Source organism: Bacillus cereus group sp. MYBK95-2 (genome assembly GCF_051915225.1).
Lineage (GTDB): Bacteria > Bacillota > Bacilli > Bacillales > Bacillaceae_G > Bacillus_A > Bacillus_A cereus.
Genome location: NZ_JBQAEH010000003.1, coordinates 576,046 through 633,716 on the forward strand (window position 1 = coordinate 576,046; position 57,671 = coordinate 633,716).

The following is a 57,671-nucleotide window of genomic DNA, read 5'->3' on the forward strand; positions in this document are numbered from 1 at the left end:
TTTATTTGCATGCATAACTCTTCCTCAGTTTACCGTATTTAAATTTAAACGTAAGTATTTCGTAAGGAATGGATAAGAAAAAAGAGAGATTTATCATATAGGATGAAAGTATAGCTTGAATCAATCCGATATTAATGGAGGAGAGAAAGCCTTATGAAAAAATGTAATTCAATTAAGTTAGCAAGTTTTGCAGTTTTATTAGCGGGTACTGTTCTATTCACACCTGGTTTTACTGTGACTGCAGAGTCAGCTCAAAATATTTCTAGTTCGTCACAAGTACATGATCAAAAGAATCGTAATGGCTGGAAACAAGTAATGCAGGAAACAGTACAGCTTGGTGCTGTAGGAATATTAGCTAAGGCGTCTAACAACGGAAAAACTAGTAGTTTTACTGCTGGCGTGGCGGACTTAAGTACAAAGAAACCGGTGAATTCGGATTATCGCTTTCGGATTGGTAGTGTGACGAAGACGTTTACTGCGACGACTGTGCTTCAATTAGTAGGAGAAAATCGCTTACAACTTAACGATCCAATTGAAAAGTGGCTACCAGGTCTCGTGCAAGGAAATGGGTATGATGGTAATCAAATTACGATACGACAACTTTTGAATCATACGAGTGGTATCGCTGAATACTTAAAGTCAAAAGACGCGGACATAATGAATTCGAAAAAAACGTATACAGCAGAAGAAATAGTGAAAATAGGCCTTTCGCTGCCTCCAGATTTCTCGCCGGGTAAAGATTGGTTGTATTCAAACACAGGATACGTAATACTAGGAATGCTTATTGAAAAAATAACTGGAAATAGTTATGCGGAAGAAATCGAAAAGCGAATTATTGAACCTTTGGATCTATCAAATACGTTTTTACCAGGAAATTCACCCGTCATCCCAGGAAAGAATCATGCTCGTGGATATGTGAAAATGGAAGGGACAGGCGAGTTCAAAGATATTACGTATTATAATCCGAGTTTAGCTAATGCAGCTGGAGATATGATTTCTAATGCGGATGACTTAAATAAGTTCTTTTCATCTTTACTTGGTGGTAAGTTACTGAAGGAACGCGAGCTAAAAGAAATGCTTACTACAGTTCCTATAGAAGGCAAAGGGGTTGGTGACGCATACGGTCTTGGAATCTATGAGACTAAACTTCCAAACGGTGTTTCAGTTTGGGGGCATGGAGGAGGAATTCCTGGATTTGCAACTTTTGCTGGGGGAGTAATTGGAGGCAAACATACATTAGCTATCAGTCTTAACTCAATAGGTGGGGTCGATATTGTTCCGCAGTTAAATAAAATGATGCAAATTGAATTTAATAAATAGATGAAAAGAAAATGAATAGAATTTTGTTATAGTTGTATTTAAAAGCGGTGCTTTTTTAAGTTCGCAACTATGGACAGTAGTTGCATTTATGATATGACATCAAGTGTATTCCAAAGTGAAAATCAATCTTAATGCTTACGACAAAATAAAAAAGGATGTCAGTTACATGACATTCTTTTTATTTTGGATAAAAGAGGTATGTGTATAGTTCTGAAAATTGTTATTTTTTAAATTTTTACATATAATGAAGGGTATAGGGGCACCAATAGGGGAGTTATGAATGGAAAATACTTTAGTTAGTTAAATATTACTCGTTTTAATCAAAATAATTATGAGTTGATTTGGAGTTGAATACAATGGGGAAAAATCATTATAAATGGAGTAATAAACAATTACGAGAACATGTTGAAGTACTAGATGGTAAGAGAAGCACACACATATTATTAAAGAATGCAACATATTTAAATTCTTATATGCGCGAGTGGATGACAGCGAATATTTGGATATATAATGATCGAATTGTATACGTAGGGGAGCAGCTGCCAGAGCAATTAACGGAGTGTGAAGTTGTTGATTGCGAAGGAAAGTATGTCGTACCCGGTTACATAGAACCACATGCACATCCGTATCAGTTGTATAACCCAGAGACGCTAGCGAATCATGCGATGCAGTTTGGGACAACAACTTTTATTAATGATAATTTAACTTTATTTTTCACATTAAAGCGTGAAGAAGCATTTCGTTTATTAGATGAATTCAATAAGATTCCAGCAAGTATGTATTGGTGGTGCCGTTTTGATGGACAGACTGAATTGCAAAACGGAGAATCTTTGTTTAATCGTGAAGAAATAATAGAGTGGCTGCAGGAAACGAAGCGATTGCAAAAGAAAGTAGAAGGACATTTTCCGGGTGCATCTGAAACGACTTTAGCGAAGTTAAAACTGTTAGGTACAGATTGTGATCATGAAGCGATGACAGGGCAGGAAGTTTTCACTCGTCTTATGCAAGGTTACACTGTTTCCCTAAGAAATTCTTCAATCCGCCCAGATTTAGAAGTTTTACTGAAAGAATTGTTGGAACTAGGCGTAAAGCAGTTTGATAGATTCTTTTTTACAACAGACGGCTCACATCCTTCGTTTTATGAAAATGGAATGACAAACGTAATGATTTCTACCGCGATAAAACAAGGAGTGCCAGTAATAGATGCATACCATATGGCAAGTTATAATATTGCTCGCTATTATAATATGGAACATGTACATGGTTCGATTGCGACAGGTAGAATTGCTAATATCAATATTTTAGAAAGTAAAGAAAACCCAGTACCAATTAGTGTCCTTGCAAAGGGGAAATGGGTGAAGCGTGACGGTGTAAATACGCATGAAGCATTACATATAGACTGGAGTAAATATAAAGTAACTCCATTATCATTAGATTGGTCAATAGAAAAAGAGGATATGATTTTCTCTAATAAAACGGGGATACACTTATTAAATAATGTTATTACAAAACCATATACTAGTGAAATCAATATAGACTGTGATGAATTATCCACAGATCATGATGAATGCTTCCTCATGATGATTGCTCGTGATGGTACTTGGCGAGTAAGTACAGTTGTAAAAGGTTTTGCGAAAGAATTAGGTGGTCTTGCTAGTTCTTATTCCGGCACAGGTGATATGATTCTCATTGGAAAAAGTAAAGAAGATATGCTTACAGCTTTTCGTAGAGTAAAAGAGCTCGGTGGTGGAATGGTCGTAGCAGAAAACAATGAAGTGTTACACGAAATAGCATTACCATTGCTCGGGATTATGTCTAATTTAAAAATGAGTGAATTAATACAGGAAGAGAAACAGATGGTGAAATTACTACAAGAGCGTGGCTACGCGTATGATGATCCAGCATTTACAATTTTATTCTTTTCTGCGACGCACTTGCCTTTTATACGAGTAACACCTACAGGATTATATGATGTGAAAAGTAGTAAGGTAGTTGCCCCGCCCGTGAATTTGATAAAGCAATATTAAAAGGAAAGATCCTATAAAAATTTTATAGGATCTTTCTCATTATTAGCATAAGAATATTGTAAGCCTCAAATGATATAGTATCTAAATCATTTGAGGTGATATGTAAATATGAAAAAAATATTTTACATTTTAAGCGTATTTATTCTGTGTGTATCGATACAACACGTTGTACATTCCCAATCAGATGCACCAGAATTATCTTCGGATTGTCTCGAAGAAAGAAAAGTTAGAGATGAAAAGCATGTGAAGAATATAATACAGGACATTAAATCCACATTTAATTTAAATATTGATGAACATAGTTTTTGGGAAGTAAGTAAAAGAGATCTGGAGGCTGCTCATTTGATGTATGGTGGAAAGGAAAATGATTCTTATTATAATTCGCTAACTAAAATTTATGATAGTGGTGGATTTAGCGAACAGCCCAGCTTATTTGTGAGGGCGCAAGAAGCATTTTTACTTTATAAAGAAAAAGATAATATCAATGTAATGAAACGCCTAAAACTAGACGTTGAAAAAGGGGAATGGCTCGTTATAAAAACGAAAAAGAAGAAAGGGAAAAAAGTGAAATTCAAGCTGTTGCAATGTGAAAAAGATTATATGAAAAAGAGAAATGAATAACAAAATACTTATTCATACTGTTTTTATTCAACGATATTTTGCTGTTGATGTGAAATAGAAAAAGGTAAACGAACATATTAGCTTTATGGAATATGTTTGTTTACCTTTTTTTGAGAGATTTAATAATTGGGGATTATTTACTGGCTAATGAACTTATAATATTCAATGAATTTGTTCTTCATAAACATTAGATTTTGTGTCAAATGATTTATACATTGCCGAACCACCTATGTATATTTTATTCTACAGTATTTATAAAAGAATGTTGGCTATTCATAAGAAATATGATTGGCACGGTTTTTGCTTGTATTACATGTAAGGAAGGGAGATTGTATGTAAGGAATCTGTACTCGTAATAGTATAAAACAAGCTACTATTGCATTATTAATCATAGTTGTATTTATAGCGGAACTGTAAATACATACAAATAAGTGGGTTTTTTGATTTCAAAATTCTGAATTTTCTTTTAAATTATTAGGGGGCAATGGGATGGTTAAATATTCGAAAATTTCTAAGTGGATTCTTGGTGTTGGATTAGTGACAATAACATGTAATGGTTTGCAAATTCAAGCAGAGACAAAAGAGCAAAATGTGAAGAACGTATTACAAATGGAGCCGGTAGGAATACAGAAATCTGTTGATGAATTGGCGCACCCTTCAAAAGTACAAGAAAATGCATCTTTTACAAAACGGTTAAAATTAGCGGATTTATCACAGCGTCCACTAGCACCAACCGATAATATTAAACCGTTAGCTGAAGAAAAAAAGTATTCAATGGCTGAGTTAAATCAATTAAATAATAAACAATTAACTGATCTTCTTGTGACAATTAAATGGTATCAAATTCCGGAATTATTTCAGTTTAATAGTGATAGTCTTAAATTCTATCAAGATGATAGCCGAATGCAAGCAATTATTAATAAACTAGCAGAACAAGGACAAGCTTATACGAAAGATGATTCAAAAGGGATTGAAACATTAGTAGAAGCTCTACGTGCAGCATTTTATTTAGGTTTTTACCATGATGAATTAAGCAAACTAAATGAGCGTAGCTACCATGATAAATGTTTACCAGCTTTAAAAACAATTGCAAAAAATCCAAATTTCAAACTTGGTACATCAGAACAAAATAAAGTAATTGCATCATATGGAAAATTAATTGGAAATGCATCAGCAGATGTTGAAACGGTTTTATATGCAGGTGAAATTTTTAAACAATATAATGATAATCTTGCAACTTTCATTGAAGACCGAACAAAAGGAGACGCTATATATGAGTTGATGAAGGGAATTGACTTTGATATTCAGACGGATATGTACACGACTGGAAAAGAGCCAAAAGATACGATGTGGTTTCGGAATATCGATAACTTTATTAATGAAGTAAATCGTTTTGCACTACTTGGTACAGTAACAAATAAAAACGGATGGTTAATTAATAATGGAATTTATTATGCTGGCCGATTGGGCAAGCTTCATAGCACGCCGACAAAAGGACAACAAGTTGTTACAGATGCAATGCGAATTTACCCATATTTAGGAGAGCAATACTTTGTTGCGGCAGAACAAATTACTACAAATTATGGAGGAATAGATGCGAATGGAAAAACTGTAAATTTAGATCAAATTCGAGAAGAAGGTAAAAAGAAATATTTACCGAAAACGTATACGTTTGATGATGGAGCAATTGTCTTTAAAGCTGGGGATAAAGTTAGCGAAGAGAAAATTAAACGTCTATACTGGGCGGCAAAAGAGGTGCGTTCTCAATTTTATCGTACAGTTGGTAGCGATAAACCACTTGAAAGTGGACATGCTGATGATGTGTTAACGATGGTTATTTATAATAGCCCAGATGAGTATCAATTTAATCGTCAACTGTACGGATATGAAACGAATAATGGTGGGATTTATATTGAAGGGACAGGAACTTTCTTTACATATGAACGTACACCAGAGCAAAGTATTTATAGTCTGGAAGAATTGTTCCGCCATGAATTTACGCACTACTTACAGGGAAGGTACGAAGTTCAGGGATTATGGGGCCAAGGGGAAATGTATCAAAATGAACGTTTAACATGGTTTGAAGAAGGGAATGCAGAGTTCTTTGCAGGTGCAACTCGATTAGATAGTGTAGTACCGCGCAAAAGTATAATTGGCGGGTTATCTAATGATCCTGCAAAACGTTATACAGCATCACAAACGTTAAATGCGAAATATGGAACGTGGGATTTTTATAATTATTCGTTTGCGCTGCAATCATATATGTATAATAAGCGCCCAGAAATGTTCGATAAAGTACATGATTTAATTCGCGCAAATGATGTTTCAAGTTACGATGCATACCGTGATACATTAAGCAAAGATAATAAGTTAAATGAAGAATATCAATCTTATATGAAAATGCTTATTGATAATCGCGATAAGTATACGATTCCACAAGTATCAGATGAATATTTAACTCAACATGATCCAAAATCGCTTTCGGACGTTACTTCAGATATTACGAATGAAGCGAAATTAAAAGATGTGAAAGTAACAAAGAATAAATCACAATTCTTTAATACATTTACACTACAGGGAACATATACAGGAAGTGTGGCTAAAGGAGAAGTTGAGGACTGGAAAGTGATGAATGAAGCAACAAATGATATGTTGAAACGTCTTTCAGGAAAAGAGTGGACTGGATATAAAACATTGACTGCTTATTTTGTAAATTACCGTGTAAATAATACTGGGCAATTTGAATATGATGTTGTGTTTAGCGGAGTGAATACGGAAGAAGGTACGGCTGTAGAAAAAGAACCAAATAATTCATTTGAAACAGCAAACCCACTATCTTTGAATATTTTGTTAAGAGGAACCTTGAGCGATCAAGATCAGGGGGATAAATTTGTTATTGATGTAAAGGATCAAAAAGATTTACAAATTTCTGTTACGAACGAACAAAATCTTGGACTGAACTGGGTATTATATTCTGAATCAGATTTAAATAATTATGTAGCTTATGCAACAAAACGTGATGGAAACAAATTGCTTGGAAATTATAATGCAAAGCCAGGGAAATATTACTTAAGTGTATATAAGTATGGTGGTGGAACAGGGAATTATACGGTACAAGTAAAATAGTTTACTATAGTTTGTTTTGAAAGGCTACTTATCGCATTTTTTAGCGAAATAAAGTATGTAATGTTAAACATTAAACTAAGCCAACATATCCCTGTTCTAATTATAGAACAGGGATATGTTGGCTTTATATTTTCAAATTAAATAACCTCATTGGATTTTGACAAGAAAATAATTAATATAGATTTGAATTCTCATTCGTAAAGCATGTTTTAATCTTCTTAATGCTCTTTCATTTTTGTCTCAATGCTTGTTTTCAAATCAGTTGATACTTGATTGAAATACCCCAAAACGATCTCCCTAATATCATCGGATATAACTTTCAAATCACTAGCTAAGTTTTCAGCGAGATGTTCTTTTTCTATTGGCTGTAACTTCGTATAAAATTCACCAGCCTGCGTAAAGTCATCCTGTTTCATTATAGAAGTTCTTTCAAGTTTACCTTCAACGTACCTTCCTTCACCGGTTGTAATTTGATTAGCAGGTGTCCAATCTTGCTGCTGGTTAATCGTTAATTTGCGAAATTCTGGACCGATTCTTCTTCTTTGTGAATCACTGTAAATGTTAGCGCGCCCTTGCAGCATTTTATCATCTGATAGTTCTGCACCATCCAGTAAATTAGAAGGAGAGAATGCGACCTTTTCTACTTGTTCCATAAAATTTTCAGGATTTTTATTTAATACCATTTTCCCGACTGGTATGAGAGGATACGTCTGTTCATCCCATACTTTTGTGTCATCTAAAGGATCATAAGAAAGGTGCGCTTCATCTTTCGGATCCATGAGCTGGACGTATAAACCATACTCCACTGGTTTACCATTTTCAATAGCATCATATAAATCTTTCCCGCTATAATCAGGATTTTCAGCAGCTAATTTAATTGCTTCTTTACTAGTAATGTACTGTACACCTTCAAATGGGTACCAATGATACTTTACATACTTTCGATTACCTTCCGCATTTCTCCATACGTATGTATTAACACTATGTCCTGGAATGTGGCGAAGACTTTTGGCCGTACCATTATTAGAATATAAACGGACAACAAAATGAATAGATTCAGGTGCTTTAGCGACAAAACTCCAAAATCTATTAGGGTCTATTAAGTTATTTTTAGGTGAAGGCAATAATGCTTGAATCGTTTCAGGGAAACGCATTGGATCACGGACAGAAAAAACAGGAATGTGATTACATAAAAGGTCAAAAATGCCTTCTTTTGAATAAAATTTTGTGGAAAAACCGCGTACATTTCTAGCAGTATCCGGTGTTCCTTTCGTACTAACAGCTAACGAAAATCGAACCATAACAGGAACTTTCTCATTAGAATTTTGTAAAAAACTTAATTTAGTATGTTCAGACATCGAATATATCGTTTGAAAATAACCGAACGCACCAAATCCTTTTACATGAACAGGTCTTTCTAAAATTTTTTCATGAATAAATTGTTGTAATGACTCATGCAGTACACTATCTTGCTCTAGTACAGGTCCACGTGAACCAACTGTTTGAGAGTGAAATTTAGCTGGTTCAGTAAGTTCTCGATGTTTATTAAAGTCTTCTTCTAATAATTCTTTCCTATGTTTATCATATTTTTCATTCATCGATATAGCCTCCAAATTTTTTCGTCGATTGTTACTAAATATGATTTTATAGTCTCGATTATGTATGACATACAAAGTTCAAAGCAGTAACATACCGCTAGATGAAAAAAACACATATGTAGTGGACCTGTTGAAATAGAAGAAATTATGGAAAAATGAATATCGGGAAGAGAAAGCACACGTTTTAAAAAAAAATGTGGAAGAAAACCACTATTAAAATTTCAATCTTAAAACTTAATTTATAAACGATTATATAGAGAATAAACGTTAAAAAAGGAAAAATAACTAGGAGGAATTTAACATGTCGGATTGGTTTCAATTAGATAAAGAATATATGATGTCTACATATTGTCGGACAGAGGTTGCAATGGAAAGAGGAGAAGGATGTAAACTATATGATGTAGATGGTAAAGAGTATTTAGATTTATTTTCTGGCGTAGGAGTAAATGTACTAGGATACAATCATCCTAAAATTGTACAAACGACAATGGAGCAAGTTGTGAAATCGTTGCATTTACCGTTTCATTTCTTAAACCCAGTTGCAATTGAGTATGCAAAGAAATTAGTAGAGTGTACTTTAAAAAGCGGAAAAGTCTTTTTTACAAACTCTGGTACGGAAGCGACAGAAACGACATTAAAATTAATTGATAAATATAGATCTATTGCGAATGAAGAGCGTGACGGAGTAGTTGTGTTAAAAGATAGTTTTCACGGGAGGACGTTAGGGGCACTACATTTTACGAGACAAGAAAAGGTATATCAAAATTTCCCTAAAACATCTATTCCTGTATACGAAGTAGAGCGTGAGAATATAGACCAATTAGAGGAGACCATTATTAAAGAAAAACCAATTGCGATTATGCTAGAGCCTGTTTTAGGAAGTGGGGGAATTTATCCTTTATCAAGTAAATATTTGCATGGTGTTCAAAATTTATGTGAAAAATATAATGTACTTCTTGTCGTTGATGAAGTTCAAAGTGGTATGGGTCGAACGGGAAAACTATTTGCTTATCAAAATTTTAATATCACACCGGACATTATTCAAATTGGTAAAGGAGCAGGAGGCGGGATACCGCTAGGAGGAATTATTGTAGGTGAAAAGTTATGTGATGTATTTTCACCAGGAGATCACGGGACAACGTTTGCTCATTCATCAATGGGAACAGCTTTAGGTTTAACGGTATTAAATACATTACTTGATGATGGGTTAATGCAAGAAGCTTATGAAACGTCACTATATTTGAATGACAAACTGCAAGACATTCAGAAAGAAAATTCTTATTATATACAGGAAGTGCGTCATGCTGGCATGATGTTTGGAATTAGTCTGAATGATACGAATGAAAATGTGAAGAAATTACAGGTTGAGCTAATGAATAAAGGAATGTTAGTCGATGTAACACAAGGGAATATTATTCGATTACTTCCGCCGTATATTATTACGAAAGAGGAAATTGACGCATTTATGAATCAGTTTATTATTTGTTTAGATAAAGTTGCTGCTGTAGTAAGTGCTTAAAAATTAAAGCTATATTTTATATAAAGTGCACTCTAATTGTTGGGGATAGTTTACAATTGGGGTGCATTTTTTATAGTTGAATTTTGTAAAATACAGTCGTTTGTATATGATAACGGAAAAATAGAAGGAATTTCGTTATATTTGAGTGGTGAAGAAAAGGGAAAGTAAGTATAAAGATAGTAGATAAAGCGGGTGGTTTAAATAACTAATGATAGAACGTTTTGAAAATAACAGCATACGAATATATAAATAATAAGAATGAGGTGATATATTGGAAAATAAGGATATTCAATTTACTTCTTTACAAATGAGAACGGATAAATATGGTTGGGCTAGTATTCAATATACAAATAAAAAGCAGGCTATCTTATATACTCAAAATAGAGGAGTAGAATGGGATGTTGTCAATCCTCTTAATTCAATTGTATTATTTGGGTATCCAATAAACGCTCGAAGCTCTTGGGCATATGGTTTAACAAAAAAGAATGACGATTTATTGCCAGCTATATTTTATACAGTTAATAGAGGAGAAAGGTGGAGTGAGTTTATTTTACCGGTTGAAGAAGATTGGGAGAAATCGACTGATGTTCAAGTGCAATTGCATGCTACGAATATGGATAGTATATGGATTGTATTATCTAGAAAGCTTGCATCAAATAAATTTGAACATAATTTATACTATTTGAAAACGAAAGGGAAAGTTTGGAAAGTAATAAAAAATATAAGTATTAGTGATAGTATTTCAGGGATAACATTTATAAACGATCTAATTGGGTTTATTTCATTACAAAAACATTATGAAACATCAACGGTATTTAAAACAATAAATGGTGGGGAAAGTTGGCATCCTATAAAAGATATTCCAAGTCTTGAAGGAATTAACAATGGGACTGCTATGGCTTATAAAGCAATCTATAAAAATAAATTATTAGTAATACCAACTAAAAAGAATGATGATGTATTTTTAATGAATTACTCATTTGATAAGGGGAATTCGTGGCATATTTCAAATAAAACAATAAATACTAGTAAAGTGGCTGTTTCGTTTTTTAGTTCCTATTATGGCTGGGTTATAAATAGTGAAAATGGAAGTGTGTATCAAATAATAAAAAAAGGAGCAAAATGGATTAAAGTATCAAGCAATCCATTGTTAAAAAATGTATTTTGTTTGCATTTTTTTAATCGGCGTAAAGGTTGGGCGTGTAATAAAAAAGAAATATTTACTACAAAAGATCGCGGTATAACATGGAAAAAGGTAGTATATAAAATTAATAATATTGATAAATTTATTTAAAAAAGTCCTAAAGAAATTAGGACTTTTTTTGTTTTTTATGGTGAGAGTTGTAACAAACAATGATAAGAGAAAGGAGGTAAGTGCAGAACTTATATTTTTAAAAATAGACGTTTGTTTTCACACAGTATAATTCACTTTTGAATATGTTAATAAAGTAGCAAATTCATAGGAAATGGTAATACTTAATATTTTATGTCACATGATGTGTAAAGGGGGCGTGTAATGAAATCGTTAACGGTTATTATTTTGTACAGTGAAAGAGAGCAAATATTAGAAGAGTCAATTCAATCTATATGGAAGCTAAATCCTCTTGAAATTATAATTTTAGTTCCTAACGATAGAAGTAATTTGTATGAAATAGCAAAGAAACATAAATGTCATATTGTTTTTATGGACAAATATAATAAGCATTATGATGGATATGGAGCTTGTATAAAGGCAGCAAAAGGAGAAGTTTTATTATTTTTAGATGGCAATTTTTCGTTATCCACAAATGAAATGCAGAGATTTATTGAGCCAATTGTTACAAATCAAGCCGATGTAGTTTTAAATAAAATAGATAAATTGATAGAAATAGGTAAATGTCAAAATATGGATATTGTATGGAGAAAAATGTTAAATGAAATTTTAAGTCGACCAGATTTAAAAAGCAATTCAATACTTTCGTTACCATATGCGCTTACGAAGGAAGTAGTGGAAAATATCGGCTTTAATTATATGGAAGATATCGTTCTATCTCATATGAAGATTGTGAATCAAGGGTGGCGGATTAACGATCAATATGCAATCAATACGTTATCTAAAGATGAGACTATAGAGGAAGGAGGATATTTAATAAAAAAAGAGTTATCCAAAAATGAAAAAGAGAAAGTAGAAAGATATTTACGCGGTATAGCTAAATGGATAGAGAAAAAAGGAAGAAGAGTAGGGTTTACTGATGCAGGAAAAAGAAGAGATATTGTTCAAAAACTAGGTGAATGTAAGCGATACCCTTCCTATCATCAAGGGTGGGGAATGCATTCTTCAATTTATGATGGGAAGCAACTTTCTGTCATTATACCAGTACAAAATGAAGAAGAGACTATAGAACAAGTAATACTTGAGGCGAGAAAAATAGAACCACTAGAAATCATCGTCGTTGTAAATGGTTCGACAGATCAAACAGCTAATATTGCTAAAAGACTTGGTGTTACTATTATTGAATATAACGAACGACTTGGTCATAATGTTGGACGTGCTATTGGAGCGCTTGAAGCTACAGGAGATATTCTTTTATTTATTGATGGTGATTTTAGTGTTTCAGGAAGTAATTTGCATCATTTTACAAAAGCAGTTTCAGCTGGTGTAGACATAGCATTAAATGATTTGAATCCGATGTTACACCCTCCGTTTTATGTTGTAGACGTCGTAAAATATATGCTTAATTTAGCATATAATCGTCCAGAATTAAGCAATGGCTCATTAGTAGCAATTCCACATGCTATGAGTAGATCATGTTTAGATGCAATAGGCTGGGAAAGCTTACTATGCCCTAGTCTTGCACAAGTAAAAGCAATATTACAAGGGTATAGAGTAGAATGTGTACATTACGTTGATGTTGTAAAACCGAATAGAATTCGTTTAATGGAGAATGTAAGTCACAAGGGGCATCCTCCGGCAGTATTAAGAATCATTGGTGATCACGTTGAAGCTCTCTCTTACTTGATAGAACAACTCGAAATGGATGGAAAGGGTGATTAAACTGTTAGACCAGTATAAAATAATTAACATTTCATATGAACAATTATGGCAAATGGATTTTCAAATTACAGAACCATTTATACTCAAGGTTGATTGGGATAAAGTAACGTATGAATTTTTAATTCGTATTAAGCCCGATGCTTCTAACACTATTGTTTTTGGATCCGGAGCAGGTGGGTTTCAAGAACAGCCAATTGGTCCACCTATTTTTCATCGACATTCTTGGATGGATGAATTTGAAGATACTGTTATATATTATAATGACCCTACGTTATATCTTGGAAAATTATCTTTAGGTTGGGGACAGGGAGAGTTAAATAGATTTTATTTACAAGATATAGCAAATATTTTAGAAATAGTATTTGTAAAGTTAAAAGTTGATTCGAAAAATGTGTTGTTTTATGGCAGTTCTGGGGGAGGATTTATGTCTTTAATTTTAGCTGGATTCGTTAAGGGCTCCACAGCTTTCATTAATAATCCTCAAACAAATTTATTAAAATGGATACCTGTACCAATAAATCTAGTTTTCGATTTGTCTTATCCAAATTTATCAAGAGAAGAAGTTGAAGAGAAATTTGGCGAAAGAATTAATGTTGTGAAATTTTTTAATCACATTAAATATGTACCGAATATTTATTTTTTACAAAATTTCGCGTGTGAATTTGATGTGCAAAATCATTTGCTACCATTTATTTCCGAATTAGAGCAACTTGATAAAGACACGGAAGTAAATCAAATTATAATTGAATTATATTTTGATAAAAAAGCAGGGCATGCAGCTGTAGGGAAGAGTGAAACAATTGAATATATAAAAAAAGTAAAACCTAATCAGACTGTAAAAGAAGAACAAAAAGAAGTGGACCTATCAGTTGTTATAGTTTTAGGAGAAGAAAAATCAAAATTGAATCAAATTTTAAATAAAGTGCAGCATATAAAACCACTAGAAATTATTATTGTAGCTGATGATAGAATGAGTGCGATACAATCTATACCAACATTTGTTGAAAGTAACGTTGTTGTGATTGAGGAGAAAAGTAAATGGAAAGCACCAGTTCATGGGGCAAAAGTCGCCAATGGTGATGTAGTCTTATTTTTAAATGGAGAAGATGTTATTTTTTCGGTAGAATTAGAACGATTTATAGAACCGATACTAAAAAAGGAACAGGATGTAATTTTAAATAATATAGACTCGGTTTGTTTTGAAAAGATGAGAGTAGAATGGCCAAGCATTGCTATGGTGTATAGAAAAATAGTAAACGATGTATTGGGGCGTATGGATTTAAAATATGATTCGATGTTATCTATGCCATATGCTATTACTAAAAAAGCAATTGAAGACATTGGATATGATATCTTGCAGAACCCTATTCTGTCCCAAGTAACTCTTATTGAGAAAGGGTGGCGACTACAATCCTCGTCAGCCATCACTAACACCTCCTTGAATAATATGCCTGCAAACAAAACCTCTTTCTATAAAAATGGATTAACTAAATTAGAAGTATATGAGATTAAAGAAAATATAAAAGCTTTGGAGAGTTGGTTACAACGAAAAGATGATAGAGGTAATTATACAGATGGAGGAAGAAAAAGAGAAATTATAGAGCAGTTAAAAAACCAAAAGAATTATTCACGTTTCCATAAAGGATGGGGAATGAATTCCTCTATTTATAATGGAAAACAGTTATCAATTATTATACCAGCACAAAATGAAGAATCAACGATTAAAGAAGTTATTCTTGAGGCAAGAAAAATTGAACCGAAAGAAATAATTGTTGTCATTAATGGGTCAACAGATCAAACAGAAGCAATTGCTAAGCAATCAGGGGCAACAGTAATTGTTTATGAAGAAAGATTAGGGCATGATGTAGGACGGGCAATTGGTGCACAAGAAGCGACAGGAGATATACTTCTCTTTATTGATGCTGATTTTGCTATTCCAGCAAAAGATCTTCATCCGTTAACGCAAGCTGTTGCGGATGGTGTTGATATGGTTTTAAATGATTTAAATTTAAATCTTAGATTTCCTCTATATATTGTAAGTTTATATAAATATATGTTGAATATTGCTTGTAACCGTAAAGATTTAGGGGTAGGATCTACAATTGCTGTTCCCCATGCTATTAGTAGAAAATGTTTAGAGGGAATTGGCTGGGACACTCTTCACACAGCGTGTGTTGCACAAGTAAAGGCAATATTAGAAGGGTATAAAGTCGAATGTGTCCATTTTGTAGATGTAATGAAACCAAATCGTATTCGGCCACAAGAGCATTTTGCGACGATAGGACATCCACCAGCTGTATTGAGAATTACTGGGGATCATTTAGAAGGACTTTCATATTTATTGAAGAATAAGGATTTTAAAGATTTATTTTAAAAGGTAAATTTGTCTATTGAATGAGTAACTTAAACATTTCATTTATGCAACTTGACGATATTTAGTATTGCAATGAAACTAAAATCAAAAATTTTTATTATTTTTAGCTCAGGTACAAGTGAAGAGCATGTTTCACTGACTGATAGTAAATGAACAAGTAACTAAAAGGTAAAGGCTTCTTTATATATATGAAGAAGCTTTTATCTTTTTTATTTTAAGTATGGAAGGTAAAGAGTAAATAAAGTTGTAACGGTATTTTTATTTTTGGATAAATTGATATTAGATATAAGAAAGGAGGGAATATCTTGTCTTGCATCAATAAAAGTTGTTTTCATATTTCTTTAGAAACTAAAGTCAATCCAAATGGTGGGGCAGAAATATTCGTAAGGTGCAATGATGAATGTTTATCTAATTTTAATGTAATACCGTTTATTGCATGTGTTTCTATTTCAGTAAAGGATGATTTGAGTTTTTTAGTTGATTTAGATAGTTTAATAAAACGTTAATTTTCTATGCAGTTAATAATAAAATAACATCTAATTTATAAGACTTAGTAAGAGAGTCGTGTCCAAATTTAATTAACTGCATATATTGTTAAAAGAAAGGAGGGAGAGTTATGGCATGTACTACGAATAATGTTTGTTTAGATGTGTGTCTTAAAATTACAATTACCCCTGGTAGTGGAATTGATGCAGTAGTCGATTGTGGAGGCACATGTGGGACAAGTCCTACTATTGTAATTAGTCCTAGTGGATCAATTGTTATTACTTTACCATTAGTTGCATGTTTCTCAATTGCACTAAAAGATGATTTAAGTGTTGACTCTTCATTAACAAGCCTCTATTTTCAAACTTCTTAAGAAAGATACAGAAATGAAAAGCCTGCCTGCTACTTTTCTTTTGATCTAATGTAAAAATAAAAAAGATGGTTACAACCATCTTTTTTTATTTTGCTATATATTTAAAATGAATTCATATATTATTTGGTGGTAAGAATATACAATTAAAAGCATTCAGTGTTTCTTTTTTGTTCGATGAGGTAAGAAATTGCTTCTATATGATCACCAATGATTTGTTGCGTTGCTAATGAAAGGTAGCCTTCCTGCGAGAAGTGTTTTTCTGGTCGAACTCGATTTATCTTGTCAACGTCGATAGAATGAACATTTTGTACATGCAATCCTGCTAAAATTGTTTTAACTTGACTTAAGGTTGGTGAAAGAAGAGAATCAAACCCAATTGTATCAATGCATTTTCGACTAAAAGCATGAGGGACAGCAGTTGTGGAGCCCATACCTAAATCTTTTCGATTACATGCTAAATTAACAACATGCTTACATGCAGTTACGATAGTATAAGGAACACGATACATGTAGTAGTGCTCTAATTTATTTAAAGCTAAATCGTTTCCATTTTGAACAGATTGTACAAATGGTAATAAATCAGAACTAGGAATTAAGAAATCACCATCAATAAATAATAATATATCACCTTTTGCAAAATATGCACCAACGGCACGTCCGGTATCAATGCCGAGTGCTTCTTTGTAAGTAATAACTGTTGCACCGCAATTCTTCGCCAATTCCTCTGTTTTATCTGTTGATCCATTAACAATAATGATGATTTCTAAAGGTTTTAATTTCTGCACCTCAAAAATGATAGATTCTATCGTTTTTTCTTCATTTTGAACAGGGATAATGATGGATAATTGTTTATTTCCATAAGTATTTGAATAAAACTTTTTACCTGTAATTATTTTGGGTATAGCTCTTTGTTCGCCGTTTTGAAGTTCTAAAATAATATCTCGCCTTCGATTATTATCAGTATAGTTTCCTCTTGAATTTTGTAATATATTTATCCAATTTTCAATTGCTTCTAGGTGATAACGAATGAGTTGTTTTGAGGGGAAGGAGGGAATTTGCGGTATAGAAATTTTAAAATGATTGCTAATGCGAAATTTATTTTTAATAATTTTCATTTGTGCCAATATCGGATTTAATAAACTTTCTGGAGTAATTGCATCAAGAATCTCTTTTGTTATTGCATAGGGAGGAAATAATAGTGAGTTAACATGTAAATCTGGACGATGAAAAAAATGATTCGTAACCTGCTGCCAAATCATTTCTATAGTTGGCTTTTGCTTTTGATAAAAAAAGTCATCTAAATTGTTTAATACTATGTCAGCTGATTCGTCTAGTAATGGTTGAAGAAATTGTGTAAGTAAGGAAGATTGGATAATGTAATTTGCATCTAAAAATAAGAGGTACTTACCCTTTGCTTTTGTGGCACCAATTACATAACAATTATTTAATTCTGACGGTTCTTCTAATGTGATAATTTTACAATTGTAAGATTGTGCAATATCAATGGAATCATCGATATATCCGTTAATAGTAAGGATGATTTCTAAAGGGTGTAGTTGTTCACAGGCTTTCAAAATTTCAGGTAAAACTTTTATGTTATGCTGTATACGAATAATAATAGAAATCGGATTTTTACACATAAGTAGTCTCCTTTTTAATCAGAGGTAGTTATTAATAAGGTTAGATAAAATAGGAGATATATATTTTATTATATACGTAACCACTATTTAGTTTTATCAGACTTAGAATTTTCATTACTTGAATTGGAACCTTTATTTATTCCAGACGCGAGTAAATTATTGAGAACGCTAAGGTCTAATTGCATAGGGATTGAGTTTTTGGATGTAGTTTTCTCATTTTCTTTTTTTGTAGTTAATATAGTCTTTATATTTTTTATTTCTTTATATTGTTTTAAGGTAATGAAAAATCCAGAAATAATGAAGAGAAAAGAAACAGTAGCAAGTAAAAGTATTATTTCCAACATAAAATAGCCTCCTTTAAATCTATAATAATACTATAGTTGAATGTAATAAGACAAAATTCGAGCTAATGAGTTCACTTTTTAAATATATGCAAATCTTTAGTAAAAGTTACTAATTTCTAGGTTAAAGGAAGCAATTATAGAAACGTTATAAATATAAATAAATGAAAGTTTCATTTGTAGTGTAAAGGTATGTGTTATATAAGCTGAACGTCATTCTATAACAAGTTAAACAGGGTTTAATTTTATATAAAAAGAGCATTTAATTGGACAAATAATTAATTATGTGAAATAATAATAACAGATAAGGAGACGTTGCTTTTCCTTAAGTGCTTCGAATTAATTTTATTCAATAAGAGAAGGTGTGCTTAAAGAAGTTAAATTAAATAAGGAGCTGTTTTATTATATGCAACAAAATAATGATTTAAATTTTGAACCTCAAGACGTTAATATTGTTAATCCTAAACAAGCCAGGAAAGCAGTAATTGCTACTGGTATAGGGAACGCAATGGAGTGGTTTGACTTCGGATTATACGCGTATTTAGCGGTAATTTTAAGTCAATTATTCTTCTCTGGTGTTGATAATAGTGGATTGCAACTTGTACTTACATTCGGTACATTTGCAGCAGCCTTTCTCGTTCGACCAATCGGAGGTGTATTCTTTGGTAGAATAGGAGATAAGTACGGCCGAAAAATCGTGTTAAGTACTACTATTATTTTAATGGCACTTTCTACATTATTCATCGCATTACTACCAACCTATGAACAAATTGGTGTATGGGCACCAATACTACTTTTAGTTGCCCGAATGATTCAAGGCTTCTCTACAGGCGGCGAATATTCAGGAGCAATGGTTTATATCGCAGAATCTTCTCCAGATAAAAAGCGTGGTATACTCGGTAGTGGTCTTGAAATTGGAACACTCTCAGGTTACATTGCTGCATCGGTAATTGTTACCATTTTGACGTTATTGTTAACAGATGAGCAAATGCTCAGCTGGGGATGGCGTATTCCGTTCTTAATAGCTGCACCAATTGGTTTGGTCGGTTTATACTTACGCCGTCATCTAGATGAATCTCCAATCTTTGAAGAGATGGAAAAAGCACAAGAGGAATCTGAAGACAATGAACAATTTTCATTCATGGATATTATTAAATATCACAAAAAAGACTTCTTATTAAGCACAGTAATTGTCGCCTTCTTTAATATTACAAATTATATGATTCTTTCGTATATTCCTTCTTATCTAACTCAAGTACTTAAAGTCGAAGAAACAACAGGCTTATTAATTATTTCTATTACGATGGCACTTATGATTCCACTAGCACTATATTTCGGTAAATTAAGTGATAAAATTGGTAATAAACGCGTTGTGCAAATTGGTTTACTTGGTTTAACTGTATTTGCAATTCCGGCATTTTTACTAATAGGTAACGGACATATTGCAGCTATATTTGCAGGTATTTTCGTACTAGGTTTCTTCTTAAGTGTATATGAAGGAACATTACCTTCATTATTACCATCACTCTTTTTCACTGATGTACGTTATCGAGCACTTTCGATCTCATTTAATATTTCTGTATCGATATTCGGTGGAACAACACCGCTTGTATGTTCATACTTAGTTCATGCAACTGGTAACCCGCTCGCACCGGCATTTTATTTAGCAGGTGTAAGTATTATTGGATTAGTTGTATTTAGTGTACTATTCGTTACAACTTCAGGGCGTGCGCTAAAAGGTTCATATCCTACAGTAGAAACGAAAAAAGAAGCACACCAAATCGCTAAAGAAGACCCTGAAGAAACACTTTGGTGGCATGAAGAGTCATTAGAAATTGAAGCAGGGAAGAATGCTTCCATTTAAAAAGCAACGTAGAAGTACAAAAAGACTCCTATGAATATAGGAGTCTTTTTGTTACGTTATTTCTTTCGTTTCTTCAAACTTTTTTGATATGCATAAAGCTTATGAATCTCTTCCTTAAATTCATGTAGAAGTACAGTGTTTGCACCATTTGAATAACGCACCGTATTATAAGCATCTATAATAATATCACTTTGAATATTTACATCTTCTTCATCGTTTATTCTTTCTAGCCAAGTTTCAACAGTTTCTCCCCGTTTTCTATTTAAAGGAGAGGTTAACTTACTCTCTAGCTTAAAAATTTCCTTCCGAATTTCGTTATGTGGCGGTTTATTTCGTTTAAAACGATTTTGGCTCATTCCTTCTTTATCAGTAATGATAGTAGATTCGAAGGCGGGCATATTTGGTAAACTTAAATGTTTTCGTTTTTTTACTATTTTCCAAACGACGTAAATAGCGATAGCTGTACAGACTATTATTGTAGTGCTATTTATGAGTATTGGATCAAAATCAGGAATTTTTTTTCCGTCTTCAATTTTTGGTTTTAAGAGATGTCCTTTATTTGCCCAAACATCTTCAGTATCTTTTAATTCCGCTGCTTTAATTAATGGCATTAAAGCATAGCCGACGCCTAATGCGACTACTTCCGTTATAAAACCAAAAATAAGTCGAATGAAAGGAAATACTTGAACAATTAATATACTCATTAAGCCAATCGTAATGATAGAAGAAAAACGTAATAGTTGTTGTTTGCGATTGGCCCCGGTTAACCAAAATGTAATCATAAGATGCAAGGCTAACATTAATAGTTTCCACAACGGTGGAAAGGGTGCATAAAATATAGCTGAAACGACAAACCATACAATACCACCTAAAGATTTTTGAACTGGATATCCAGGTCCGACCACATGTACGATAAAGAAAAATAGTGGTAATATGATTGTGCCAAATAGAGAAAAAGGTAAAAATAAAGAGAAAAGAACGATTTGAAGAACTAAAAGTATTACAAATCCTGTTGTTTTTTTCTGCATAAATTTATGAATAAGAAATACTCCAATATAGCCTGTTGTTAAAAATATTGCAATACTAATTAGTTCATCTCTTTCTGTTAATAATGAAAGCAGAAGGAGCAGAATGAAATCATGAATGTGATATAGCCAAGTTTTCAACTGGTTCCACCATCCCTTCACTAGTAATGAGAAACGTTGGCTGCGAGAGAAGAGGGAGTTCATTTCTTTGTAAACCAATGTATATCATTGTAGACGATCGTTCTCTTTTTCTCTTTACATAATGAAGGAATCCTTGTTTCGGAAGTAACGTACTATCATCTGAAATACGGGCTAATTCTTCTAAAGCTTTTGCATATTGTGTTTGTCCTTCATTTAACGGTACATGTAATGCACCGCCTTCTGCTAATACACTAATAAACAATTCAAACGGAATGTGGTGCTTCGTTGCATACTGGAAAATGTATGTTGCATATGAAATAAGTTCTTCTACATTATCTTTCCAACCAAATCCACGATCGGCAGCTAAAGAAAGACAAATCGTCCAACTATAATTTTTTACAGGTTCATATTGCTTCGCCTGTAATTGTTGCATTTTAGCAGATGCCTTCCAATGAATAGAGCGGAAAGACTCACGCTCATATCGCTTTACACCGATAATAGATGTTTCATCATTGTAAAAAGAAAAATTCGTTCGATAAGATCCATTCAAAAGTTGCTGAAGTTCTTGCAAACCTGCTACTTCTTTAGGAGAAGGATACACAATAATTTCAGTCCTTAATTTATCAAAAACAGGTAAATGTACAGTTAATAGATGAAATGGATCTTTTAATACACATTCAAATTGTTCAATTTGAAACACACCACGCTTCGTGGCGGTTAATGTTAACCCCCATTTTTGTGCCGAATGTGCAGGTTGTGAAAATGGGAAAGAGAATAACGTTTTTGATATTTGTTCAATGCCTTGCTCTTTATGCGGTATAAGGGACGAATTTAAATGAAAGTAACAAACACCATTAACGATTGGTATGCTGGCTCCATTTTTTAAATGAATAAAAAACTGTCCAGATTCCTCAGGAAAAATCCGTGTAGTTTGTTTCTCATTTATGATTTGAAACTTCTTCTCTATGAAAGCGACATATTTATAAATAAAAATCGCAAATAAATAATAGAAGAAAAAGAGAAACATAAGCATTCGTTGCGGGAAAAAGAATGTGAAAAGTAACGCGATTGGAACGGTTAGTTGAATAATATGGAGTTGAAAAAATAAAGGCACAGTTACAACACGCTGTCCATTCATGCTTGCTCAATCTCCACAGGTACGTCAACTTCTTTTAAAATACTTTTCATAATATCATTTTTTGTCGTGCGCAGGGCACCTTCCATTGATAAGACGATACGGTGATTCCAAACAGAAGGAACTAACAATTGTATATCTTCTGGTGTGCAATATTCTCTCCCGCGTAAAAAGGCTAAAGCTTGAACAGCACGTACTAAAGCCAATGTGGCACGTGGGCTTACACCGTTAGCGATATAATCATGATTTCTTGTAGCATGAGCAAGTTTAATAATGTAATGTTCTAACGGTTCCGAAACAAATATTTCTTTTACTCGTTTTTGAGATTCTAAAATATCTTCTAATGAGATGACAGATGTGACACTTTCTAATGGTAAATCGTTCCGAAAACGTCGCATCATTTGTAGCTCATCTTCAGGAGTAGGATAACCGATTGAAATCGTCATTAAAAAGCGATCAAGCTGTGCATCTGGAAGAGGGAAAGTCCCTTGTGATTCAATTGGGTTTTGCGTCGCAATAACAAAGAACGGTTTCGGCAGAGGCGTAGATTGTTTTTCGAGTATCACTTGTCGTTCTTCCATCGCTTCTAACAAACTCGACTGCGTTCTCGGCATTGCACGGTTAATTTCATCTGCTAGCAAAATGTTTGTCATAACTGGTCCAATTCTTAATTCGAATTCGCTTGTTTTTGGGTTGAAGTATTCAATACCTGTTACATCACTTGGAAGTACATCGGGGGTGAATTGAACGCGAGAAAAACTACCACCAATACTTTTGGAAATGGTTTTTGCCAGTAACGTTTTCCCAGTACCAGGCACGTCTTCGAGTAGTGCATGTCCATCAGCAAGAAGTGAAACGAGCAGTAGATCAATAACATTTTCTTTCCCAACAAACACAGATCCGATGTTTTCTTTCAATTTATTTATCATATGTACCATATGTACCATTCCTTTCATTATAAAAGAGCTAATATTTCTATATTTTAACAAATTATTCAGAAAATTTGTATGGTTTTTTAATTCAAAGAAATGGATATTTAATTATTAAATTACTCTTGCATATTTTGGAATATAATTATACAATATCGATATACGATGTATCGTAAGTCGATATATCATAAGGCGATGTATCGGAGGTAGTTATAATGAATGGGAAGGCGCAAAAATATATTCCGTTAACTGAGGCGACATATTACATATTGTTATCACTAGTGAAACCAATGCACGGATATGGAATTATGCAAATGGTAGAAGAGATGACAAATGGGGAAGTAAAGCTCGGTCCTGGTACTTTATACGGGAATACGACGAAATTACTTAAAGAAAAATTAATTGTTGAAGTTGCCTCTACAGATAGAAAGAAGTGCTATGAGTTAACGCCGTTTGGGAGAGAAGTGTTAGAGCTAGAATATAACAGATTGCAGAGATCTGTAAGGAATGGAAATAGTATATTAGGGGAGTGAATGGGAAATGGAGACAAAGAAGGTATTCAAACCTTTTGCGATATGGAGCTTGGAAAAAGAAGAAGCTTTTTTAAGAAAAATGCATCAAAAGGGATGGGCTTTACAAAAGTATAATGTAATGTATACGTTTAAGAAAACTGAACCAAAAGATGTAGTATATAAAGCGGATTTTAGACTGGATTATAAAGATTCAAAAGAAAAACAAAAAGAATATATTGAAATATATGAAATGTGTGGATGGAAACATGTAACGAGTTTTGCGAAGTGGAATTATTTTTGTAAAGAAGTAGACGAGGAAAATGAGTTACCTGATATTTATTCAGACAAAGAAACGAAGATACAAAAATTTGTTGAATTGATACAGTTCGTTGCAATTATGTTTGTAATGTTAATTCCAGTGTTTTACTTATGTTTTCTTGGAGTATCAGAATCAGGATTATATAAAGGTATGGTTGGGTTTTTAGTTTGTATATATTTATATGCGTTTATTAATTTATTTAGGAAGATTAAAAAGTTAAAAAATGAAATGTTGTAACAAAGATTGGGTTTATTAAAGAAGATGGTTGTATATTGAATGGAAATCATCTTCTTTAATTTCTATATATCCTTGTTTTGTTGGGTATTTTTTATATAATAAAATATTGTATATTTAAGGCATAGAACTAACAGTTACAAAGATGTACCAGTAACAATACCTAAAAAAATCATAAATGAAGAAGTAATTAATAATAACGAACTTGAATATCACTTTATTAGATTTTTGTTTTTTATAAAGGAAATAAAGTAAAAGACCACAAATAGTAGAAAGTATCCATATAGCTAAACCGTAGGAAGTCGAGATTTTCTCCCAATCGAAGATCCAAAAGTAAAAGATGACTATATGACAAGTTAATAGTAGAAATATTGATGGAAGCGTTATTTTTTTATTATTTGTTTTACCTCGCTTATGTAAACATTTCCAAAAGAGTGCGAAGTTTAACATATAATAAGGAAGAAATACATTTTTAATTAACGTATTAAACGAAAAAATCCCTTATAGAAAAATCTATTTCTACAAGGGATAATCATGTTTTTATTAGAAAGACTGATTTTGCGCAGGTTTAATAAATTGTTCAGGGTTTTCAACAAGTCCGCATACAGCACATTGGACACGGTATGTAGGTCCTTGATAAGCCATATGAAAAGCATTCATCGTTTCATTTGTGTATTCTTCTTCTACTTGACCAGTTTGTGGATTTAACTTGACTGGTTTTACTTGTTGCTCAAGAATATTAAAGCGGGTACGGTTCGTTTTACAACTTGGACATAGCATTGGTTCCATATGTATACACCTCCATTTGTATCATTTCTTAAAATCTTTAATTTTATGCAAGCAAAAAACTTTCTCAATATAAATAGGTGTTTAATGTATTTAAAATTCAGAAAAAATAAAATATAATAAAAGTACGAACTGGTTATGTCCAAACCAAATCTCCTGTTTTATGCCAATAAGCTGGGGGGCCGAGAAATCGGCCTCATTTTTTTTGCTCATTACTACAAGGAACAAGGTTTTTGTGAGACTTTTGTCGAAATTTTAGGGATAGATACAAGGGGGGATGTAAAATGGATTTGAAAATGAAGTACATCATTTTATATGTAGAAAAGTTTGAGGAATGTTTAAAATTCTATAAAGATATTTTACAGTTACCTATAAAAGCAGAGCACGGTACATATATTGAATTTAATACTGGAACTACCATTTTAGCGATGAATACGCGGCAAGATGTGAAAGAATTAACAGGACTACCGCTTACAGAAGGTGAATTAAAGTTTTCTCATTTCGAATTAGGATTCGTTGTTGAGAATGTACAAGAAACGATTGAGCAATTTAGAGAACAAGGAATCAAGATTTTAGTTGAACCGATTGTAAAACCGTGGGGGCAAACAATTGCCTACATTGCTGATCCAGATGGAAATTATATTGAAATTTGCAGTTCATTAGAATAGAGGGAGAAAGAGAGATGGGATTTCCAAAACTAGAAACAGAACGTTTATTCTTAAGAGAACTTACACTATTAGATGCAGAAACGATGTTCCAATATTTTTCGAAAGAATCAGTTATACGTTATTTCGGAATGGATTCTTTCGAAAATATTGAGCAAGCGAAAACCACGATTCAAACGTTTAAAAATCGTTATGAAGAGGGCAGTGTATTTCGCTGGGGAATCGAGAAAAAAGGGACGGGCCAATTAATCGGAACGTGCGGATTTCATTTAATTAATAATCATCATAAACGAGCTGAAATTGGTTATGAATTAGATGATACATATTGGGGACAAGGATATGCATCGGAAGCATTACAAGCGATTTTAGCTTATGGATTTGAAATGCTGCAACTAATAAGAATCGCAGCGGTTGTATATGTAGAAAATAAAGCTTCTCAAAAATTGTTAATAAAAGCAGGATTTCAAGAAGAAGGATTACTTCGAAAACATATGATTCAAAATGGTGTCGCTCATGATACCATTCTATACTCATTATTAAAAGAAGAGTGGAAGAAGTAATGAGTACAAATGAGCTTATAAATGTTATGAAGAAGCATAAAGAAAACCGCTTTATTTTAGGGATAGATGGTTTAAGTCGATCTGGAAAAACAACATTCGTAGCCAATTTAAAAGAAAATATGAAACAAGAAGGCATTCCGTTTCATATTTTCCATATTGATGATCACATAGTGGAGCGTAATAAACGATATCATACTGGATATGAAGAATGGTACGAGTATTATTATTTACAATGGGACATTGAATGGCTAAGGCAGAAATTTTTTCAAAAGCTACAACATGAAACAAAATTGAAATTACCTTTCTTTCATGAAGAAACAGATATATGTGAAATGGAAAAAGTACAGATTCCTATTGTAGGCGTAATTGTTATTGAAGGAGTTTTTCTGCAGCGAAAAGAATGGAGAGATTTCTTTCATTATATGGTCTATTTGGACTGTCCAAGAGAGACAAGGTTTCTACGTGAGAGTGAGGAGACACAGAAAAACCTTTCAAAATTTGAAAATAGGTATTGGAAAGCAGAGGATTATTACTTAGAAACGGAATTGCCGAGGGATAGGGCGGATTTAGTCATTGAATGATTTGAAAATAGAAGGTGAATAGAATGAATATTTTATGGGATTTTGATGGGACGTTATTTGATACGTATCCTGCATATACAATGATGCTTTCTGAAATATTAGGTGACTCAGTAGAAAAACAAGAAATATACAAAAACTTAAAAATATCATACTCTCATGCAATTCAGTATTATAATATTTCATGCGAGCAGGAAGAAAAGATTAAAGTTTTGAAGGAGAAATTCACGCCAAAAGATATGAAACCTTTTGCAGGTGTCGAAGAGGTTTTGAAATTTGCAAATAAAAATGTGATTATGACCCATAAACATAGGGAAGGGGTTATGGGCATTTTAAAATATTACGGCTGGGAAAAATACTTCGTAGATATGGTTACAATTGACGATGGCTTTCCTCGAAAGCCAAACTCTTTAGCTTATAATCATCTGCATAAAAAATACAATATTGATTTAGCTATTGGAGATAGAGAATTAGATTTATTACCTGCAAAAGAATTAGGTATTTCAACATGTATGTTTCAAGGTAATTGTGATGTAGCGGATTATTCTTTATCACATTACTCGGAGTTTTTTAAGGTAGTGAGTGATAGAGAGTTTTCTTTATAAAAAAAGTTATTAATAAAGACTGTATCTTTCATTTTAAAGGTACAGTCTTTATTTTTTAGAGCTATTATATACCAATTGCCGTGGATTAAAGAATGATTGTATATCTTTAGTAAAGAAATAGTCAGGTTAGTTGTTAGATAGAAATAGACAGATAAAGTGATAGCGTCCGTTTTATCTGCTTTTTATCATAACTAAATTATGGTTATTCATGCTAATATAAACTCATAGCTATATAGAAGGGGTGGGATTAGTATGAAAACAGAAATAGTTCCTAAAAAGAAGTACAGTATAATAAGCTATATATCTTTACTCATCGGCATTTTGTGTTTTCTATTCGTTTTTATAACGCCAACAAGGATAGCGAATGCAGGTAATATAGTTGGAGATTATATTACAATTGCCCTGACAGGTGTAGGGATCATGCTTTCAATAATCACAATGACGAAAAAAACAGAGAAGAAGGGGATTGCTATCCTTTCATTAATACTGTCCTCATCATTTTTTATATTTTGGATCATAGCGATTATCCTATTGTTTACTGGTCAAATTAGTTTTGCACCGTAATGTGTAATAAAAAGAGTCCTTCTCGTATGAAGGACTCTTTTTACTCGGTATCTTCAGGTTGATATTCTAAAATATCCCCCGGTTGGCATTCTAATGCTTTACATATTGCTTCTAAAGTTGAAAAACGGACTGCTTTTGCTTTTCCATTTTTCAAGATAGAAAGGTTAGCCATTGTAATTCCAACCTTCTCCGAAAGTTCTGTTACACTCATTTTTCTTTTTGCTAACATTACATCAATATTAATAATAATTGCCATATTATTCACCTCAGACCGTTAAATCATTTTCTGATTTTATATCTATAGCATCTTTTAATAGTCTTTGGAGAACGGCAGCAAAGACCGCGATTACCATTGAAGCAAAAATCATAATCATTCCGATAATAATAATGCCAGGGGCATCATCTCTCTCTGCCACGAGATAGAAAAGTGGCATACCTAATACATATAATACACTAATTGCCAATGCGCTGTACTTAATATTTTTTAAAGCTTGAACAGATAACTCTGAGAATGCGTTGTTTTTATCAATATAGTTTAAAAGCTTAAATGTTTGGTACAGTGCGAAGTAATAAGGTATTGCTGTTGCGTATAAATTGATAAATACAAGATATTTAATATATGAAATATCTGGATATAATTCTGCGGCGAAATTTCCTATTTTAGGGACTAAAAAAATGCACATAGCAAGAACGGGGATTCCGATCAGAATCACAACGGTCTTTAAAAAGAGTGTGGATCCTTGTTTCATAAAAAGCACCTCATTTATTTATTATCTTATTAATTTAACATGAAATTTATTGTTTAACAATAAATTTTTATTTCTTTTGATCGAGGATTTATTGTTAAACAAGTAATTAATGAAAAGGATGTTAAATCTTTTTTATAAGATAGATGATACATACCGATATTTAATAAAGGAAAGAAAGGGAAAGTAACTATTGTTAGCTTTATGAGAATTGGGAACTAATAAAACATATGTAGGTTTTGGTATGGAAAAGGAAATAGTGTGTATTTAAATGAATGCAAAGTTTATGGAGGAACAATCATGTTGAATTATGGTGTGAAGATGAAAAAGTTGCTATTAGTGGCAGCTATAATAGTAAGCGTATTAAGTATGGAAAGTATGATGAATTATCATGCGGCCAAAGCTAAGGTGAAAAAAGTAGAACATCAGCCTAAAAATATAATTATGATGGTTATGGACGGAACGAGTTCAACGGCGACAACATTGGCTCGCTGGTATAAAGGGGCACCGCTTACGTTAGATCAAATTGTAACAGGAGGAGTTCGTACGTTTTCGGCGGAATCAGCTATTACAGACTCAGCGCCAGCAGCAACAGCATTAGCAACTGGAAATAAATCGAATTCAGGATATGTAGGCGTACTACCTTCTATTGTAAGTTCGCCTAGCTTAAAGCCAATAAAAGAAGAGGACAAGTTACGGCCGGTCGCAAACGTATTGGAAGGTGCAAAACGTACTGGCCGTGCAACTGGAATTGTTGCTACATCTGAAATTCAGCATGCTACTCCGGCGGGATTCTCGGCTCACCATGTCAATCGCAAGCAATTTGACGTAATTGCGAAGCAGCAAGTATATCAAAATATAGATGTCGTATTAGGCGGGGGAAAAGCGGCGCTGTTACCTATGAAAAGTAATGGAATCCGAAAAGATGGTGAAAATTTAGTAAAGGTGATTCAAAACAAAGGATACGATTTTGTTGAAACGAAAGATGCGTTATTGAACTCCAAATCTAATAAAATTTGGGGCTCTTTCTCACATCATGCTCTTGCGTTTGATACGGATCGTATAGCAACAAACCCAGAACAACCAACACTTTCTCAAATGACAGAAAAAGCAATTCAAACATTATCAAAAGATAAAGATGGTTTCTTTTTATTCATAGAAGGTAGTAAGCCTGATTGGGCAGCCCATGCTAATGATCCAATTGGGATGATTAGTGATATATTGGCATTTGATGAAGCGGTAGCAAAGGCGTTACAATTTGCGAAGAAAGATGGGGATACGATGCTCATCGCTTTAACTGATCATGGTAACAGCGGCATCTCTATAGGGAATAGGAATACGACAAAAGGATACAATACTACACCGGTTTCTGCATACATTGATCCATTGAAAAAGGCGAAAATGACACTTGAAGGAACTATAAATAAACTGAAATCTGATTTATCAAATGTAGAAGATGTAGCTAAACTATACGGTTTGGATAATCTAACTCATGATGAAAAAGAAAAATTAAAAGCGGCAAAAAAGAAAATGGATGTAGGACGAATTCTTACTACATTATTGGCTAATCGTGCAAATATCGGCTTTACGACAGGAGGACATACAGGTGAGGATGTATTCTTACATTCTTATGGACCTCAAAAACCAGAAGGCTTAATCCAAAATACAGACATTGCGAAGACGATGGCGAAAGCGATGGGCTTTAACTTAGAAGAAGTAACGAATAAAATATTTTTAGAGAGTGAACAAGCCTTTAAGAAGATCGGTGCAACTGTAACAGCCAACAAAACCGAAGGAGCAAACCCGTTACTCGTAGTAAAACATAATAAAGTAGAAGCACAATTATTTGGTAACAAAAATATAATTCGTATCAATGGTAAAGGGTATGAATTAAGAAGTATTATTGTAGAGAGTAATGGAAAGTGCTATGTACCAGAAGAAGCAATTCAACTATTTGTAAAGCATTCTCGTTAAAAAATTGCCAACCAGTTAAGCTAACTGGTGGCAATTTTTTGTGTTTATTCTAAATGTAAGTGTTCGAATTGTTTTGTAAAGTTTTCCATATGAGACTGGTATCAATGTTAAAGGGAAAGTATAGTTTTTTCTTACATTAAAAAATTTCGTTTTGTAGAATAAGAAGTTATACATATAGTAAAGTCTAATGGGTTATCAATTAATATTTACGAAAAATATATTAATACTTTAGAATTTCTTTAATGTTCATTATTTTTTATTTAAGGTTATTCGTTATATTTATAATGTGTTTATTTCAATTTATTGTATTGAAGCTCAGTTTTATATAATTATAAAGCAATCATCAAAATAAAATCTCCACTAGAGTAAATTTATTATTTTTTTGCGGAAATTATTATGCAGTTAAGAAAACTGTAATTTATTGAATTAGAAATATATTAGAATTTAGTTGAAGAAAGAGAGAGGGAATAAAATGAATATAGTGCACTTACGTCCTAAACAGCGGTCTAAGTATCGCATTATGCTAGGTAAGTGGTATTACTCTACAAAGAGGCACATTCAGTGGTTAGCAGACGGAAAAACATATGCAAAAAGGTTCCAACAAGAAAAGCTACCTTGTACAGCAATTCAGCACCAAACAATATTACTTCGTAAGCTCAAAGATGTAGATATGTGGTATCAACAGAATAAGGTTGTTAATTTGAAAATTGCTGTTAAAAAACTAAATGGTATCGTCATTAGACCGGGAGAAACATTTTCTTACTGGCGTTTAATAGGTAAGCCAACGAGGAAAAAAGGGTATGTAGAAGGTATGGTATTACACTACGGATCTTTTCAATCAGGTATTGGAGGAGGTCTTTGTCAGCTTTCAAATTTAATATATTGGATGACTCTACATACACCACTGACAGTAACCGAACGATATCGTCATAGCTTTGATGTCTTTCCTGATTCTAGGCGAACTCAACCGTTTGGGAGTGGGGCAACTTGTTCCTATAACTATTTGGATTTACAAATTAAAAATGAAACGGATCAACCGTATCAACTTCACCTTTATATGACAGATGAACATTTAGTTGGTGAATGGAGAACAGTCTATCCGCAACTTTATCAATATGAAGTGTATGAGAAAGAACACTCAATTCAACCTGCATACTGGGGCGGTTATATACGACATAATGTGATTCAACGTAAAGTATATAATCTACAGAAACAGTTAATAGAAGATCAATATGTAACAGAGAATCACGCTATAATGATGTACGAACCACTATTAGCTTGTAATAATGAGATTAGTGAGTAATATGGTAACCCATAGATTAAGTAGTATAGAAAATATTTAATTCTTATTTTTACTAAAAAAGTTCACTGTTATTTATAGGTGAGTTTGTTTTTCTATCTTATGTATTTCACCCTGCATAAAAAATATTTCTCAACATTTTATTTGTTGAAAAAGATTGAATATTCGTATTATAACGAATATTATGTTGTTATCGGCAAAAAACGATAATTTGCAGACACTGGGGAGGAAATACATTGAAAAAGAAAAAGAAATTAAAACCATTAGCGGTATTAACAACAGCAGCAGTACTAAGTAGTACGTTTGCTTTTGGAGGTCACGCAGCGTATGCTGAGACACCAACATCATCTCTACCAATAGATGAGCACTTAATACCGGAGGAGCGTTTGGCTGAAGCCCTAAAACAACGGGGGGTAATTGATCAATCTGCATCGCAAGCTGAGACGTCAAAGGCTGTCGAAAAATATGTTGAGAAAAAGAAAGGGGAAAACCCTGGGAAAGAAATCTTAACAGGAGATAGTCTTACGCAAGAAGCTTCTGATTTTATGAAAAAAGTAAAAGATGCAAAAATGAAGGAAAATGAACAGGCGCAGCAGCCTGAAGTAGGCCCGGTAGCTGGACAAGGTGCAGCATTGAACCCTGGGAAATTAAATGGAAAAGTACCTACTACATCAGCGAAGCAAGAAGAATACAATGGAGCTGTTCGAAAAGATAAAGTACTTGTTTTACTTGTAGAATTTAGCGATTTTAAGCATAACAATATTGATCAAGAGCCAGGATACATGTATTCTAAAGACTTTAATCGTGAACATTATCAAAAAATGTTATTTGGTGATGAACCATTTACTTTATTTGATGGATCGAAGATTAACACATTTAAGCAATATTATGAAGAACAATCTGGTGGTAGCTACACAGTTGATGGGACTGTAACAGAATGGCTTACTGTTCCAGGAAAAGCATCAGATTATGGTGCTGATGCAGGTACTGGGCATGATAACAAGGGGCCTTTAGGACCAAAAGATTTTGTGAAAGAAGCATTAAAAGCAGCGGTAGCAAAAGGAGTCAATTTAGCAGACTATGACCAATTTGATCAATACGATCAAGATGGTGATGGAAATAAAAATGAGCCAGATGGCATTATTGATCATTTAATGGTTGTACATGCTGGCGTTGGTCAAGAAGCTGGCGGCGGTAAATTGAAAGATGATGCGATTTGGTCACATCGTTCAAAACTAGGTTCAAAACCATATGCAATTGATGGCACGAAATCTTCTGTTTCGAACTGGGGCGGAAAGATGGCTGCATATGATTATACAATCGAGCCTGAAGACGGGGCAGTTGGTGTGTTTGCACATGAGTATGGCCATGATTTAGGCTTACCAGATGAATATGATACAAAGTACTCAGGACAAGGTGAACCTGTTGAGTCATGGTCTATTATGAGTGGTGGTAGCTGGGCTGGAAAAATTGCAGGAACAGAGCCAACGAGTTTCTCACCACAAAATAAAGAGTTTTTCCAAAAGAATATGAAGGGGAACTGGGCGAATATCCTTGAAGTGGATTATGACAAACTTAGCAAAGGAATCGGTGTTGCGACATATGTAGATCAAAGTAATACAAAATCTAAACGACCTGGAATCGTTCGTGTTAACTTGCCGGACAAAGATATAAAAAATATCGAATCAGCGTTTGGTAAGAAGTTCTATTACAGTACAAAAGGAAATGACATTCATACAACACTTGAGACACCAGTATTTGACTTAACAAATGCAAAGGATGCTAAGTTCGATTATAAGGCATTTTACGAACTTGAAGCGAAGTATGATTTCCTTGACGTATATGCGATTGCAGAAGATGGAACGAAGACACGCATTGATAGAATGGGCGAAAAAGATGTAAAAGGCGGCGCGGATACAACTGATGGTAAGTGGGTTGATAAATCATACGATTTAAGCCAATTCAAAGGAAAAAAAGTAAAACTGCAATTTGAGTACTTAACAGATATTGCAGTAGCTTATAAAGGGTTTGCGTTAGATAATGCAGCATTAACTGTAGATGGAAAAGTTGTTTTCTCTGATGATGCAGAAGGTCAGCCAGCAATGACGTTAAAAGGCTTTACTGTGTCTAACGGATTTGAACAGAAAAAACATAATTACTATGTAGAGTGGAGAAATTACGCTGGTTCTGACACTGCGTTACAACATGCACGTGGCCCAGTATTTAATACAGGAATGGTTGTATGGTATGCGGATCAAAGCTTTACAGATAACTGGGTAGGCGTTCATCCAGGTGAAGGGTTCTTAGGAGTAGTAGATTCTCATCCAGAGGCAATTGTAGGGACATTAAACGGACAACCTACTGTGAAGAGCAGTACGCGTTACCAAATTGCCGATGCGGCATTCTCATTTGATCAAACACCAGCATGGAAAGTAAATTCACCAACTCGCGGTATCTTCGATTATAAAGGATTACCAGGAGTGGCAAAATTTGATGATTCTAAGCAATACATCAACAGCATTATTCCTGATGCAGGACGTAAGTTACCGAAACTAGGACTGAAGTTTGAAGTGGTAGGCCAAGCTGAAGACAAGTCTGCAGGTGCAGTGTGGCTTCATCGATAAAATAAGGTAAAACGAAGAGGAGCTGCGATAAGTCGGTGAAACTGACTTATCGCAGCTTTTTTCTTCTTGTGAAAAAACTTGCTGTTTTTTTATGTACTTATTGGAAAAATTCGAAGTTTCTTTTATAAATAAAATACTCCGCCTGTCCAATTATAGAAGCTATTTTGGGCGTAAGTAATTTGTAAGTAATGAGTAAGAAAAAAGAGATTTTCATAGTATATAATATTTATTATAGCTACTTTTAACACCTGATACTAATAGTGTGCTATAATATGAATTAGCAACAAAAAGGAAAGGAATTAGAACAATGACCTTAGAAAATACTAAAAATTTAAAAAAACAAGTTGCTCCTTTTGAAAAATCAACGATTAAAAAAAGTGTTTGGCAACTGATCAACACAATCGTGCCATTTATTATTTTATGGTATCTTGCTTATAAAAGTTTGTCAGTTTCTTATTGGTTAACATTAGTTCCAGCACTGTTAGCCGCTGGATTTATGACAAGAATTTTCATTATTTTTCATGATTGCACCCATTATTCGTTCTTTAAAAGTCGACGTGCAAATAGAATAGTTGGAACGTGTATGGGTGTTTTAACATTATTCCCATTTGATCAGTGGGGGCATGAACATTCTATTCACCACGCTACGAGTGGTAATTTGGATAAGAGGGGTACAGGGGATATTTGGACGCTTACAGTTGATGAATATGTAGCTGCACCATTTAGACTTCGTTTAGCATATCGCTTATATCGCAATCCATTCGTTATGTTTGGATTAGGTCCGATTTATGTTTTCTTGCTTAAAAATAGATTTAACCGAAAAGGTGCAAGGCAGAAAGAACGTATGAATACTTATTTGACGAATATTATAATTGTTGCTGTAGTAGCTATACTTTGCTGGGCAATTGGGTGGCAATCGTTTCTGTTAGTACATGGTACTATATTCTTAATAGCAGGTTCAGTAGGGATTTGGCTGTTTTACGTACAGCACACATTTGAGGATTCTTATTTTGAAGAGGATAAAGATTGGGAATATGTGAAAGCGGCAGTGGAAGGAAGTTCTTTTTATAAGCTTCCTAAAATTTTGCAATTCTTAACTGGTAATATTGGATTCCATCATGTTCACCATTTAAGCCCAAGGGTACCTAACTATAAACTAGAAGAGGCACACAATAATACGCTTCCGTTAAAAAATGTACCAACGATTACGCTTGCTACAAGCTTACAATCACTACGTTTCCGTCTTTGGGATGAGAAAAGTAACAATTTTGTTAGCTTTAAAGATGTCAAAAATATAATTAAAAATAATGTTTCTGTTCGAGTGAAATCTGAACTATAATTGCATCGTATATAAAACTCCCCTTAATCATTTTCGATTTAAGGGGAGTTTGTGTTTAAAGAGTAGATGCCAGATAAGAGGAAAATTTACATAATTCAAATTGTAATTGAAGCAGATTAGGAATTGCTCGTACGTAAGTACAAATATAAGATGACAGTAAATGCATTATGTTAACAAATTCATAGTAAAAGGGGGGATCGTACAACATTATATCCAAAAATAAGAAAAGACTTGAACGAAAATTCCATTCATTTTTCTTGGTGTTCCGCATTCCATACACTTAAATAGGACGCATATTCTAATTCATCTGGATTCTCATGTAGCATAGAAATGAATTCTAATTTGTTTCCATCACAATCTAGAAAGTATACACTTGCAGCAGGCATCCACCTTTGGACAATTGGCTCTTGATTTCCTTTTCCTTGACTTCCTATCACTGCTATTCCACGTTCCTCTAACCACGCTTTAGAAGTCATTAAAAACTCTAAATTTACACCAAAAGCAAAATGTCTCGGCTCAAAGTCTTCAATGTTATGTACTTCCCATAGTCCAAGCATTTGTTGTTTATTTTCTCCGACCCAAAAGAAAGCCACTCTTCTTTTGGAGAGTTTTCTTGCTAACGTTAATCCTAGCTTGTTTTGATAGAAATTTATTGCCTTCTCTAAATTTCTTACATGTAAATGAGTTTCGTATATGTTCTGTATTATTATGATCATTCCTTTCTTTATTGGTAACTACCAATTGAATAGTGAATATAATTCTAAAGTTGAAATATGTATAAGCCTAGTAATGTACATCTATATCCGATATACCTATTTACTATTATATTGAAATTGGAATGTGATAAATCCCACTGAGGTAGTAAGTGTTTAAATGAACACTCTACTACTTTTGTAGGAAAGGGGATATATTCATTAAATTCAGATGAAATCATATTAAAATAATGAAAAAAGACCACACATGAAGTGAAACGCTATGTGTGGTCTTTTATGTATAGTCAAATATTACGAAGTCTCGCTAATTTTAGTTTCACTATGAGTGTTAGTAGAATTTCTTTTCTTAACTTTAAAGTGATAGTAAGTGTAGCAAAAGATGATAAATGGGACAGTGCAATAGATTCCAAGTCGTTGTTCTGGGATAAAAATAAGACTGATTAATATAATGCCATACAATCCAAAACCAAGAATTGGTACGAGTGGATAAAGTGGCGTTTTAAATTTTAAGTCTTCTAATTTTCCGCCGTCTGCTAAATAATGTTTGCGGAAAAAGAATTGAGAAACACAAATTGACATCCAAACAATAATGGTAATAACTCCGGAAATTGAAATGAGCCACAAGTAAACAGTTTCAGCAGCTACTACACTTGTCAAAAGAGAAAAAGCAGAAATAGCTATTGTCATGATTAAAGCGTTGAGAGGAATCCCACGTGATGATAATTTCTTTAAAAATGCTGGAGCCATTTCGTTTTTTGATAAAGACCAAAGCATTCGAGTAGCAGCGTATAGTCCTGAGTTTGCGACAGAAAGAACAGCAGTAAGAATAACAAAGTTCATAATATCAGCTGCATATGGAATACCGATATTATCAAAAACAGCAACGAATGGACTCTTTGTTAATCCAGCTTCTTCCCAAGGAATTAAAGCAACAAGAACAAAGATTGCTAAGACGAAGAAAAACATTGTGCGCCATATAATATTTCTAATAGAACGAGGTAAAGTTTTTGCTGGATCTTCACTTTCACCTGCTGCGATTCCGACAAGCTCTGTACCTTGGAAGGAATAATTGACTGTAACCATTGTTAATAGAATAGCTGCAAGTCCATTCGGAAATAAACCACCATGATTTACGAAATTTGAAAGAAGTGGAGCTGGTTCATCGCCTTTTAAATCAATAAAACCGAACATAGCGGCGCCACCAAGAATTATAAAAGCTATAATGGCAGATACTTTTATACTTGAAAACCAAAATTCTGTTTCTGCATAACTACGAGCAGATAATGCGTTAATAGTGAAGATGGTAACGCCAAATATTAAACACCAAACCCAAACAGGAATATCAGGAAACCAGCGCTGCATTGTAATACCGGCAGTTGTAAATTCAAGACCGGTCGTATTCGCCCAGCTTAACCAATACAACCATCCGATTGTAAAGCCAGTTGCAGGATTGATGAATTTAGTAGCATATTCCTGAAAAGAACCTGAAACAGGCATGGCTACAGCAAGTTCACCAAGACATAGCATAACGAAATACATTAATAATCCACCAGCAATAAAGGCAAGTACGGATCCACCAGGTCCAGCCTGACTTATAATAAAGCCAGATCCGTTAAATAACCCGGTTCCAATCACACCACCGAGTGCAATCATGAATAAGTGTCTACTTTTCATCGTACGTTTTAATTCATTGTTTGTATTGCTTACTTGCGCCATTGTTTTCCTCACTTTCGTAGTTGATAGAATAACGTTTGATGTTTTTCCGTATTATGGAATGTATTCCGTGATGTGAAATCTTGTTATAATTTTCAGATAATTAAAAAGAAAAGTCAATATTTTTTTGTTTGCGTTTTCAATTCGTTGTTAGTGATATGTTTTTATTGTTAGAAAATTAAATAAATAGATTGATTTCATTTCGAATGTTTGCTAAATTGATAGTTAATTAAGCGTACTAACATATTACGAGTAAAGTTGAGGCGAGTTATGGTACAGTCCATTGATCGAGCGATAAGTATTATTAAATTATTGAATTCTACAAATGAAAAAGAGTATTGGGCTATTTCTGATATAGCTGATGGAACACATCTCCCGGTTAGTACAGTACATAGATTACTTAACTCTCTAATGGAGCATGGGTTAGTTACACAAATTACAGAGACAAAACAGTACAAAATTGGACCAATGTGGATGGAAATAGGGTTGCGTCAATTGGAGAAGGTAGACTATAGATCTGTTGCAAGAGAAGTGATGAAACGTTTGGCTTCTGAAGTGGAAGAAAGTGTCTATTTGAATATTCCAAACGGAACACATTCTATTATCATTGAAAGAATTGATAGCCCTTTAAAAATTCGAGTTATCGATAATCTAGGAGAACAAATTCCACTTTCAATTGGTGCTGCAAATAAAACGATGCTTGCCAATATGAAAACGAATGAAATGGAACATATTGTAGAGTATTTACTTCCTTCATTACCAGAACAAAAGCAAATTCTTCTTAATCAAATAAAGCAAATAAAAAATGAAGGATATGCTGTCAGTTATGGTGAAAAAACAGAAGGGACAGCTTCAGTAGCTGCACCTATTATCGGATTTAATCATAAAGTAGTAGGAGCATTAAGTGTTGGGTTAATTAGTCATCGTATTAATGATGATCGACTATCTTTTCTTATTAGCAAGGTAAAACAAGCGGCTCATGAAATATCAATAAAAATCGGCAGTACATCAGAACTATAATTTTGATAGCTGTCGTCATTTTTTATTCATATACTGGAATTAGTTTTCATAATGCGGAAAATAGGGGGATTTATATGTCAAAGTGGCAATCAAAAGAACAATTGGTTCAATTATTAAGCAGTCTTGTTGAAATTCCTAGTATTACCGGTTCAGAAGCTGAAGTAATATTGCCAGACTTTGTTGTGGAACAATTATCTGACTTACAGTATTTCAAACAAAACCCGCACCATTTGCAAAAAAATCCGACAGGGGACGGACGATATTTTGTTACAGCACTAGTAAAGAAAAGCGATAGTACAAAAAATACTGTAATTCTAGTAAGTCACTTTGATGTTGTAGATGTACAAGATTACGGAATGTGGAAAGAAGATGCATTTAATCCTAAAAAGTTAACATCTATGTTTTATTCTCATAAAGATGAACTTCCAGACCATGTACGTGAAGATATAGAACATGGAGAATGGCTGTTTGGTAGAGGAACAATGGATATGAAATGCGGCCTCGCATTACAAATGGCAATGATTGAGCAAGCTTGCGAAGAAAGATTTGATGGGAATGTTCTTTTATTGGCTGTACCAGATGAAGAAGTAAACTCTGTAGGGATGAGAGCTGCTGTTCCAAGATTACTAGAGTTAGCAAGAGAACATGATTTAGAGTATAAAACGGTACTAAACTCAGAGCCTATGTTTTCAAGACATCCTGGTGACCAAAATAAGTATATTTACACTGGCTCTATTGGTAAAGTGTTACCTGGTTTTCTTTGCTACGGAAAAGAGACACATGTAGGTGAACCTTTTGCAGGGTTAAATGGGAGTTATATGGCTTCATTAATAACAGCAGAATTAGAGTTAAACACAGACCTTTGTGATATTGTAGAAGGGGAAGCGAGTCCTCCGCCAACTAACTTACTTCAAAGGGACTTAAAAGAGGATTATTCTGTACAAATTCCGCATCGTGCAGTTACATTATTTAATTTGTTTTTATTAGAAAAATCAATAACAGATGTAGTTTCATTGTTACGTCAAAAAGTAACGAAAGTAGCAGAGAAAATAGAAGAGTCGTATGAAAAACATGCATATCGTTTTTCTAAATATAATCCATTTATACCACCTAATCTCAAAGTAAATGTATTAACTTATGAAGAGCTTATCACATATGCAATTGAGCAACATGGACGAGAAAAAATAAATCATATTCAATCTAATATTATAAAAAATAGAGGAGATAAAGATGATCGTGCGGTAACGATTGATTTAGTAGATAAATTAGCGATTTTATGTAAAGAAAAGGCACCGATGATTGTACTTTTCTTCGCTCCGCCGTACTATCCAGCTGTGAGTTCACGTAACAATCCTTTAATAAAAGAGGTAGTTGTAGAAATGGAAAAGTATGCACACTACAATCATAAAATTACATTTGAAAACCAAAATTATTTTGGGGGGATTTCAGATTTAAGTTATGTAGGCTTGCAGTATCCACTGGATTCAATGAGTTCGCTTGTAGACAATATGCCATTATGGGATAAAGGTTATTCAATTCCGCTTCAGGAATTAGAAGAGTTTGATGTTCCAGTATTAAATATGGGGCCGGTAGGAAAAGATGCACATCAATGGACAGAACGTCTAGATGTAAACTACGCATTTGAAACGCTATTAGATATGTTACCGAAATGCATTGAAAAATTATTAGTTTCTAATAAAATTACACAATCATAGTAGGGAATAGGTAAGGGATAAAACAGAATCTGTAAAGAAGATTTGAATGAAATTATTTTAATATAATTAAAACTGAAACGGCCAAACTCAAGTATATATGAGTTTGGCCGTTTATCATGTAGTGAATTTCTAATTAAATTCATATGAATTCATAGCTAACGCGATCTCTTTTACAGTTTTACTTTTTAGTTTGACCAGATAGTTCAACAGATTTTTGCGTACAACGCTGCATAGCTGAAATAATCGCTGTTCTCAGTCCTTTTTCCTCTAATGTTGCTACAGCTTCTATTGTCGTTCCGCCAGGAGAACAAACCATATCTTTCAATTCACCTGGATGTATTCCTGTTTCTAGTACCATTTTTGCAGAGCCTAACACAGCTTGAGCAGCGAATTTATATGCTTGATTTCTTGGCATACCATCTAGTACAGCAGCATCTGCCATCGCTTCTATAATCATATATACATAAGCTGGTGAAGAACCACTTACAGATGTTACAACATCCATTAATTTTTCACTTACGATCTCTGTTTGACCAAAACTATTGAAAATGTTTAGTACATCTTCTAAATCTTTTTCTGTCACCATTTCATTAGGGCATAATGCAGACATTCCCTCTCCAACAAGAGCAGGAGTATTAGGCATTACTCTTACAACCTTTACTTTTTTATTAAAGGCATTTTCAGTACTTTCAATACTTTTCCCAGCAGCGATCGTTACGATGATAGCATCGTTTTTGATTACTTCTTTTATTTCATTAATTATTGACGCGTATAGGTCTGGTTTGATTGATAAAATTAAAATATCAGCATTTTTCGCTACTTCATTGTTGTCGGTAGTTGTAGTTAGTCCATATTTTTTACTAGCATTTTTTAAATTAGCAGTGTTTAAATCTGAACAAATAATTTGATTTGAAGACACTATATTTTTGTTTATCATTCCGCCAATCATAGCCATTCCCATATTTCCGCAACCGATGAATCCAATTTGTTTATCCATAATAACTCAATCTTGCTCCTTTTATAATCAATTATATCGGTTTGATATTATTTTCTTAGAATAAGAATAACATCCCTGTGCAATATAAAGAAACATTCTAAGAGAATATATTCCTTTTTGCAACACTAAAAGATAAAAATTAATTATATTCGACATTATGTAAATATATACACTATAATGTAAGGTTTTATGTTTATGAATATGAGTTAAACTTATATCATTTTGTATTTTCATTCAGTAGGGCGATAATTTCATACAAATAACTTGCGGCTCTATTTATTTTTAAAAATACCTCTTGACACCGAATCGAACTATATCGCATAATATAAAAAAATTAGATTGAAAATCGTTGAAGGGAATTAGTACATATGTCTTCTTGCGAAAGAGAGTGGAATTCACCGGCTGAAAGATTCCTCGTATAGAATATATCGAACCTATCCCTGAGTCTTAAATGAAAGTTTAGGCGTTCGCCTGCGTTATAGGCACCAAGTGGATATCTATGTATATCAATTAAGGTGGTACCGCGGAACAATGACCGTTTCGTCCTTTTTATTTTATTAAGGGCGAAGCGGTCATTTTTATTTTGCTCTTAAATACCTCATTGCAGCATTGATGAGAATAGATATAGTTACAAAGTGAATGAAGTGTAATTTATAAAAAACTTTGATTTTAGACTTGGGGGATAAAAAAGTGAAAAAACAACGAGTTGTTGTAAAGATTGGGAGTAGTTCCTTGGCAGATAGTCACGGAGGCATCTCTACAGAACAGCTTTCAGATCACGTTGCCGCATTGGCTCGGTTGAAAGAAGATGGGCACGAGGTTGTGTTAATTACATCTGGAGCCGTCGCTGCAGGTTTTTCAGCGCTAGGATATCCTAGCAGACCTGTAACGATTAAAGGGAAACAGGCTGCAGCAGCTGTCGGACAAAGTTTGTTAATGCAGGCGTACACGGAGGAATTCCGTAAATATGGCATCGTTACTGCGCAACTTTTGCTGACGAGGAGTGATTTTTCTAGAAAAGAACAATATAGTAATGCTTACGCTACGTTAGGAGAATTATTAAACCGCTCCGCTCTTCCAATTATTAATGAAAATGATTCCATCTCTTTAGAGGAGCTGACGTTCGGTGATAATGATATGCTGTCAGCTTTAGTAAGCGGGCTTGTTTCGGCGGATATGCTTATGATCTTTACGGATGTGAACGGGTTATATGACAAAAATCCTCAGAAAAATGCGGATGCAAAAAAATATTATTTTCTTCCTGAAGTTACGGAAGAAATTTCTTCTCTTGCAGGAGATGCTGGCTCAAAACTTGGGACTGGCGGTATGAAATCAAAAATCGACGCTGCAAAGACAGCGCTCTCTCTTGGTGTGAGTGTATTTATCGGAACAGGACGTGGACAGGAAAAGTTTGTAGATGTTTTGAAGGGTAAGGGTGATGGAACGTATGTTGGTAATGCTCCTCAAAAAGAAATGAAGATGAACAAGCAATGGATTGCCTTACATTCGCTTGTTAGCGGACAAATTGAAGTAGATGCTGGGGCAGCTACTGCCATCATTCAGCATGGTAAGAGTTTACTTCCAGCTGGTGTTACGAATGTATCAGGATTTTTCCAAGTGGGTGAAGTTGTAGAGGTTGTAACGCAACAAGGGCGCGTAATAGGAAAAGGACAATGCACATATAGTGCAGAGGAACTAATAGATGTAAAAGGTATGCAAAGCCAAGATATTCAAGTAAGAGGCGAGAGACATAGTTATGAAGTCATCCATAGGGATCATTGGGTTTCACTTTAAAAAGGAGGAAATAAAAATGAATGAAGTGTTGGCAAAGGGGATAAAAGCAAAAGAGGTTGCTAGAGAGCTTGTGCTTAAATCTACAGAGCAAAAAAACGAAGCACTTTCCGCAATAGCTGATCAGTTAATATTAGAAACAGCTTATATTTTAGAAGAAAACAAGAGGGATATTGAAGAAGGTAAGGCAAAAGGATTTTCTGATTCACTCCTTGATCGTCTTCTGCTAACTGAAAATCGTATTATTGATATGACAGAGGGGATTAAGCAGCTAATTGAATTACGTGATCCTGTAGGAGAATGTGTAAGTGCATGGGAAAGGCCAAATGGACTATCTATTCAGGAGATGCGCGTACCACTTGGTGTTGTCGGGATGATTTATGAGGCAAGACCGAATGTAACTGTTGATGCTGCTACAATTTGTTTAAAAACAGGAAACGCAGTAATACTACGTGGTAGTTCTTCTGCTATCCATTCTAACAAAGCCATCGTTAGCGTTATTCACCGGGCGCTTAAGCAAACTAGCTTGCCTTCAGAAAGTGTACAGCTCATAGAAGATACAACGAGAGATAGTGCAAAACAGTTGTTTACATTGAACGAGTACTTGGATGTTCTTATACCAAGAGGTGGCAAACAATTAATCGATACTGTTGTGAGAGAAGCGTCTGTTCCAGTACTTGAAACAGGTGCGGGAAATTGTCATATATTCATTGATGAAACAGCAGATAAACAAATGGCGTTTAATATTATTATAAATGCAAAAACACAGCGCCCATCTGTATGTAATGCAATTGAGACGATTGTACTTCATGAGAATTGGGCAGAGCAATATGGTAGCGAGTTGTTTTCTTCCTTGAAGGAAAGAGGAGTGGAGCTACGTGGTGATAATAAAGCAGTGGCGATTGATTCTTCTATCTTACTTGCGACAGAAGAAGACTGGGAAACTGAGTTTTTATCTCTCACACTAGCAGTGAAAATGGTTTCCACTGTTGAAGAAGCGATTCATCATATAAATACGTATGGATCTATGCATTCTGAAGCAATTATTACTGAAAACGAGGAAAACGTCAGCAAGTTTTTTACTTCTGTAGATGCCGCGGCACTTTATCATAATGCATCGACTCGTTTTACAGATGGATCCGAATTTGGATTCGGAGCGGAAATTGGTATCAGTACACAAAAGTTACACGTAAGAGGACCAATGGGGCTTCCAGCATTAACTTCTACAAAATATGTGATTCGTGGAAATGGACAAATTCGAAAATAATAATAAAAGACACTCAATTGGCTTGGGTGTCTTTTATTATTAAAATTAATTACCATACAAATAGCCCAACGAGCATAGCACTTAATAAAGAAACAGCCATCCCGCTAACAAGAAGCTTCCAAACATTTTTACCGATGACTGATGATTTTTCTCCTCCAAATAATGAATTGTAAGTTCCGTAAATCATACCTACTGTACTAAAGTTAGCAAAAGAAGCTAGAAATGTCGTTGCAACCGCAACCGTATGCGGTTGTAGCGACTTTAAGTTTGATTTTAAATCCATCATTGCAACAAATTCATTCGTCGTTATTTTAATCCCCATTAATTCAGCTACATACATAGTATCACTGCCTGATAAACCGAGTAAAAATGCAAAAGGACTAAAGATAATGGAGAAGATTTTTTGAATTGTTAACCCCGTTACAAAAAATCCTAAAATCCCATTTAAACATGCTGTTAAAGCTACATAACCAATTACCATAGCTAAAATAACGATAACCATATTCATCCCAACTAACATACTGTTTGAAATAGTAGAAAAGAAATCCTTTTTTTCATGTTTTGAAGGTGTGTAAACAACGTCTTCTTCTTTCGAAACTTCCACAGGATTTAATACATTGGCTAAAATTAATGCGTTAATACAGTTTAATGGGATTGCGCTGAAAATATATGTTGCTGGAACCATTGATAAATAAGCACCAAGAATGGATCCGCTAACGCTACTCATACTCATAATTCCAAAAGTTAATAATCGATTTTCTTTTAAAACAGATAATTGATCACGAACAACCGCAAGTGCTTCGGTGTTTCCTAAAAACATCATTTGAATCGAAAAGAAACTTTCTAACTTTGGTAAACGAGAAATCTTTGAAATAACTGCACCTACTTTATCAATAATCCAAGTTAAGATTCCGAAATAAGAAAGAATATCGAAAAAAGTAATAACAAAAATGATAGGAAGTAACGCACTAAAGAAGAAATCAATGTGCTGACTTTCCATAGCTGAAGGAAATGCAAATCGAATACCTTCATTCGCACATGCTAGTAGCCAACTGAAAAATGACGCAATTTTATTAATGATAATACTGCCGAGCTTTGTGCCTAACATAAACCACGTAATAAAAAGCTCCAATAGGATGAGAATTACAATTGGTCTCCATTTTATATGTTTTTTATTAGGCGAACATAAGAAAATGATTAATATGACAACGAAAATCCCTAACATATTCAATATGAAATACATGTCAACAACTCCTTGAGAGTTATTATTTGTATATAAAAAAGCATCTATTCTTCCAAATTTGGATTATGATTAGAAGTTATGAAGCATGTAAGTTATGTTAGGAATCAATGTATTTTAATTTGCTTTATTTTGAGAAATCGCAGTAATTATCGAACAATTAGCTGTTTTCAATTGTTTTGTTGGATATTAAACGTATGCGATTTTAAACATCGTTTATTCCGGATTAACGGACAGTAAGATTTTTACCTCAAAATTCAAGGAAAGCAAAGAAGTGAGGTGGGGATGGGCTGCCCGCAAAATCCCGATTGGTAAGAGCTGATTAAAATTTCACTTTATAAATAAGAACGGTGAGTTGGCCATGAACCTTGAAGTTTCCGAAGCTGTATAATTTGTCCTGTATGATAAGCATCATGCAAAAGGATATTCATATATTGTTGCCAAACTGGTAGAGAAGGACTTAGTTGATCTAGTTCTGCTTCTTGAAGGGCGGTTAATGAAGATTGTAAGGCATCATGTACTTGAAGTGTTCGCTTTACGGTTTGCTGCCAAGCGGCATCATCATTAGGTCCACCTTGGATAAACGTCTCATCATTATTTTGTGGAGCAACAAATGTGTCGTCTTCATGTAAGCGGGAAAGTAGGCGTTCTTTAAAGATTAATAAATGGTTCACATTTTCCCAAATCGTATTACTGGCAGCACCTTCTGGTTGCCAACATGCTTGTTCAACCGTAAGATTCTTTAACGCTTCTGATATTGGTGGGTACCATTCTTCTTCGTAAAAAACTTGTTGGACTCCATTTTGCAACATTTCTTTTCTTCCCATTCGTATAGCCTCCTGTTCATTTTTCTTAATAAAACCAATTCTCTTTTCTCTTCAATAAACCTTTTCTATAGTTGCACAAGAGGGTGAAAGACAACTTATAACAGAGCCATTAAAAAACTTCTTTTTAATATGATACTTAATAATCAAGGCTTTAATTGAGTCAGAATGAAAAAGAGTATAAACTTTTCTCTATTTGCTCATGGATTAGAGTTTTTTTGAAGTCGCAAAATAATTCTAAAAATATAGAAGGTTAAATTCGATAAAAATAGAATTTGATATATAGCAAACAAGGAGGGGATAAAAATGGAGGTCTATCACATAACGAGTAGAAAGAGGGAAACGTATAACGTTCAAGTGAAATATTCGATACTTTTCGAATGTGCGCTTGGCATTGCAGCAATTACTCATAAGAGGTTAATTGATACACTTGAAAAGAGTCAAAATGAATGGGAAGAAATTAAGAAATCATTAACAGAAGAAATGAGAGAGCACTTACAATTTGTCGAAGAAAATAATACGTGGAAAGCATTGCTTCAGTTGTTGTATGAAGAAGACATACAGGATGTATCACAGTTTCATGTTAAAATCGATTCACTTTCAGAAGAAGATTTGAAGTATATATGTTTACCGTTTTTAGGGGAGAAATATGAGAAAAAAAGACGTTTAGCCGCAAGTAGAGATGGAACTGCAATACATGAACTAAAGGAATTAACACATGATCATCAGTTTTTCTCTACGTACATTCGCTTTATATGTGATGTAGATGTACAAGTGCTGAAATCTCATTTAATCGCTGTAATGACAGGTTGGTATGGGAGTGTAATTAAGAGTGAGGAAGAAGAAATACTTTCTATATTAAAACGAGATTATGAAGCAAAAAATGAAATGAATAAAAAGATGAAGCCGGAAGAGTTTGTCGAGTGGGCGACTGGTGGCGTGAACTATATGCCAGAGCCAAGTGTTCATCACGTAATTCTTATTCCGCAAATGACGTACAGACCGTGGAATATTGAAGCAGATATTGATGATACGAAAGTATTTCATTATCCAGTTGCGAATGAAAGCATTCATCCTGAAGATCCGTATGAACCGAATTATTTTTTAGTTCAAAAACATAAGGCTCTTGGAGATGAAGCGAGATTGCGAATTGTAAAAATGTTGTTTGAAAAAGAACGTACATTACAGGAAATAACGGAAAGATTGCAACTCGGTAAATCGACAGTACACCATCATTTGAAATTGTTACGTGCAGCGAAGTTAGTTGATATACATGATGGAAAGTATGTATTAAGGAAGAAAGCAGTGCAGTCGTTAGCGAAAGAATTAGAAGCGTTTTTGAGTAGATAATATGCAACAAGAATGTACATAAAGGGAGGAATTTAAGAGAAAAGTTGGTGAGCTATAATGAAGAGTGTATTGAAAAATCGTTCGTTCTTTTTTATGTGGATTGGTAGTGCAATCTCTGAATTAGGAGGGGCTTTCGGAACGTTATGTAATTCAATTCTAGTATATGAGTTAACAGGATCAGAAATGGCTTTAAGTAGTATGTGGTTATTATATTTCATCCCATCACTCATATTGCAATTAATAAGTGGCCCATTTATTGATAAATGGAGCCGGAAGTGGATTATGATATTTTCACAATGGATACGAGCGTCCGTATTTTTATTACCTTTGGTGATGCTAGTTTCGGGTAGTATAGAAGTTTGGCACATTTATGTTGTTCAAATTGTAGTGGGACTTATTACACCACTTTATACACCTGCAAGTCAAGCAATTACACCGAGCATTGTAGGGAAAGAACAACTTCAAGATGCAAATGCGTACATTGATGGAATGACTCGCCTTATGATGTTTCTTGCGCCAGTATTAGGCGGAGTAGTCATTCATTTGATTGGAACAGAACTTACATTATCTTTCGTATGCATATGTTTATTTGTTAGTGGCACTTTCTTATTTTATATAAAAGAAAATAGAACGTCGCAACCTATTCGGAAAACGTGGCTAGAACAGTTTTTTCACGGTTTTACATATTTTTTTACAAAACCAATCATCGTTTGGCTCGGTATATTTCTTACTTTCGTGCAGTTTGGAGTAGGGGTAACGATGGTCACAAATCTTCCTTATATAAAAGACGAGCTGTCAGCGGGATATGCAGAGTACGGTTATTTCATGGCAGGTTTTCCACTTGGCTACGTAATTGGCTCAGTATTAGTCGGAAAAGTAACATATAAAAGCCGGCGTATACTTATGCTTGGAGGATTGTTTATAGGGGGACTCACATACATTTCATTAGGATTCAATCATAGTATTATCATTGCAATAATAATTGAAGTAATAGCAGGGATTTGTATTGCATTTTTCAATGTTCATAACACGACAATATGCCAACAAACCGTCCCAAATAATATGATAGGACAAGTATTTTCAGTGCGTTTATTTTTTATACGATCCGCTATGCCATTAGGTGTGTTAGTAGGGGGGATATTGAGTGAAATGTGGGGAGTAAGAGCGCTATATGTAATCATCGGTGCAATTATATGTGTTACATCTTTAATAGGGATGTTACTTCCATATTTCAAATTTTTAGATGAGGCGATAGAAAAGAAATCAGCATAATTCAAAAAATTAAAACTTTACAATTGAAAATAATTATCATAATCAATTATAATAGAAGAATACTAGTATTCGTATAACAAAGAGGGAGTGGGATATATGTTTATCGAAACGAAAACATTTACAGTAAAAGAAGGTACATCAAATATAGTTGTAGAACGTTTCACTGGAGAAGGTATTATTGAAAAATTTGAAGGCTTCATCGATTTAAGTGTTCTCGTGAAAAAAGTAAGACGCGGCGACGAAGAAGTTGTCGTAATGATTCGCTGGGAATCTGAAGAAGCATGGAAAAACTGGGAAACAAGTGAAGAACACTTAGCTGGACATAGAGCGGGCCGTGGTAAACCAAAGCCAGATCATATTATTAATGTGGATCATGCAGTTTATTATGTGAAATCATCGAAATCGGCTTATCAACAGTCGTAATATATAAGTAGAGGATACATGTTGTAGAAGCAATCATGTATCCTCTTTTTTATGACTGGGGGGATGGGAATGATAGAAAAACTTGCATTCATTACATATGAACAACATAAAAAATTAGTGCAAACAATAGTAGCGGAAGTCTTATCTATGGAAAAGGTAAATGGATTCATGCTAATTGGATCTGTTGCAAGAGGCGATGCATATCCTGAATCTGATTTAGACTTCTATATTCTTTTAGAAGACGGACAAAAGAAGAAATTTCATTCTGAAATGAGAGAAGATATTTTAGTTGAATATAAGGGTGCAGATTTTAATCAAATTCAAGTAAACTTTAAAAACAATCCGATGGAACTATACTCATTTCTAGAAGGGAAAATTTTGTTTGATAAAAGCGGTGAGTTAAAAAAGTTAAAGGAAATAGCTACATATGAATTTGAAAACTATCGTGTTTCAAGCGACAAAATGAAGGGCATTTCTCATTGGTTGCATAGTTCGCTTATTAAAATTCAATCTGCTTTAAAAGCAAATGATGAGTTAAAAGCTTCATACTTAGTTCATACGTCAACTTGGACATTGTTAGAAGGGATATGGGCTATTAATAATAAGCCAGTACCGCCAGCGGGATCTGCTTTAAGGTATATTCAAACGTTGCCGAATAAGCCAATTCATTTAGATGAGTTACTTAATAAGCTATTTTTAGGTGATACAACAGAGCGCATCCCTTCAGCAATTTTCCTGGTTGAGTGGGTTCTACACAATCTGGAAAATAAATAATGAGACTATTTTATATAGGTACATTAATATTTCACGTCGAACAGTTTATATAATTGCAGTCATAAAAAACGTTCTAGGCTATGGAGAAAAGTATTAGACTTATAAAGCATAGTCTTAGATGGAACGCTTGAATATCTTGCCTTACATATTTAAGGGTTATGAAAATGAGTCTATATCCCTTCTTTTTAAAAGGAGATGAGTACATGAAGCTGAATCATTTAAATTTATGTGTTGATGACTTATCAGAAGCGAGACATTTCTTTGAAACATTTTTTGATTTTCAATTTTTAGAGCAAAAGGGAAAGGCATTATTAGTAATGAGTGATGAGAGTGGATTTATACTGGTGCTAAGCGACCCCAAAGCATTTAAGGGGAATAAGGAAGTGATGTATCCTGAAGCTTTTCATATTGGTTTTTTAGTGGATACTTCAAATGAAGTTGATCAAGCGTATAATCGTTTAGTAGCAGGCGGCATTGAAATAGATAAGGAACCTTATTCGATGCGAGGTAGTAGTTATGGTTTTTATTTTACAGTATTTAATGGCTTATTAATTGAAGTGTCTTGTCTTGATTATAGAGAAGGTAAGAAAGTTTCAAAGCTTAATAGCGATCAACAAGAGTAATCATTTGAAGGTGTATAAAATTTAAGTATGTATCATATTAGAAGACGGATTATGAAAGTTTCACTGTAAAGTAAAAAAGACAGACTAATAAATAGTCTGTCTTTTCACATTAATTCTTCACATCATCATAAAGTTCAAGTGCCTCTTTCACATTCAATCCATTTTTCACAATGCCATGTATTGCTTGGATCATCGCAGCTGGGTGCTCGGATTGCCATATGTTTCGGCCCATGTCTACTCCAATTGCTCCTTCTTGCAATGCATTGTACGTAATGTTTAATGCGTCTTCAATTGAATCTAGTTTTGGGCCGCCCGCGATGACGACTGGGGCAGGGCATGTGCTCGTTATTTTTTCGAATCCTTCGCAGTAATACGTTTTAATAATATCAGCACCCATTTCAACACATACGCGGGAAGCAAGTGCTAGAAAGCGAGCTTCACGTTTTTGTAATTCCTTTGCGACTGCGGTAATGCCGAGTACTGGTAGGCCGTAATCATGAGCTTCAGAAACTACATTTGCGAGATTTGTAACAGTTTGTGTTTCATAGTCTGATCCGACAAAAACAGAAACGCCAACGCCAATTGCGTTTTGCTTCACTGCTTCTTTTACAGGTGTAACAATTGTTTCATTCGCTAAATCTTTACCGACGACAGTAGCGCCACCAGATACACGCATAACCATCGGTGTGCTGCAGTTTTCAGGAATGCAGGAACTAAGTACACCGCGTGTTAAAAAGAGGGAGTCTGTATACGGAAGTAAGTTTTTAACTGTTTCAAGTGGTTGTTCTAGCCCGTGAATTGGCCCTAAAAAGTAGCCGTGATCTATTGCTAACATAACCGCTCTACCATCAGGTAAAATTGTATTTAATCGATTTTTAAATCCCCAAGTCATTCAAAATCACTCCTTCGTTAATGTTGGATTTTCCGTTTGTACCGTATCTTTATTTGGTAAATGTGGTGACTTTATAAAAACAGCTTTAAAAGGTTTGTCAGAATGGTTAATCAGATAGTGAGATTCATGAGGGCGAACTTGCAGGACATCACCTTGTTTAATCGGAACTCTTTCGTTATTTACATAGAAGTCTATTTCACCTTCTAATGCATAAAAGACCTCTTCGCACGTCGTATGATAATGGTTTTGAAACTCCTGGCCCGGTTGAATGACAACAAGGCCAAGATCAATATTTGGCCCTTGTATTAAATATTTCGGCCCGTTATCACCGAAGCGATAGGAGAAGTCATTTTCATTCGCTTTTAACATACAGTTCACTCCTTTATGTAATGTGTTACAGTGCACCAGGCGCAATCCACATATGTGAGGTGAGCCCTTTATCAGCTAAAGCGAGCTGACTGTCATATACAGTTTTCCATGTTTCATAGAACTCTTTATATAGTTCGTGATTTTCAGTAACTGGTTCGAATGTTTGCTCCCACTGTACAAACTCTTCGGCAGTTTCTTCCATAGATGAATATATGCCAGCACCAACTCCAGCAGCAATCGCAGTTCCTAAAGCAGCTGCTTCTTTCACAACAGGTACTTTTACAGGAATACCGAGTACGTCTGATAGAATTTGTGGCCATAGTTTTCCTTTAGCAGCACCGCCAGCAAAAATAACTTCAGAAGGGAATGTGCCAGTTAGATTTTTTATTAATTTTAAGTTTCCAAGTGTAATGAAGGCTGCATTTTCTTCAATAGCACGAAACAGTTCTTTTTTTCCGCATTTGTCAGCGTCTAAACTTAAATTTAAGAATGAAGGTGCGGCATGACGCCAAGAAATGTAGTTCATAACGTTTGAAAAAGTAGGGATAATGCCATGTGAACCGACAGGTACGTCTTTCGCTTGTTCTTCTAGTAATTCATAAGCATCTACACCAAGTTTATCAGCAAGTTTCTTTTCTTCTTGGCAAAAAGCGTCTCGAAACCAGCGCATAACGAGACCTGGGAAAAAGGCGATTGTTTCATATTGCCATAGGTTCGGAACGACGTGACAATTTACTCGAATCGCAGCATGTGGATCTGTTATTGGCTCAGTAACATTCACTTCTTGTTGCCAAAAGCTACCCCCGCATATTAACGTTTGATTTGGTTTCACGATTCCTGTTCCGAGCGATGCCATTTGAGCATCTCCACCCCCGGCGACGACAGGAATCCCTTCACGTAATCCAGTTAATGCTGCACACTCTTTTGTAACGTTGCCAATTACTGTACCAGCTTCATTTACTGTTGGTGAAAATGGCAAAGATAGACCGCACTCCTTAGCGACATCGTTATCCCACACTCTATTTTGTAAGTCAAAAATACCTGACGTGCATCCGTTTGAGGGATCAATTTGTAGTACGCCGCTTAGTTTATATAAAATCCAATCGTTTAACATTGTAAAAGAGTAAATATTATTATAGACGTCGGGTTCATGTTTTTTTATCCAGAGTAGGCGTGGTAAAGCACCTAATGAAAAAGTTTGACCAGACTTTGTATATAAATCTTTTTCAAGATGTGACCGAATTTCTTTTAATTCACTAACTTCGACGGATGCGCGCCCATCAACATTTGCACACGCCCATATTTCTTGCCCATCTTGATCATATAAAACAAATCCTTCTCGCATACTTGTAGCGCTAATAGCAAGAATAGAAGAGGCAGGAGTGTTGCTTTTTTGAAGCATCTCTTTCGTACATTCTTGTACTAGCTTCCAATTTTCTACTACATCAAAGTTCATAGAGCCTGGATAACGAAGGTCAGATTTGTGAATCCATTCTTTTTGACTTACTGCAATTTGATTACCATGTAAATCAAAAAGAACTGCTCGAATGCTCCCTGTACCAGCATCGAAAGCTAATAAATGGGACATTAACAATCACCATCCTTTCGTAATAAGGAGAGGGCAGTTTCCTCATCGGTAATTAATGAATGAATAAACTTTCCTTTTAAGGCACCATAAATTGCATCTATCTTTTCAGTACCTCCAGCAACACCGACGACATGCTTCATATTGCGCAAAATAGAGAGGGGCGTGCCAATTAGACGATTGTGATGCGAGAGTTCTAATAAATCGCCAGTTGTATTATAAAACTGTCCTAAAATATCGCCAGCACCGTTTTGACTACGAATATATGTCATCTCACGTAGTGTTAATTTTTCTTCTTTTACAATCGTAGCGTCTTGAGATAATCCCCCAATACCGACAACAGCCGTATGAGCAAGTGAAGCGACTTGAAGCATATCTTTTACACTCGGTTCTGATAGAATACTTTGTGCCATTTCGGTTGTAGACGCTAGAAACGGCGTAGGGATAATGTGAAGTTCGCCTTGCATGTAGTGTAAATAGTTTTGTTTTCTCGGGAGATAGTGATTTACCCCGCCTGTGAGCGTTACGATTGAAAGGTTGATAGAACTTTCAAAATGAATGTTTTCTAGCATTTTGCTAATTGTTTCTCCCCAGCCAATACCGAGTAAATCGCCTTGCTGGAGATGAGTTTCTAAATATTGTGCAGCAGCTTTTCCGAGAGAAGCGTGATAATTGTTTACTGGGGTAGGGATAATAAAAGCATCTTTTAAGTGGAATTTTTTCATTAGGTCACGCTCAATACTTAAACAGTGCAAACCAGTCCCTTTTACGTGAAATGTAACGATACCTTCACTTCGCGCTTTATCTAATAACCGGACGACTTTATTTCTTGAAATATGAAGAAGTGACGCGATCTCCTGTTGTGTTAATTGGTCTTTATAATAGTACCAAGCTACTTTAGTTAATAAATTTTCTTCAAAGTTCAGCTGAGTCATACTCTTCATCCCTTTCAACAATTGACCACAGCTTAAACATATGTACCATATATTTTGTTTATTCCAGTTGAAACGATTAATAGTACGTAGAAAAAAGTGTTCTAGATATAAAAAAAGGAATATACAATGCTACAAAACAAGTAGAACAAATAATCATTTTCTCAAAAAATGTTCTGGATAAAGGCAGGTGACATCATGTGGAGAACGTACCTTTATTACAAGTAAAGAAAATGAGTAAGGCGTTTTTAAATCAACTTGTATTAAAAGAAGTGAACTTACAAGTAGAGCGCGGAGATATATACGCTTTAGTGGGGGGAAATGGCGCCGGGAAATCAACATTAATGAAAATATTAACGGGGTTATATTCGTATGATGATGGAGAGATGTATGTAAAAGGAAGGAAGCAACAGTTTTCAAATCCATCAGAAGCACACCGAAAAGGTATTTATTTAATACCGCAAGAACCACTCATTTTTCCGCATATGACTATTGAAGAAAATATATGTATCGGGTTAAAAGAAAAGAAAAAGAAACTAAAAGTACAGATTCAGCAATTGATTAGCAGCTTAGGATGGGATATTGACCTTAATAAACTAGGAGGAACATTATCGATTGCGCAACAACAGTTAGTAGAAATCGTTAGAGGATTAATAAGAGAAGCTGAGATTCTTATTCTAGATGAGCCAACATCGACATTAACAACACACGAAATTAAGAGTCTTTTTGTGTTGATGAAAAGTTTACAAGAAAAAGGAATTGGGATGATTTATATTACGCATCGTTTTCCAGAAATCTTTGAAATTGCCAACAAAGTAGCAATACTACGTGATGGAATGGTTGTAAGCCAAGGTGATGTATGTGACTATACATATGACATGCTGATGGAGGGACTATTGCCAAAAGGATATAAACAGAAAGAGAAAATAGAAGTAGTTCAAGAGACAGTAAAGACGAAAAAAATATTAGAAGTGGTTGATATAAATGGTCACGCATTCGAAAATATATCATTCACTGTACATGCGGGTGAGGTTGTAGGTGTTGCTGGCATTATAGGATCTGGCAGAACGGAATTAGCAGAAGCGATATTTGGATTGAAAACTATAAAATCAGGGTCTATCTTATTGGGTGGAAAATCAATTGATACGTGTTCTTTGCATAAAAGGCTAGACGAAGGACTAGTTTATGTGCCAGAGGATAGGGCGAGGAATGGAATTTTCTCAATTGCTTCTGTTAAAGAAAATATTGCAGCAGCAAGTTTATATCAAAATAATCGCTTTTTTATAAATAAAGAAAAAGAAAGCGCTTTAGTTAATTCATTTATAGAACAGTTCCGAATTGTTGTACAGAATATGAATAAAGAACTGGCATCTTTATCAGGAGGTAATCAGCAGAAGGTCGTGCTTGCGAAGTATCTTGCATGTAATCCTAAAATTATTATTCTTGATGAGCCGACTCGAGGAATTGATGCGAAAGCAAGGCTTGAAGTGTATGAGACGATAAAAAAAATGAAAAGGGAAGGACTCGCAATTTTATTAATCTCTTCAGATGTTGAAGAAATTGTCCAATTAGTAAACCGTGTATATGTAATGAGAAATGGGCAATTTGTTTCTCATTTGGAAAAAGAACAACTGAGTGTGAATGAAGTTACACGCCTTGCATACGGAGGTGTAGCGGAATGAAACATATGTTAAAAATGCATGAAACGTCTATCATACTGTTACTACTAATTTATATAGCTATTGTAGGAATGATAAACCCTAGTTTTATTCAATTTAACTCGTTATCTTTACTGATGAAATCAAGCGTTAT

General features: G+C 34.2%; 51 protein-coding genes, 1 pseudogene and 1 other annotated feature (1 of these 53 running past the window's edge). Of the genes and pseudogenes, 33 read left to right on the forward strand and 19 right to left on the reverse strand.

Going from position 1 to position 57,671, the window contains the following annotated elements; all coding sequences use genetic code 11:
- Positions 1-153 precede the first annotated feature (153 nt).
- The 4 genes from ACTFN4_RS14315 to colA all read left to right on the forward strand — a co-directional run bounded on the left by ACTFN4_RS14315 (position 154) and on the right by colA (position 7,094).
- On the forward strand, positions 154-1,320 hold the full coding sequence (locus ACTFN4_RS14315) for a serine hydrolase domain-containing protein (RefSeq protein WP_016124771.1): 1,167 nt from the start codon (positions 154-156) through the stop codon (positions 1,318-1,320).
- A 356-nt stretch (positions 1,321-1,676) separates the two neighbouring features.
- Entirely contained in the window at positions 1,677-3,347 is a 1,671-nt protein-coding gene (locus ACTFN4_RS14320) for an adenine deaminase C-terminal domain-containing protein (protein ID WP_439962475.1), read from the forward strand.
- Positions 3,348-3,455: 108 nt separating this feature from the next.
- A complete protein-coding gene (locus ACTFN4_RS14325; RefSeq protein WP_000719372.1) occupies positions 3,456-3,968 on the forward strand; it encodes a hypothetical protein in 513 nt (170 codons plus the stop codon).
- Positions 3,969-4,457: 489 nt separating this feature from the next.
- Entirely contained in the window at positions 4,458-7,094 is a 2,637-nt protein-coding gene (colA, locus tag ACTFN4_RS14330; RefSeq protein ID WP_439962476.1) for a collagenase ColA, read from the forward strand.
- A gap of 218 nt (positions 7,095-7,312) precedes the next feature.
- Here the strand turns inward: colA and ACTFN4_RS14335 are convergent, their stop codons facing one another.
- The gene (locus ACTFN4_RS14335; RefSeq protein ID WP_001003610.1) at positions 7,313-8,692 is read right to left on the reverse strand and encodes a catalase; all 1,380 of its coding nucleotides are present in this window, start codon (positions 8,690-8,692) and stop codon (positions 7,313-7,315) included.
- Between the two features lie 301 nt (positions 8,693-8,993).
- On the opposite strand from ACTFN4_RS14335, the gene ACTFN4_RS14340 reads away from it, so the two are divergent.
- From ACTFN4_RS14340 to ACTFN4_RS14365, 6 genes are all read left to right on the forward strand, one after another.
- On the forward strand, positions 8,994-10,211 hold the full coding sequence (locus ACTFN4_RS14340) for an aspartate aminotransferase family protein (protein WP_001286474.1): 1,218 nt from the start codon (positions 8,994-8,996) through the stop codon (positions 10,209-10,211).
- Between the two features lie 271 nt (positions 10,212-10,482).
- On the forward strand, positions 10,483-11,505 hold the full coding sequence (locus ACTFN4_RS14345) for a hypothetical protein (protein ID WP_439962477.1): 1,023 nt from the start codon (positions 10,483-10,485) through the stop codon (positions 11,503-11,505).
- Positions 11,506-11,727: 222 nt separating this feature from the next.
- Positions 11,728-13,245 (forward strand): glycosyltransferase family 2 protein, encoded by a 1,518-nt coding sequence (locus ACTFN4_RS14350; RefSeq protein WP_439962478.1) that lies wholly within the window; start codon positions 11,728-11,730, stop codon positions 13,243-13,245.
- A 52-nt stretch (positions 13,246-13,297) separates the two neighbouring features.
- Positions 13,298-15,619 (forward strand): glycosyltransferase, encoded by a 2,322-nt coding sequence (locus ACTFN4_RS14355; RefSeq protein ID WP_439962492.1) that lies wholly within the window; start codon positions 13,298-13,300, stop codon positions 15,617-15,619.
- A gap of 305 nt (positions 15,620-15,924) precedes the next feature.
- The gene (locus ACTFN4_RS14360; RefSeq protein WP_001277646.1) at positions 15,925-16,125 is read left to right on the forward strand and encodes a hypothetical protein; all 201 of its coding nucleotides are present in this window, start codon (positions 15,925-15,927) and stop codon (positions 16,123-16,125) included.
- Positions 16,126-16,235: 110 nt separating this feature from the next.
- Positions 16,236-16,478, forward strand: coding sequence for a hypothetical protein (locus tag ACTFN4_RS14365; protein ID WP_000752474.1), 243 nt, complete (start codon positions 16,236-16,238; stop codon positions 16,476-16,478).
- 143 nt (positions 16,479-16,621) lie between these two features.
- On the opposite strand, the gene ACTFN4_RS14370 is transcribed toward ACTFN4_RS14365, so the two are convergent.
- Both ACTFN4_RS14370 and ACTFN4_RS14375 read right to left on the reverse strand, forming a co-directional pair.
- A complete protein-coding gene (locus tag ACTFN4_RS14370) occupies positions 16,622-18,118 on the reverse strand; it encodes a glycosyltransferase (protein WP_439962479.1) in 1,497 nt (498 codons plus the stop codon).
- Positions 18,119-18,201: 83 nt separating this feature from the next.
- Complete coding sequence (locus ACTFN4_RS14375) at positions 18,202-18,462, reverse strand: hypothetical protein (protein ID WP_000889743.1); 261 nt, start codon at positions 18,460-18,462, stop codon at positions 18,202-18,204.
- A 403-nt stretch (positions 18,463-18,865) separates the two neighbouring features.
- On the opposite strand from ACTFN4_RS14375, the gene ACTFN4_RS14380 reads away from it, so the two are divergent.
- Complete coding sequence (locus ACTFN4_RS14380) at positions 18,866-20,323, forward strand: MFS transporter (RefSeq protein WP_001186926.1); 1,458 nt, start codon at positions 18,866-18,868, stop codon at positions 20,321-20,323.
- 56 nt (positions 20,324-20,379) lie between these two features.
- Here ACTFN4_RS14380 and ACTFN4_RS14385 read toward each other — a convergent pair whose 3' ends face one another.
- The 3 genes from ACTFN4_RS14385 to ACTFN4_RS14395 are packed head-to-tail and all read right to left on the reverse strand — an operon-like array spanning position 20,380 to position 23,571.
- A complete protein-coding gene (locus ACTFN4_RS14385) occupies positions 20,380-21,489 on the reverse strand; it encodes a DUF4018 domain-containing protein (protein WP_259591586.1) in 1,110 nt (369 codons plus the stop codon).
- On the reverse strand, positions 21,461-22,627 hold the full coding sequence (locus ACTFN4_RS14390) for a DUF58 domain-containing protein (RefSeq protein WP_001014398.1): 1,167 nt from the start codon (positions 22,625-22,627) through the stop codon (positions 21,461-21,463). Before ACTFN4_RS14390 ends, ACTFN4_RS14385 begins: the two co-directional genes overlap by 29 nt.
- A complete protein-coding gene (locus ACTFN4_RS14395; RefSeq protein ID WP_439962493.1) occupies positions 22,624-23,571 on the reverse strand; it encodes an AAA family ATPase in 948 nt (315 codons plus the stop codon). The genes ACTFN4_RS14390 and ACTFN4_RS14395 overlap by 4 nt, the downstream gene beginning before the upstream one ends.
- Positions 23,572-23,768: 197 nt before the next feature.
- Between ACTFN4_RS14395 and ACTFN4_RS14400 the strand changes: the two genes are divergently transcribed.
- Together ACTFN4_RS14400 and ACTFN4_RS14405 are read left to right on the forward strand one after the other, a co-directional pair.
- Complete coding sequence (locus tag ACTFN4_RS14400) at positions 23,769-24,086, forward strand: PadR family transcriptional regulator (protein ID WP_001013435.1); 318 nt, start codon at positions 23,769-23,771, stop codon at positions 24,084-24,086.
- Positions 24,087-24,093: 7 nt separating this feature from the next.
- A complete protein-coding gene (locus tag ACTFN4_RS14405; RefSeq protein WP_439962480.1) occupies positions 24,094-24,621 on the forward strand; it encodes a DUF2812 domain-containing protein in 528 nt (175 codons plus the stop codon).
- A gap of 114 nt (positions 24,622-24,735) precedes the next feature.
- Here ACTFN4_RS14405 and ACTFN4_RS14410 read toward each other — a convergent pair.
- A pseudogene (locus ACTFN4_RS14410) lies at positions 24,736-25,068 on the reverse strand (hypothetical protein).
- Positions 25,069-25,161: 93 nt separating this feature from the next.
- The gene (locus tag ACTFN4_RS14415) at positions 25,162-25,407 is read right to left on the reverse strand and encodes a hypothetical protein (protein ID WP_000433609.1); all 246 of its coding nucleotides are present in this window, start codon (positions 25,405-25,407) and stop codon (positions 25,162-25,164) included.
- A 281-nt stretch (positions 25,408-25,688) separates the two neighbouring features.
- On the opposite strand from ACTFN4_RS14415, the gene ACTFN4_RS14420 reads away from it, so the two are divergent.
- The 5 genes from ACTFN4_RS14420 (at position 25,689) to ACTFN4_RS14440 (ending at position 28,376) form a co-directional block, all read left to right on the forward strand.
- Positions 25,689-26,072 carry a VOC family protein gene (locus ACTFN4_RS14420; RefSeq protein ID WP_006924562.1) on the forward strand — a complete coding sequence of 128 codons (384 nt, stop codon included), beginning with the start codon at positions 25,689-25,691 and terminating at the stop codon, positions 26,070-26,072.
- Between the two features lie 14 nt (positions 26,073-26,086).
- Positions 26,087-26,629, forward strand: coding sequence for a GNAT family N-acetyltransferase (locus tag ACTFN4_RS14425; RefSeq protein ID WP_033695878.1), 543 nt, complete (start codon positions 26,087-26,089; stop codon positions 26,627-26,629).
- The gene (locus tag ACTFN4_RS14430) at positions 26,629-27,210 is read left to right on the forward strand and encodes a kinase (protein ID WP_000106107.1); all 582 of its coding nucleotides are present in this window, start codon (positions 26,629-26,631) and stop codon (positions 27,208-27,210) included. The genes ACTFN4_RS14425 and ACTFN4_RS14430 overlap by 1 nt, the downstream gene beginning before the upstream one ends.
- Positions 27,211-27,233: 23 nt before the next feature.
- Positions 27,234-27,812, forward strand: a complete 579-nt coding sequence (locus ACTFN4_RS14435) for an HAD-IA family hydrolase (RefSeq protein ID WP_001024236.1) — start codon at positions 27,234-27,236, stop codon at positions 27,810-27,812.
- A gap of 252 nt (positions 27,813-28,064) precedes the next feature.
- Positions 28,065-28,376 (forward strand): hypothetical protein, encoded by a 312-nt coding sequence (locus ACTFN4_RS14440; RefSeq protein ID WP_000845548.1) that lies wholly within the window; start codon positions 28,065-28,067, stop codon positions 28,374-28,376.
- 40 nt (positions 28,377-28,416) lie between these two features.
- On the opposite strand, the gene ACTFN4_RS14445 is transcribed toward ACTFN4_RS14440, so the two are convergent.
- Positions 28,417-28,632: a helix-turn-helix domain-containing protein gene (locus ACTFN4_RS14445; RefSeq protein ID WP_000974619.1), complete on the reverse strand. Its 216-nt coding sequence runs from the start codon at positions 28,630-28,632 to the stop codon at positions 28,417-28,419.
- 10 nt (positions 28,633-28,642) lie between these two features.
- On the reverse strand, positions 28,643-29,125 hold the full coding sequence (locus tag ACTFN4_RS14450) for a DUF2975 domain-containing protein (RefSeq protein ID WP_000809125.1): 483 nt from the start codon (positions 29,123-29,125) through the stop codon (positions 28,643-28,645).
- Positions 29,126-29,422: 297 nt separating this feature from the next.
- Between ACTFN4_RS14450 and ACTFN4_RS14455 the strand changes: the two genes are divergently transcribed.
- The 4 genes from ACTFN4_RS14455 (at position 29,423) to ACTFN4_RS14470 (ending at position 36,359) form a co-directional block, all read left to right on the forward strand.
- On the forward strand, positions 29,423-31,096 hold the full coding sequence (locus ACTFN4_RS14455; RefSeq protein WP_000935912.1) for an alkaline phosphatase: 1,674 nt from the start codon (positions 29,423-29,425) through the stop codon (positions 31,094-31,096).
- A gap of 472 nt (positions 31,097-31,568) precedes the next feature.
- The gene (locus ACTFN4_RS14460; RefSeq protein ID WP_001028236.1) at positions 31,569-32,399 is read left to right on the forward strand and encodes a VanW family protein; all 831 of its coding nucleotides are present in this window, start codon (positions 31,569-31,571) and stop codon (positions 32,397-32,399) included.
- A gap of 233 nt (positions 32,400-32,632) precedes the next feature.
- Positions 32,633-35,020: an immune inhibitor A domain-containing protein gene (locus ACTFN4_RS14465; RefSeq protein ID WP_439962481.1), complete on the forward strand. Its 2,388-nt coding sequence runs from the start codon at positions 32,633-32,635 to the stop codon at positions 35,018-35,020.
- A 307-nt stretch (positions 35,021-35,327) separates the two neighbouring features.
- On the forward strand, positions 35,328-36,359 hold the full coding sequence (locus tag ACTFN4_RS14470; protein WP_000171504.1) for a fatty acid desaturase: 1,032 nt from the start codon (positions 35,328-35,330) through the stop codon (positions 36,357-36,359).
- Positions 36,360-36,607: 248 nt separating this feature from the next.
- Here the strand turns inward: ACTFN4_RS14470 and ACTFN4_RS14475 are convergent, their stop codons facing one another.
- A complete protein-coding gene (locus ACTFN4_RS14475) occupies positions 36,608-37,066 on the reverse strand; it encodes a VOC family protein (protein WP_025687456.1) in 459 nt (152 codons plus the stop codon).
- A 297-nt stretch (positions 37,067-37,363) separates the two neighbouring features.
- Entirely contained in the window at positions 37,364-38,788 is a 1,425-nt protein-coding gene (locus ACTFN4_RS14480; protein WP_000079991.1) for an amino acid permease, read from the reverse strand.
- Between the two features lie 267 nt (positions 38,789-39,055).
- On the opposite strand from ACTFN4_RS14480, the gene ACTFN4_RS14485 reads away from it, so the two are divergent.
- The gene (locus ACTFN4_RS14485) at positions 39,056-39,805 is read left to right on the forward strand and encodes an IclR family transcriptional regulator (protein ID WP_000250758.1); all 750 of its coding nucleotides are present in this window, start codon (positions 39,056-39,058) and stop codon (positions 39,803-39,805) included.
- 74 nt (positions 39,806-39,879) lie between these two features.
- Positions 39,880-41,520 (forward strand): M20/M25/M40 family metallo-hydrolase, encoded by a 1,641-nt coding sequence (locus ACTFN4_RS14490; RefSeq protein WP_439962482.1) that lies wholly within the window; start codon positions 39,880-39,882, stop codon positions 41,518-41,520.
- Between the two features lie 178 nt (positions 41,521-41,698).
- Here the strand turns inward: ACTFN4_RS14490 and proC are convergent, their stop codons facing one another.
- Entirely contained in the window at positions 41,699-42,517 is an 819-nt protein-coding gene (gene proC / locus ACTFN4_RS14495; protein WP_439962483.1) for a pyrroline-5-carboxylate reductase, read from the reverse strand.
- A 340-nt stretch (positions 42,518-42,857) separates the two neighbouring features.
- Positions 42,858-43,068 (forward strand) — a binding site (T-box leader).
- A gap of 139 nt (positions 43,069-43,207) precedes the next feature.
- On the opposite strand from proC, the gene proB reads away from it, so the two are divergent.
- Positions 43,208-44,311 carry a glutamate 5-kinase gene (proB, locus tag ACTFN4_RS14500; protein ID WP_000744803.1) on the forward strand — a complete coding sequence of 368 codons (1,104 nt, stop codon included), beginning with the start codon at positions 43,208-43,210 and terminating at the stop codon, positions 44,309-44,311.
- 16 nt (positions 44,312-44,327) lie between these two features.
- Positions 44,328-45,575, forward strand: coding sequence for a glutamate-5-semialdehyde dehydrogenase (locus tag ACTFN4_RS14505; protein WP_400154794.1), 1,248 nt, complete (start codon positions 44,328-44,330; stop codon positions 45,573-45,575).
- Positions 45,576-45,624: 49 nt separating this feature from the next.
- Here ACTFN4_RS14505 and ACTFN4_RS14510 read toward each other — a convergent pair whose 3' ends face one another.
- Both ACTFN4_RS14510 and ACTFN4_RS14515 read right to left on the reverse strand, forming a co-directional pair.
- Positions 45,625-46,818: a NupC/NupG family nucleoside CNT transporter gene (locus tag ACTFN4_RS14510; protein WP_439962484.1), complete on the reverse strand. Its 1,194-nt coding sequence runs from the start codon at positions 46,816-46,818 to the stop codon at positions 45,625-45,627.
- A gap of 332 nt (positions 46,819-47,150) precedes the next feature.
- On the reverse strand, positions 47,151-47,642 hold the full coding sequence (locus ACTFN4_RS14515; RefSeq protein ID WP_000532733.1) for a DinB family protein: 492 nt from the start codon (positions 47,640-47,642) through the stop codon (positions 47,151-47,153).
- A 303-nt stretch (positions 47,643-47,945) separates the two neighbouring features.
- Between ACTFN4_RS14515 and ACTFN4_RS14520 the strand changes: the two genes are divergently transcribed.
- The 5 genes from ACTFN4_RS14520 (at position 47,946) to ACTFN4_RS14540 (ending at position 52,081) form a co-directional block, all read left to right on the forward strand.
- The gene (locus ACTFN4_RS14520; RefSeq protein ID WP_088322489.1) at positions 47,946-48,989 is read left to right on the forward strand and encodes an ArsR/SmtB family transcription factor; all 1,044 of its coding nucleotides are present in this window, start codon (positions 47,946-47,948) and stop codon (positions 48,987-48,989) included.
- 57 nt (positions 48,990-49,046) lie between these two features.
- Positions 49,047-50,261: an MFS transporter gene (locus ACTFN4_RS14525; RefSeq protein ID WP_065224541.1), complete on the forward strand. Its 1,215-nt coding sequence runs from the start codon at positions 49,047-49,049 to the stop codon at positions 50,259-50,261.
- Between the two features lie 96 nt (positions 50,262-50,357).
- Positions 50,358-50,684 carry a heme-degrading monooxygenase HmoA gene (gene hmoA / locus ACTFN4_RS14530; protein ID WP_000469498.1) on the forward strand — a complete coding sequence of 109 codons (327 nt, stop codon included), beginning with the start codon at positions 50,358-50,360 and terminating at the stop codon, positions 50,682-50,684.
- A gap of 69 nt (positions 50,685-50,753) precedes the next feature.
- Positions 50,754-51,458: a nucleotidyltransferase family protein gene (locus ACTFN4_RS14535; protein WP_000570640.1), complete on the forward strand. Its 705-nt coding sequence runs from the start codon at positions 50,754-50,756 to the stop codon at positions 51,456-51,458.
- Positions 51,459-51,661: 203 nt separating this feature from the next.
- The gene (locus tag ACTFN4_RS14540) at positions 51,662-52,081 is read left to right on the forward strand and encodes a VOC family protein (RefSeq protein WP_000773073.1); all 420 of its coding nucleotides are present in this window, start codon (positions 51,662-51,664) and stop codon (positions 52,079-52,081) included.
- Positions 52,082-52,190: 109 nt separating this feature from the next.
- Here the strand turns inward: ACTFN4_RS14540 and lsrF are convergent, their stop codons facing one another.
- The 4 genes from lsrF to ACTFN4_RS14560 are packed head-to-tail and all read right to left on the reverse strand — an operon-like array spanning position 52,191 to position 55,862.
- Positions 52,191-52,973 carry a 3-hydroxy-5-phosphonooxypentane-2,4-dione thiolase gene (lsrF, locus tag ACTFN4_RS14545; protein ID WP_000219782.1) on the reverse strand — a complete coding sequence of 261 codons (783 nt, stop codon included), beginning with the start codon at positions 52,971-52,973 and terminating at the stop codon, positions 52,191-52,193.
- Between the two features lie 6 nt (positions 52,974-52,979).
- Positions 52,980-53,342, reverse strand: a complete 363-nt coding sequence (locus tag ACTFN4_RS14550; protein WP_000909986.1) for a cupin domain-containing protein — start codon at positions 53,340-53,342, stop codon at positions 52,980-52,982.
- 25 nt (positions 53,343-53,367) lie between these two features.
- Positions 53,368-54,930 (reverse strand): autoinducer-2 kinase, encoded by a 1,563-nt coding sequence (gene lsrK, locus ACTFN4_RS14555; RefSeq protein WP_063220888.1) that lies wholly within the window; start codon positions 54,928-54,930, stop codon positions 53,368-53,370.
- A complete protein-coding gene (locus tag ACTFN4_RS14560; protein ID WP_063220889.1) occupies positions 54,930-55,862 on the reverse strand; it encodes a sugar-binding transcriptional regulator in 933 nt (310 codons plus the stop codon). Before ACTFN4_RS14560 ends, lsrK begins: the two co-directional genes overlap by 1 nt.
- Before the next feature lie 197 nt (positions 55,863-56,059).
- Here ACTFN4_RS14560 and ACTFN4_RS14565 point away from each other — a divergent pair, with 197 nt between their 5' ends.
- Positions 56,060-57,541 carry a sugar ABC transporter ATP-binding protein gene (locus tag ACTFN4_RS14565; protein WP_060852013.1) on the forward strand — a complete coding sequence of 494 codons (1,482 nt, stop codon included), beginning with the start codon at positions 56,060-56,062 and terminating at the stop codon, positions 57,539-57,541.
- On the forward strand, positions 57,538-57,671 hold the 5' end (the start) of the coding sequence (locus ACTFN4_RS14570) for an ABC transporter permease subunit (RefSeq protein WP_000682145.1). It continues 820 nt past the right edge of the window; the window shows 134 of its 954 coding nt (coding positions 1-134); it begins with the start codon at positions 57,538-57,540; its stop codon lies beyond the right edge, outside the window. The genes ACTFN4_RS14565 and ACTFN4_RS14570 overlap by 4 nt, the downstream gene beginning before the upstream one ends.

Coding starts and splice junctions, on each gene's coding strand:
- hmoA (WP_000469498.1), top strand. CDS start 50,358: ATGTTTATCGAAACGAAAACATTTACAGTAAAAGAAGGTACATCAAAT.
- ACTFN4_RS14315 (WP_016124771.1), top strand. CDS start 154: ATGAAAAAATGTAATTCAATTAAGTTAGCAAGTTTTGCAGTTTTATTA.
- ACTFN4_RS14400 (WP_001013435.1), top strand. CDS start 23,769: ATGAATGGGAAGGCGCAAAAATATATTCCGTTAACTGAGGCGACATAT.
- ACTFN4_RS14390 (WP_001014398.1), bottom strand. CDS start 22,627: ATGAATGGACAGCGTGTTGTAACTGTGCCTTTATTTTTTCAACTCCAT.
- ACTFN4_RS14505 (WP_400154794.1), top strand. CDS start 44,328: ATGAATGAAGTGTTGGCAAAGGGGATAAAAGCAAAAGAGGTTGCTAGA.
- ACTFN4_RS14480 (WP_000079991.1), bottom strand. CDS start 38,788: ATGGCGCAAGTAAGCAATACAAACAATGAATTAAAACGTACGATGAAA.
- ACTFN4_RS14405 (WP_439962480.1), top strand. CDS start 24,094: ATGGAGACAAAGAAGGTATTCAAACCTTTTGCGATATGGAGCTTGGAA.
- ACTFN4_RS14320 (WP_439962475.1), top strand. CDS start 1,677: ATGGGGAAAAATCATTATAAATGGAGTAATAAACAATTACGAGAACAT.
- ACTFN4_RS14450 (WP_000809125.1), bottom strand. CDS start 29,125: ATGAAACAAGGATCCACACTCTTTTTAAAGACCGTTGTGATTCTGATC.
- ACTFN4_RS14420 (WP_006924562.1), top strand. CDS start 25,689: ATGGATTTGAAAATGAAGTACATCATTTTATATGTAGAAAAGTTTGAG.
- colA (WP_439962476.1), top strand. CDS start 4,458: ATGGTTAAATATTCGAAAATTTCTAAGTGGATTCTTGGTGTTGGATTA.
- ACTFN4_RS14435 (WP_001024236.1), top strand. CDS start 27,234: ATGAATATTTTATGGGATTTTGATGGGACGTTATTTGATACGTATCCT.
- ACTFN4_RS14445 (WP_000974619.1), bottom strand. CDS start 28,632: ATGGCAATTATTATTAATATTGATGTAATGTTAGCAAAAAGAAAAATG.
- ACTFN4_RS14365 (WP_000752474.1), top strand. CDS start 16,236: ATGGCATGTACTACGAATAATGTTTGTTTAGATGTGTGTCTTAAAATT.
- ACTFN4_RS14430 (WP_000106107.1), top strand. CDS start 26,629: ATGAGTACAAATGAGCTTATAAATGTTATGAAGAAGCATAAAGAAAAC.
- ACTFN4_RS14490 (WP_439962482.1), top strand. CDS start 39,880: ATGTCAAAGTGGCAATCAAAAGAACAATTGGTTCAATTATTAAGCAGT.
- ACTFN4_RS14350 (WP_439962478.1), top strand. CDS start 11,728: ATGAAATCGTTAACGGTTATTATTTTGTACAGTGAAAGAGAGCAAATA.
- ACTFN4_RS14525 (WP_065224541.1), top strand. CDS start 49,047: ATGAAGAGTGTATTGAAAAATCGTTCGTTCTTTTTTATGTGGATTGGT.
- ACTFN4_RS14520 (WP_088322489.1), top strand. CDS start 47,946: ATGGAGGTCTATCACATAACGAGTAGAAAGAGGGAAACGTATAACGTT.
- ACTFN4_RS14325 (WP_000719372.1), top strand. CDS start 3,456: ATGAAAAAAATATTTTACATTTTAAGCGTATTTATTCTGTGTGTATCG.
- proC (WP_439962483.1), bottom strand. CDS start 42,517: ATGGATAAACAAATTGGATTCATCGGTTGCGGAAATATGGGAATGGCT.
- ACTFN4_RS14395 (WP_439962493.1), bottom strand. CDS start 23,571: ATGGTACATATGGTACATATGATAAATAAATTGAAAGAAAACATCGGA.
- ACTFN4_RS14470 (WP_000171504.1), top strand. CDS start 35,328: ATGACCTTAGAAAATACTAAAAATTTAAAAAAACAAGTTGCTCCTTTT.
- ACTFN4_RS14375 (WP_000889743.1), bottom strand. CDS start 18,462: ATGTTGGAAATAATACTTTTACTTGCTACTGTTTCTTTTCTCTTCATT.
- ACTFN4_RS14535 (WP_000570640.1), top strand. CDS start 50,754: ATGATAGAAAAACTTGCATTCATTACATATGAACAACATAAAAAATTA.
- ACTFN4_RS14510 (WP_439962484.1), bottom strand. CDS start 46,818: ATGTATTTCATATTGAATATGTTAGGGATTTTCGTTGTCATATTAATC.
- ACTFN4_RS14425 (WP_033695878.1), top strand. CDS start 26,087: ATGGGATTTCCAAAACTAGAAACAGAACGTTTATTCTTAAGAGAACTT.
- ACTFN4_RS14560 (WP_063220889.1), bottom strand. CDS start 55,862: ATGACTCAGCTGAACTTTGAAGAAAATTTATTAACTAAAGTAGCTTGG.
- ACTFN4_RS14415 (WP_000433609.1), bottom strand. CDS start 25,407: ATGGAACCAATGCTATGTCCAAGTTGTAAAACGAACCGTACCCGCTTT.
- ACTFN4_RS14355 (WP_439962492.1), top strand. CDS start 13,298: ATGGATTTTCAAATTACAGAACCATTTATACTCAAGGTTGATTGGGAT.
- lsrF (WP_000219782.1), bottom strand. CDS start 52,973: ATGACTTGGGGATTTAAAAATCGATTAAATACAATTTTACCTGATGGT.
- ACTFN4_RS14460 (WP_001028236.1), top strand. CDS start 31,569: ATGAATATAGTGCACTTACGTCCTAAACAGCGGTCTAAGTATCGCATT.
- ACTFN4_RS14370 (WP_439962479.1), bottom strand. CDS start 18,118: ATGTGTAAAAATCCGATTTCTATTATTATTCGTATACAGCATAACATA.
- ACTFN4_RS14455 (WP_000935912.1), top strand. CDS start 29,423: ATGTTGAATTATGGTGTGAAGATGAAAAAGTTGCTATTAGTGGCAGCT.
- ACTFN4_RS14440 (WP_000845548.1), top strand. CDS start 28,065: ATGAAAACAGAAATAGTTCCTAAAAAGAAGTACAGTATAATAAGCTAT.
- ACTFN4_RS14540 (WP_000773073.1), top strand. CDS start 51,662: ATGAAGCTGAATCATTTAAATTTATGTGTTGATGACTTATCAGAAGCG.
- ACTFN4_RS14515 (WP_000532733.1), bottom strand. CDS start 47,642: ATGGGAAGAAAAGAAATGTTGCAAAATGGAGTCCAACAAGTTTTTTAC.
- ACTFN4_RS14335 (WP_001003610.1), bottom strand. CDS start 8,692: ATGAATGAAAAATATGATAAACATAGGAAAGAATTATTAGAAGAAGAC.
- ACTFN4_RS14340 (WP_001286474.1), top strand. CDS start 8,994: ATGTCGGATTGGTTTCAATTAGATAAAGAATATATGATGTCTACATAT.
- lsrK (WP_063220888.1), bottom strand. CDS start 54,930: ATGTCCCATTTATTAGCTTTCGATGCTGGTACAGGGAGCATTCGAGCA.
- ACTFN4_RS14485 (WP_000250758.1), top strand. CDS start 39,056: ATGGTACAGTCCATTGATCGAGCGATAAGTATTATTAAATTATTGAAT.
- ACTFN4_RS14550 (WP_000909986.1), bottom strand. CDS start 53,342: ATGTTAAAAGCGAATGAAAATGACTTCTCCTATCGCTTCGGTGATAAC.
- ACTFN4_RS14380 (WP_001186926.1), top strand. CDS start 18,866: ATGCAACAAAATAATGATTTAAATTTTGAACCTCAAGACGTTAATATT.